The organism is Herbidospora galbida (assembly GCF_005233835.1).
Lineage (GTDB): Bacteria > Actinomycetota > Actinomycetes > Streptosporangiales > Streptosporangiaceae > Herbidospora > Herbidospora galbida.
In genome coordinates this window covers 1-57,671 of record NZ_SZQA01000031.1, presented here as the reverse complement: position 1 = coordinate 57,671, position 57,671 = coordinate 1, and the positions used below count along the sequence as shown (strand labels likewise).

47 protein-coding genes and 1 rRNA gene (1 of these 48 running past the window's edge) are annotated in these 57,671 nt (G+C 70.7%); 24 read left to right on the top strand and 24 right to left on the bottom strand.

Translation table 11 applies throughout. The annotated features are described in order from the left end of the window. Positions 1-359: the 3' portion of a hypothetical protein gene (locus FDA94_RS27620; RefSeq protein ID WP_137249996.1), read on the top strand. Its footprint begins 274 nt before the window's first position; only the last 359 of its 633 coding nucleotides appear in the window; the start codon falls outside the window, past its left edge; the stop codon is at positions 357-359. On the opposite strand, the gene FDA94_RS27615 is transcribed toward FDA94_RS27620, so the two are convergent. Next, complete coding sequence (locus tag FDA94_RS27615) at positions 313-1,704, bottom strand: aminobutyraldehyde dehydrogenase (protein ID WP_137249995.1); 1,392 nt, start codon at positions 1,702-1,704, stop codon at positions 313-315. The two genes, FDA94_RS27620 and FDA94_RS27615, sit on opposite strands and share 47 nt — an antisense overlap. Before the next feature lie 11 nt (positions 1,705-1,715). Continuing rightward, entirely contained in the window at positions 1,716-3,083 is a 1,368-nt protein-coding gene (locus FDA94_RS27610) for an NAD(P)/FAD-dependent oxidoreductase (protein ID WP_246060190.1), read from the bottom strand. 108 nt (positions 3,084-3,191) lie between these two features. Between FDA94_RS27610 and FDA94_RS27605 the strand changes: the two genes are divergently transcribed. Next, complete coding sequence (locus tag FDA94_RS27605; RefSeq protein ID WP_137249993.1) at positions 3,192-3,878, top strand: TetR/AcrR family transcriptional regulator; 687 nt, start codon at positions 3,192-3,194, stop codon at positions 3,876-3,878. A gap of 135 nt (positions 3,879-4,013) precedes the next feature. Here FDA94_RS27605 and FDA94_RS27600 read toward each other — a convergent pair whose 3' ends face one another. From FDA94_RS27600 to FDA94_RS27590, 3 genes are read right to left on the bottom strand one after another with little or no spacing between them, the layout of a single operon-like run. Further along, positions 4,014-5,048, bottom strand: a complete 1,035-nt coding sequence (locus FDA94_RS27600; protein WP_137249992.1) for an ABC transporter ATP-binding protein — start codon at positions 5,046-5,048, stop codon at positions 4,014-4,016. After that, positions 5,045-5,824 carry an ABC transporter permease gene (locus FDA94_RS27595; RefSeq protein ID WP_246060189.1) on the bottom strand — a complete coding sequence of 260 codons (780 nt, stop codon included), beginning with the start codon at positions 5,822-5,824 and terminating at the stop codon, positions 5,045-5,047. The genes FDA94_RS27600 and FDA94_RS27595 overlap by 4 nt, the downstream gene beginning before the upstream one ends. Next, entirely contained in the window at positions 5,817-6,611 is a 795-nt protein-coding gene (locus FDA94_RS27590; protein WP_246060188.1) for an ABC transporter permease, read from the bottom strand. Before FDA94_RS27590 ends, FDA94_RS27595 begins: the two co-directional genes overlap by 8 nt. A gap of 182 nt (positions 6,612-6,793) precedes the next feature. On the opposite strand from FDA94_RS27590, the gene FDA94_RS27585 reads away from it, so the two are divergent. The 4 genes from FDA94_RS27585 to FDA94_RS27570 all read left to right on the top strand — a co-directional run bounded on the left by FDA94_RS27585 (position 6,794) and on the right by FDA94_RS27570 (position 10,525). Further along, positions 6,794-7,882: an aminoglycoside phosphotransferase gene (locus FDA94_RS27585; RefSeq protein ID WP_137249990.1), complete on the top strand. Its 1,089-nt coding sequence runs from the start codon at positions 6,794-6,796 to the stop codon at positions 7,880-7,882. Positions 7,883-7,894: 12 nt separating this feature from the next. Then, a complete protein-coding gene (locus FDA94_RS27580; RefSeq protein ID WP_137249989.1) occupies positions 7,895-8,836 on the top strand; it encodes an SIS domain-containing protein in 942 nt (313 codons plus the stop codon). A 212-nt stretch (positions 8,837-9,048) separates the two neighbouring features. After that, positions 9,049-9,867: an SAM-dependent methyltransferase gene (locus FDA94_RS27575; protein ID WP_342778550.1), complete on the top strand. Its 819-nt coding sequence runs from the start codon at positions 9,049-9,051 to the stop codon at positions 9,865-9,867. A 10-nt stretch (positions 9,868-9,877) separates the two neighbouring features. Further along, positions 9,878-10,525, top strand: a complete 648-nt coding sequence (locus FDA94_RS27570) for a MerR family transcriptional regulator (RefSeq protein ID WP_137249987.1) — start codon at positions 9,878-9,880, stop codon at positions 10,523-10,525. Here the strand turns inward: FDA94_RS27570 and FDA94_RS27565 are convergent. Beyond that, on the bottom strand, positions 10,493-11,167 hold the full coding sequence (locus tag FDA94_RS27565) for a ThuA domain-containing protein (protein WP_137249986.1): 675 nt from the start codon (positions 11,165-11,167) through the stop codon (positions 10,493-10,495). The two genes, FDA94_RS27570 and FDA94_RS27565, sit on opposite strands and share 33 nt — an antisense overlap. Positions 11,168-11,203: 36 nt before the next feature. Between FDA94_RS27565 and FDA94_RS27560 the strand changes: the two genes are divergently transcribed. Then, the gene (locus tag FDA94_RS27560; RefSeq protein WP_137249985.1) at positions 11,204-14,329 is read left to right on the top strand and encodes an NACHT domain-containing protein; all 3,126 of its coding nucleotides are present in this window, start codon (positions 11,204-11,206) and stop codon (positions 14,327-14,329) included. Here the strand turns inward: FDA94_RS27560 and FDA94_RS27555 are convergent. From FDA94_RS27555 to FDA94_RS27545, 3 genes are read right to left on the bottom strand one after another with little or no spacing between them, the layout of a single operon-like run. Continuing rightward, positions 14,292-15,500, bottom strand: coding sequence for an alpha/beta fold hydrolase (locus tag FDA94_RS27555; RefSeq protein ID WP_137249984.1), 1,209 nt, complete (start codon positions 15,498-15,500; stop codon positions 14,292-14,294). The two genes, FDA94_RS27560 and FDA94_RS27555, sit on opposite strands and share 38 nt — an antisense overlap. 4 nt (positions 15,501-15,504) lie before the next feature. Then, positions 15,505-15,906: a hypothetical protein gene (locus FDA94_RS27550; protein WP_137249983.1), complete on the bottom strand. Its 402-nt coding sequence runs from the start codon at positions 15,904-15,906 to the stop codon at positions 15,505-15,507. 40 nt (positions 15,907-15,946) lie between these two features. After that, positions 15,947-16,555 (bottom strand): LuxR C-terminal-related transcriptional regulator, encoded by a 609-nt coding sequence (locus FDA94_RS27545; RefSeq protein ID WP_137249982.1) that lies wholly within the window; start codon positions 16,553-16,555, stop codon positions 15,947-15,949. A 358-nt stretch (positions 16,556-16,913) separates the two neighbouring features. Here FDA94_RS27545 and FDA94_RS40050 point away from each other — a divergent pair, with 358 nt between their 5' ends. Together FDA94_RS40050 and FDA94_RS27535 are read left to right on the top strand one after the other, a co-directional pair. Then, positions 16,914-19,184: a serine/threonine-protein kinase gene (locus FDA94_RS40050; RefSeq protein ID WP_212735536.1), complete on the top strand. Its 2,271-nt coding sequence runs from the start codon at positions 16,914-16,916 to the stop codon at positions 19,182-19,184. Positions 19,185-19,318: 134 nt separating this feature from the next. Beyond that, a complete protein-coding gene (locus tag FDA94_RS27535) occupies positions 19,319-20,782 on the top strand; it encodes a CHAP domain-containing protein (RefSeq protein ID WP_170991151.1) in 1,464 nt (487 codons plus the stop codon). On the opposite strand, the gene FDA94_RS27530 is transcribed toward FDA94_RS27535, so the two are convergent. Beyond that, complete coding sequence (locus FDA94_RS27530; RefSeq protein ID WP_137249980.1) at positions 20,770-21,648, bottom strand: hypothetical protein; 879 nt, start codon at positions 21,646-21,648, stop codon at positions 20,770-20,772. The two genes, FDA94_RS27535 and FDA94_RS27530, sit on opposite strands and share 13 nt — an antisense overlap. Positions 21,649-21,917: 269 nt before the next feature. Between FDA94_RS27530 and FDA94_RS27525 the strand changes: the two genes are divergently transcribed. From FDA94_RS27525 to FDA94_RS27510, 4 genes are all read left to right on the top strand, one after another. After that, complete coding sequence (locus tag FDA94_RS27525; RefSeq protein WP_281286637.1) at positions 21,918-24,515, top strand: helix-turn-helix transcriptional regulator; 2,598 nt, start codon at positions 21,918-21,920, stop codon at positions 24,513-24,515. Between the two features lie 48 nt (positions 24,516-24,563). Then, positions 24,564-25,880 (top strand): alkyl sulfatase dimerization domain-containing protein, encoded by a 1,317-nt coding sequence (locus FDA94_RS27520; RefSeq protein WP_137249978.1) that lies wholly within the window; start codon positions 24,564-24,566, stop codon positions 25,878-25,880. A 93-nt stretch (positions 25,881-25,973) separates the two neighbouring features. Continuing rightward, positions 25,974-26,732 carry a HipA family kinase gene (locus FDA94_RS27515; protein WP_137249977.1) on the top strand — a complete coding sequence of 253 codons (759 nt, stop codon included), beginning with the start codon at positions 25,974-25,976 and terminating at the stop codon, positions 26,730-26,732. After that, on the top strand, positions 26,729-27,115 hold the full coding sequence (locus FDA94_RS27510; RefSeq protein ID WP_137249976.1) for a DUF3037 domain-containing protein: 387 nt from the start codon (positions 26,729-26,731) through the stop codon (positions 27,113-27,115). The genes FDA94_RS27515 and FDA94_RS27510 overlap by 4 nt, the downstream gene beginning before the upstream one ends. On the opposite strand, the gene FDA94_RS27505 is transcribed toward FDA94_RS27510, so the two are convergent. The 3 genes from FDA94_RS27505 to ispG form a co-directional block, all read right to left on the bottom strand. Beyond that, positions 27,096-27,938, bottom strand: a complete 843-nt coding sequence (locus tag FDA94_RS27505) for a GNAT family N-acetyltransferase (RefSeq protein WP_137250047.1) — start codon at positions 27,936-27,938, stop codon at positions 27,096-27,098. The two genes, FDA94_RS27510 and FDA94_RS27505, sit on opposite strands and share 20 nt — an antisense overlap. A gap of 34 nt (positions 27,939-27,972) precedes the next feature. Then, positions 27,973-29,664 carry an alpha/beta hydrolase gene (locus FDA94_RS27500; RefSeq protein ID WP_246060187.1) on the bottom strand — a complete coding sequence of 564 codons (1,692 nt, stop codon included), beginning with the start codon at positions 29,662-29,664 and terminating at the stop codon, positions 27,973-27,975. 90 nt (positions 29,665-29,754) lie between these two features. Further along, entirely contained in the window at positions 29,755-30,921 is a 1,167-nt protein-coding gene (gene ispG, locus FDA94_RS27495; RefSeq protein WP_137249975.1) for a flavodoxin-dependent (E)-4-hydroxy-3-methylbut-2-enyl-diphosphate synthase, read from the bottom strand. A 327-nt stretch (positions 30,922-31,248) separates the two neighbouring features. Here ispG and FDA94_RS27490 point away from each other — a divergent pair, with 327 nt between their 5' ends. Further along, positions 31,249-32,337: a lytic polysaccharide monooxygenase gene (locus tag FDA94_RS27490; protein WP_137249974.1), complete on the top strand. Its 1,089-nt coding sequence runs from the start codon at positions 31,249-31,251 to the stop codon at positions 32,335-32,337. A gap of 126 nt (positions 32,338-32,463) precedes the next feature. Here the strand turns inward: FDA94_RS27490 and dxr are convergent, their stop codons facing one another. Beyond that, positions 32,464-33,642, bottom strand: a complete 1,179-nt coding sequence (gene dxr / locus FDA94_RS27485) for a 1-deoxy-D-xylulose-5-phosphate reductoisomerase (RefSeq protein ID WP_170991150.1) — start codon at positions 33,640-33,642, stop codon at positions 32,464-32,466. A 157-nt stretch (positions 33,643-33,799) separates the two neighbouring features. On the opposite strand from dxr, the gene FDA94_RS27480 reads away from it, so the two are divergent. Together FDA94_RS27480 and FDA94_RS27475 are read left to right on the top strand one after the other, a co-directional pair. Next, on the top strand, positions 33,800-34,846 hold the full coding sequence (locus tag FDA94_RS27480; protein WP_137249973.1) for a trypsin-like peptidase domain-containing protein: 1,047 nt from the start codon (positions 33,800-33,802) through the stop codon (positions 34,844-34,846). 51 nt (positions 34,847-34,897) lie between these two features. Further along, positions 34,898-35,818 (top strand): trypsin-like serine peptidase, encoded by a 921-nt coding sequence (locus tag FDA94_RS27475; protein ID WP_137249972.1) that lies wholly within the window; start codon positions 34,898-34,900, stop codon positions 35,816-35,818. Here FDA94_RS27475 and ppk2 read toward each other — a convergent pair. Both ppk2 and FDA94_RS27465 read right to left on the bottom strand, forming a co-directional pair. Continuing rightward, on the bottom strand, positions 35,815-36,738 hold the full coding sequence (ppk2, locus tag FDA94_RS27470) for a polyphosphate kinase 2 (RefSeq protein WP_137249971.1): 924 nt from the start codon (positions 36,736-36,738) through the stop codon (positions 35,815-35,817). The genes FDA94_RS27475 and ppk2 overlap by 4 nt on opposite strands. A gap of 66 nt (positions 36,739-36,804) precedes the next feature. After that, positions 36,805-38,235, bottom strand: a complete 1,431-nt coding sequence (locus FDA94_RS27465; protein ID WP_137249970.1) for an aldehyde dehydrogenase family protein — start codon at positions 38,233-38,235, stop codon at positions 36,805-36,807. Between the two features lie 193 nt (positions 38,236-38,428). Here FDA94_RS27465 and FDA94_RS27460 point away from each other — a divergent pair, with 193 nt between their 5' ends. Next, a complete protein-coding gene (locus FDA94_RS27460) occupies positions 38,429-39,094 on the top strand; it encodes a TetR/AcrR family transcriptional regulator (protein ID WP_246060186.1) in 666 nt (221 codons plus the stop codon). A 36-nt stretch (positions 39,095-39,130) separates the two neighbouring features. Here the strand turns inward: FDA94_RS27460 and FDA94_RS27455 are convergent, their stop codons facing one another. Then, positions 39,131-40,507, bottom strand: coding sequence for a PucR family transcriptional regulator (locus FDA94_RS27455; protein ID WP_137249969.1), 1,377 nt, complete (start codon positions 40,505-40,507; stop codon positions 39,131-39,133). A gap of 99 nt (positions 40,508-40,606) precedes the next feature. Here FDA94_RS27455 and gabT point away from each other — a divergent pair, with 99 nt between their 5' ends. After that, positions 40,607-41,953, top strand: coding sequence for a 4-aminobutyrate--2-oxoglutarate transaminase (gene gabT, locus FDA94_RS27450; protein WP_137249968.1), 1,347 nt, complete (start codon positions 40,607-40,609; stop codon positions 41,951-41,953). 354 nt (positions 41,954-42,307) lie between these two features. On the opposite strand, the gene FDA94_RS27440 is transcribed toward gabT, so the two are convergent. Both FDA94_RS27440 and FDA94_RS27435 read right to left on the bottom strand, forming a co-directional pair. Beyond that, positions 42,308-43,510, bottom strand: a complete 1,203-nt coding sequence (locus FDA94_RS27440) for a saccharopine dehydrogenase family protein (protein WP_062441557.1) — start codon at positions 43,508-43,510, stop codon at positions 42,308-42,310. A gap of 90 nt (positions 43,511-43,600) precedes the next feature. Further along, a complete protein-coding gene (locus FDA94_RS27435) occupies positions 43,601-44,758 on the bottom strand; it encodes a type 2 periplasmic-binding domain-containing protein (RefSeq protein WP_137249966.1) in 1,158 nt (385 codons plus the stop codon). A 372-nt stretch (positions 44,759-45,130) separates the two neighbouring features. Between FDA94_RS27435 and FDA94_RS27430 the strand changes: the two genes are divergently transcribed. Next, positions 45,131-46,525, top strand: a complete 1,395-nt coding sequence (locus FDA94_RS27430; protein WP_246060185.1) for an MFS transporter — start codon at positions 45,131-45,133, stop codon at positions 46,523-46,525. Here FDA94_RS27430 and FDA94_RS27425 read toward each other — a convergent pair. From FDA94_RS27425 to FDA94_RS27415, 3 genes are all read right to left on the bottom strand, one after another. Continuing rightward, a complete protein-coding gene (locus FDA94_RS27425) occupies positions 46,522-48,000 on the bottom strand; it encodes a CoA-acylating methylmalonate-semialdehyde dehydrogenase (protein ID WP_137249965.1) in 1,479 nt (492 codons plus the stop codon). The two genes, FDA94_RS27430 and FDA94_RS27425, sit on opposite strands and share 4 nt — an antisense overlap. Positions 48,001-48,034: 34 nt before the next feature. Then, a complete protein-coding gene (locus FDA94_RS27420) occupies positions 48,035-49,312 on the bottom strand; it encodes an aspartate aminotransferase family protein (protein ID WP_137249964.1) in 1,278 nt (425 codons plus the stop codon). Positions 49,313-49,379: 67 nt separating this feature from the next. Beyond that, on the bottom strand, positions 49,380-50,861 hold the full coding sequence (locus FDA94_RS27415; protein WP_137249963.1) for an MFS transporter: 1,482 nt from the start codon (positions 50,859-50,861) through the stop codon (positions 49,380-49,382). Positions 50,862-50,915: 54 nt separating this feature from the next. Here FDA94_RS27415 and FDA94_RS27410 point away from each other — a divergent pair, with 54 nt between their 5' ends. From FDA94_RS27410 to FDA94_RS27390, 5 genes are all read left to right on the top strand, one after another. Then, on the top strand, positions 50,916-51,665 hold the full coding sequence (locus FDA94_RS27410; protein WP_137249962.1) for a TetR/AcrR family transcriptional regulator C-terminal domain-containing protein: 750 nt from the start codon (positions 50,916-50,918) through the stop codon (positions 51,663-51,665). Positions 51,666-51,691: 26 nt separating this feature from the next. After that, positions 51,692-53,290 (top strand): PucR family transcriptional regulator, encoded by a 1,599-nt coding sequence (locus FDA94_RS27405; protein ID WP_137249961.1) that lies wholly within the window; start codon positions 51,692-51,694, stop codon positions 53,288-53,290. Beyond that, a complete protein-coding gene (locus tag FDA94_RS27400; protein ID WP_137249960.1) occupies positions 53,287-54,321 on the top strand; it encodes a DmpA family aminopeptidase in 1,035 nt (344 codons plus the stop codon). Before FDA94_RS27405 ends, FDA94_RS27400 begins: the two co-directional genes overlap by 4 nt. Before the next feature lie 93 nt (positions 54,322-54,414). After that, positions 54,415-54,636, top strand: a complete 222-nt coding sequence (locus FDA94_RS27395; RefSeq protein WP_034382748.1) for a hypothetical protein — start codon at positions 54,415-54,417, stop codon at positions 54,634-54,636. A gap of 243 nt (positions 54,637-54,879) precedes the next feature. Further along, positions 54,880-56,214, top strand: a complete 1,335-nt coding sequence (locus FDA94_RS27390; RefSeq protein ID WP_246060184.1) for a phosphodiester glycosidase family protein — start codon at positions 54,880-54,882, stop codon at positions 56,212-56,214. Here the strand turns inward: FDA94_RS27390 and FDA94_RS27385 are convergent. After that, positions 56,204-57,088, bottom strand: coding sequence for a phenylalanine 4-monooxygenase (locus FDA94_RS27385; RefSeq protein WP_137249958.1), 885 nt, complete (start codon positions 57,086-57,088; stop codon positions 56,204-56,206). The two genes, FDA94_RS27390 and FDA94_RS27385, sit on opposite strands and share 11 nt — an antisense overlap. A gap of 498 nt (positions 57,089-57,586) precedes the next feature. Further along, a 5S ribosomal RNA gene (rrf, locus tag FDA94_RS27380) occupies positions 57,587-57,671 on the bottom strand; the annotation flags it as partial.

The window sequence follows — 57,671 nt, the reverse complement described above, 5'->3', positions numbered from 1 at the left end:
ACCTGGCCGCCGCCCTGCTGCTGGCGGCGGCGCTGCTCGGCACGGCCACCCTGGTGACCGGCTCGCCGGGAGGCGCCGCCGAAGGGGTGCGCAACCTCCTGATCTACGTCGGCCTGGCCCTCATCTCCGGCCGTCTGTTCAGCCGGTCGTTGTCATGGGTCGTACCGGTTGGCGCCTTCGTACTGGTCGACTTCTGGGGTTCGGACGGCGTCCGGCCACGCTGGTGGGCCTGGCAGTTCATGGTCTACGACAGTCTGTGGTCCTGGGTCGCGGCGGGAGCCGTGCTGACCGGCGGGGTGGCCGCCCTGGTCGCTAGGCCGGCCGGAAGGAGTCTCTGGCCGCCGGGGCGGCGTGCTTGATCATCAGGTGTCTCGTCACCGAGTACTCCCCGACCGCCTCCTGGCTCATGTCCTTGCCGAACCCGCTCCCCTTCACCCCGCCGTGCGGCGCCTCCGACGCGATCGGCAGGTGGTCGTTGACCCACGTCACCCCCACGTCGAGCCGGTGGCTGACGCGGAGCGCCCGGGACACGTCCGACGACCAGACCGACGACGCCAGCCCGTAGGGGGTGTCGTTGGCCAGCCGCACCGCCTCGTCCTCCCCGTCGAACGGCAGCGCGACGAGGACGGGCCCGAACACCTCCCCCTGCACGATCTCGGAGGACTGGTCAGCGTCGGCGACCAGGGTCGGCGCGTAGTAGTAGCCGGGAGCGTCGAGCGGATCGCCCCCACGGACGACCCGGCCCGACGCCCGCGCGACGAAGCCGTGCACCCTGTCCCGGTGCTCGGCGGAGATGAGCGGACCGATGTCGGTCCCCTCGGCCCAGGGATCGCCCGGACGCACTTTCTCCAGCGCGGCCGCAAGGGCGTCCACGGCCTCCGCGTAGCGTGATCGCTCCACGTAGACCCTGGTCGCCGCTGTGCAGTCCTGTCCTGTGTTGTACGTGGCCCCCATCGTCACGCCGAAGGCCATCGCCTCCAGGTCGGCGTCGGCGAACACCAGGGCCGGGGCCTTGCCGCCGAGTTCCAGGTGGACGCGCTTGAGGCCGTCGACGGCGCCGCGCATGACGGCCTTGCCGGTCGCGGTCGAACCGGTGACGCTCACCATGTCGACGCCGGGGTCGGTCACGAGGGCCTGGCCCACGTCGCCGCCGCCGGTCACGACGCCCAGCAGCCCTTCGGGCGCGCCCGCCTCGATCATCAGCTCGGCCAGGCGCAGCGTCGTGCGCGGGGTGCGCGGGGCGGGCTTGATGACCACGCCGTTCCCGGCCGCGATGGCCGGGCCGACCTTCCAGACGGCCATGATGAACGGGAAGTTCCACGGCGCGATCGAGCCGACCACGCCGACGGGCCGCCGGATCAGCACCGAGGTGTAGCCGGCGCTGAGCACGCCCGCGCCGGTGCCGTCGAGCGAGCGGGCCGCGCCGGCGAAGAAGCGCAGGTTGTCGGCGGCGAAGGGCAGCTCACCGTCGCGGAACACCGCCGCCGGCTTGCCGGTCTCCTCGACCTCCAGCCGGGTCAGCTCGTCGGCGTCGCGTTCGACCAGGTCGGCCAGCCGCAGCAGGACCCGGGCCCGCTCCCCCGGGGTCGCCTCGCGCCACTGCTCGAAGGCCGCCCGCGCGGCGGCCACCTTCGCGGAGACATCGGTGCTGTCGGGGATCTCCTCGATGACTTGGCCGGTCGCGGGGTTGATCAGAGTCGTCATGTCTGGGTCTTCTAACTGTCGAAACCGATGCCGAAGCGGTCGAGCACGCGGAGCCACGGCCCGCGTCTGCCCTCGTTCGCGTCGGCGCGGGCCAGGGCCCGGCGGGTGAACTCGACCACCGGCCACCTGATGGGCTCGGGCGGGAACGGGACCGGGCGGCGGCGCACCATCTTCAGCCCGGTACGCCTGGTCTCCCGCCGCGCCAGCAGGTCGAGCCCGGCGAGGGCGCCGAAGCGCGAGGCGCCCACGCCGAGCCCGGTGTAGCCGAGGGCGTAGGCCACCCGGCCGCCCATGGCGGTGCCGAAGAACGGGGTGAAGCGGCTGGTCGAGTCGATCAGGCCGCCCCACCGGTGGGTCGCCCGTACGCCTTCGAGCTGCGGGAAGGTCTCCAGCAGGTGCCGGGCGAGCAGGGCGTGGGAGGCGGGGCGCTGGTCGGTGCCGCCGCCCGCGAAGTTGTAGACGGCGTCGTACCCGCCGAACAGCAGCCGGCCGTCGGCGGTCAGCCGGTAGTAGTGGAACTGGTTGCCCGCGTCGGTGATGCCCTGCGCCTCGGCCCAGCCGAGCGAGGCCCGCCGATCGGCGTCGAGGGGCTCGGTCACCAGCACGTAGTCCCACACCGGCAGGACGTAGTTGCGCAGCCGCCGCAGCGGCGACGGGAACGCGTTGGTCGCGATGAGCACCTGGCGGGCGTCGAACGCGCCCTGGGGCGTCGGGACGCGTACCGAGGAGCCGGAGCGTTCCAGCCCCGTCACCGGCGTGTGCTCGTAGATCCGCACGCCGAGGTCCTCGGCGACGCGGCGCAGGCCCCAGGCCAGTTTCACCGGGTCGACGAGGCCGCCGGTGCCGCGCAGCCGCAGTCCGCCCAGGTAGGTCGGCGAGTGGACGTCGGCCCGCATGTCCCCGGCGTCCAGGAATGTGGCGTCCTCGCCATGGTCCCGGTGCCGCTTTTCGGCGGCCCGCAATTCGGTCACGTGGTGGGGCGCAACGGCGACCGTAGTCTTGCCGATCAGCCGGAGGTCGGCGTCGATGTCGTGGTCGGCGACGAAATCGGCGATGGCGGCCAGGTTCTCCCGGCCGATCGCCAGCAGCAGATCGATCTCCCCAGGCCAGCGGTGCGCGCCGTGCGTCAGGCCGTGCGTGATGGAGTCGGCGATGAAGCCCCCGTTGCGGCCGGTGGCGCCGAACGCGATACGTTCGGCTTCGACCAGAACGACGTCGCAGGCGGGGTTTTCTTGTTTGGCCAGCACAGCAGCCCAGAGGCCGGTGAAGCCGCCGCCCACGATCAGCAGGTCGGCCGTCGTCGTCCCCGTCAGCGGCGGGTACGCGGCCGGACCGGGCCGGTCGGTCCAGAAGACCCGCGGCAGTGCGTCCGTAATCACGATCCCCTCCGACCGATATTTGTTGAATCGTGATTCAAATACTTATCGAGCAACCACGTCAAGAGCTGCGACACTAGTTGTGAGATCCTCCATACGGGGCGGGGTGCGATGACTCAGCGCAAGAGCAGGGCAGACCGGCGGGTCGAGCTGATCGACGCGGCCAGGCGCGCGATGATCCAGCACGGTGCCGAGGGCGTCCATCTGAACCAGATCGCAGAAGAGGCGGGTCTCACGTCGGGTGCGGTGCTCTACCACTACCCCGATCTGCGCGACCTGCTGATCGAGGCCCACCACGCCGGCATGGAACGCTTCTACGAGCAGCGGGTCAAGAAGATCAGCGGCATCGCCGACCCGGCCCAGAAGCTGATCACGACCATCCGCTCGGGCCTGCCCGAGGGGCCCGACGACGCGGGCGTGCGCCTGCTGTGCGAGCTCGGCGGCGCGGCCGGCCGCAACCGCGTCTACGGCACGCTGCTGACCACGCTCTACGACCGCCAGGTGGCGATGTACCAGACCATCCTGGAGATCGGCGCGGCCCAGGGCGTGTTCAAACTGGCCGGCGACTCCGAGCAGATCGCCCGCAACCTGGTCGCCCTCGAAGACGCCTACGGCTACCGCATCATCGCCCGCCACCACTCGATCGGCCCCGACGAGGCCGTGAGCCTCATCCTCGACTTCGCCCGCATGTCGACCGGCCACCCGCTCAAGGAGGAGCCGGCCGCCCGCCCGAAGACCACCCGCACGACGAGGCAGCGCAACGGCGGCTCCACCCCCCGCCCCCGAGACGCCTCCTGATTCGGCGCCCGCCGAGCATCGGACGTCGAGCATCGGACAGGGCGCGACCTCGCGCCCTTGAACAACCACGACGACAGCCCGTCGCCGCGTCCCGGATCGACCGGAACGCGGCGGTGGGCGGATCTGAAGCGGTCGTCAGTTCGGGATGAGGACCGCGTCCTCCGGGCGCCAGGTGACCCCGACGACGGTTCCGGGCGTGATGCGGGCCGAGCCCTGCGTCGCCGCCAGGACCTTGCGGCCCAGGCCCGTGACCTCGACCGCGATGTGGGAGACGCCGCCGTAGAAGCTCACGTCGACGACCACGCCCTGCACCATGCCGGGGGTCGGCTCGGTCAGCCGGACCCGCTCCGGGCGGATCGCCAGCGCCGCCGAGCCGTCGGCCGTGGTCGCCTTCGACGGCAGCGGGCCGAGGCCCTCGGCCGAGAAGACGCCGCCGCGGATCGCGCCCGTGAACAGGTTGTTCGCGCCGATGAAGTCGGCCACGAAGTAGGTGCGCGGGCGGTCGTAGAGGGTCACGGGGGCGTCGACCTGCTCGACACGGCCCTGGTCCATGACCGCGATGCGGTCGGCCAGGGACATGGCCTCCTCCTGGTCGTGGGTGACCACGACGAAGGTGATGCCGACCTCGTGCTGGAGGCGCTTGAGTTCGAGCTGCATCTCGGCGCGGACCTTCTTGTCCAGGGCCGAGAGGGGCTCGTCCAGGAGCAGCAGGCGGGGGCGCTTCACGATGGCGCGGGCCAGCGCCACGCGCTGCTGCTGGCCGCCCGACAGCTGGGCCGGACGCCGGTTGGCCATCGGCTCCAGGCCGACCTTCTCCAGCACCTCGCCCACCCGGGCCTTGATCTCGGCCCTGGGGAGGTTCTCGCGCTCCAGCCCGTACGCGACGTTCTTGGCCACCGTCATGTGCGGGAACAGCGCGTAGGACTGGAACATCAGGTTGACCGGGCGCTTATGCGGGGCCAGCTTGAGCAGGTCGGTCCCGTCGAGGCGGACTCCCCCCTGATCGGGCGTCTCGAACCCGGCCAGGATGCGCAGCAGCGTCGTCTTGCCGCAGCCCGACGGCCCGAGCAGGGCGAAGAACTCGCCCTGCTGGATGTCGATCGAGACGTCCGAGAGGGCCGTGACGTTCCCGAACTTCCGGGATACCCCCTCGATGGAAAGCAGTGTCATTTGAGGGACTCCGTGATTCGGGTCATGCGCTGGACGGCGAGCACCGCGACGACGCTGACGGTCAGCAGGAGAGTGGCCAGGGCGTTGATGTCGGGGGTCACGCCGAACCTGACCATCGAGTAGATGACGATGGGCAGCGTCGGGTCGGTCGGGCCGGCCGAGAAGAAGGCCAGCACGAACTCGTCGAGCGAGAACGTGAACGCCAGCAGGGCGCCGGCCGCGATGCCGGGGGCCAGGCCGGGCAGGGTGATGCGGAAGAACGTCTGGAGCGGGCTCGCGCCGAGGTCGGTCGAGGCCTCCTCCAGCGAGGTGTCCATCGAGGCCAGCCGCACCCTGACGACCACCGCCACCAGCGGGATGCCGAAGGTCAGGTGCGCCAGCAGGATCGAGGTCAGCCCCAGCGTGAAGTCGATCGCGGTGTAGAAGATGAGCAGGCCGATGGCCAGCATCAGCTCCGGCAGGATGGCCGGCATCGTGGCGATCGCCTCGATCACCTTCGAGCGGGTGTGCCGGGCAAGGCCGACGGCGAGCAGAGTGCCGACGACCGTCGAGACCAGGCAGGTGCCGACCGCGACGATGAGGGTGTTGCCGAGCCCCTGGAGGATGGTCTCGTCGCCCGCGAGCTTGCCGTACCAGTCGAGGCTGAAGCCCTTGAAGATGTACGGATTGTCGCCCGCGTTGAACGACATGAAGACCACGACCGCGATGGGCACGTAGAAGAACAGATAGACCAGCCACAGGGGCAGGAAGACGATACGCGACGACCTCTTACGCACTGCGCGTCCTCCGCGAGACGACCGCCTGGGCCAGCAGCAGGACCACCGTGACCACGACCATGACCAGCGCGATCGTGGCGCCGAAGGGCCAGTCGCGGGCCTTGAGGAACTGGTCGCGGATCAGGTTCCCCACCATGATCGCCTTTCCGCCGCCGAGGATCTCCGGCACGACGAAGTTCCCGAAGCTGGGCACGAACACGAGCACGGCCCCGATCAGCGCGGACGGCAGCGTCAACGGCAGCGTGACGCTGAAGAACGTGCGGACCGGAGAGGCGCCCAAGTTGGCGCTGGCCTCCCGCAGGCGCGGGTCGAGCCGCTCGACCGCCGAGTAGATCGGCAGGATCATCAGCGACAGATAGCCGTAGAGCAGGCCGACCACCACGGTGCCCCTGGTGTAGAGCAGTTCGAGCGGCTTGTCGATCAGGCCGATGCCGGTGAGCGCCTCGTTGACCAGGCCGGGACCGCTGAGCAGGATCGTCCAGGCGTACATACGGATCAGGAAGTTCGTCCAGAACGGCAGCATGACGGCCAGCAGCGCGATCGTCTTCCACTTCGGCGGAAGCTGCGCGATGGCGTATGCCGTCGGATAGCCGATCAGCAGCGCCAGCACCGTCACCACGCCCGCGACGACCAGGCTGTCCTGGATCACGTTCAGGTAGAGCGGCTGGAACAGCCTGCTGAAGTTGGCGGTGGTGAATTCGTAGACCACCCCGCCGAAACGTCCGCGCCGGAAGAACATGGTGCTGAGCATGAGCAGCATCGGCACCACGGCCAGCAGCGTCAACATGATCAGCCCAGGTCCGAGAAAGATCAACCGCGCGAGGTTCGAACCTCGCCCACGCGACATACCGGGCCCCCCTTCTGATGTTTGGCGAGTGTTGCAGGAGACATCAAATTAGACAAGACTGTGCCGCGCGGGGTGAGCTCTGAGTTTGTGTTTCCAGTTGAACCGACATTCAGGAGAGCGCGGTGGAGTCCGCAGACTGGGCGTTGCCGGGGAACGTCGTCCTGCGCCTCGGCGACGAGCTTGAGGCGGGTCCCGGGGTGACCGAGCAGGTCCTCCGGAACCTGGGCGCCGCACCGGCGCCCTTCGCGGTGCGCGAGATGCGCCCGCTGCCGGACTTCCCGGCAGGAGAACGCGCGATCACCGTCGACCAGACGCACCGGTCGGTGGTCGTGGGCGAGAAGGTGATCGTGAAGTGGTTCCCCCATCCGTCGGAGGGCCCGCATCCCGGACTGGAGATGCTGACCCATCTGGCCGAGGCGGGGTTCACGCGCACGGCGGAGCCGTACGCGGCGATCTTCTGCGGGGACGCGCTGGCCGGGCTGGCCACGGCGTACCTGCCGGGGGCCCGCGACGGCTGGGAGTGGTGCGCCGAGGAGGCCGCCGCCGGCCGGACCGCCTTCGCGGCGGAGATCGGCACCCTGGCCGCCGATCTTCACCTGGCCATGACGACGCCGTCGGAGGTCGTCGCCGAGCCGGTGCGCCTGATGCCGGCCACCGACGCGTGGTCGGCGCGGGCCGCGCGGGCGCTCGACGAGGCGCTGGCCCTGACGACCGACGAGACCGACGCGGCCTGGCTGGCCGACCACGTCGCCGACCTGCGGCGGGAGCTCGCGCCGTTGCAGGTGGCCGGCGAGACCCAGGTGATGCGCGTCCACGGTGATCTGCACGTGGGCCAGATCATCGAATGGGAGGGCGGCTTCTCGCTGATCGACTTCGACGGCAACCCGACCGTGCCGGACGCCTCGCCCTACCAGCCGGCCGCGCGCGACCTGGCCCAGCTCGTGATCAGCGTCGAGAACGCCGGTCAGGTCGCGATCAAGCGGCGCGGCGCCGACCCCCAGGCGATCTCGGCCTGGGTGTGGGGCGCCCGGGAGGGGCTGGAGAACGCGTACACGAGACGGCTGGAGGAGGCCGGGCGGGCCGACCTGCTCGACCGTTCGCTGCTGCGGCCCTTCGAGGCCGAGCAGCTGTGCCGGGAGCTCATCTACGCGGGCCGGTTCCTGGAGCGCTGGCGCTACGCCCCCATGGGCGTGCTGCGGACCTGGTTCTGAGAGGCTGCTGGAATGGACGCCGGAAAGTTCCTCGACGACCTGCTGAAGAAGCCCGAGTCGCTCGATCGGCTGGCCGCCGCGCTCGACGCGGGCGGCCTGTTCGACGGCGTGCCCGACACCGTGCGGCGGGTGCTGTTCCTGGGCATGGGCAGTTCCCGGTACGCCGCCCGCGTCGCCGCCCTGCGCCTGCGCGCCCTCGGGATCGACGCCGCCGCCGACTACGCCTCGACGGGCCTGGGCTACCCGCCCGACCCGGCGACCCTGGTCGTGGCGATCTCCGCCACCGGGGGCAGCCGCGAGACCCTCGACGCGGTGGCCCGCCACCGGGGCGTGTCGTTCGTGGCCGCGCTGACCAACAAGGACGGCTCGCCGATCACCAAGGGCGCCGACCACGTCATCCCGATGCTGGCCGGCCCCGAGGAGGGCGGGGTGGCGTGCCGGACCTTCCAGCACACCCTCGCCCTGCTGCTGGCCCTGACCGACCGCTCCATGGACGGATCGCTGGTCAGACGGGCCGCCGAGGCGACGCAGGACCTGCTCGACCGGCGGAGCGACTGGCTTCCGGGCGTCATGGAACTGCTCGACGGCCCCCACGGCGTCTACACGATCGCCCCCGCCGAGCGCCTGTCGTCGGCCGACCAGTCGGCGCTGATGGTGCGCGAGGGGCCGCGCCGCCAGGCCACCGCCTGCGAGACCGGCGACTGGGCCCATGTCGACGTCTACCTCACCAAGACCTACGACTACCGCGCCCTGCTGTTCCCCGGTTCGCCCTACGACGAGCAGGCGATGGAGTGGGTCAGGGAGCGGGGCTCCACGGTCGTCACCGTCGGCGGCGAGGTCGCCGGACAGGCCGGGAGCGTGCGCTACCGGCATGACGACGATCCCGGCGTCGCGCTCCTCACGGAGACGCTCGTGGCCGAGCTGGTCGCCGCGTCGTGGTGGGCGCACGGGTAGGAAAGCTACCGGTGTTCCGGCTCCGCTCGGACCCTAAGTGGCTCAATAGTGACATTCCACACCAATTCATAGAGGCCCACCGGGGCGGGGCGCGATCCGTCCCGGCGGGCACAAATCACGCTAATCCCGGACGATTTCCCACTCAAGTGCCGGTTGCGGTGATCCGACATTTCGGCATACCAGTGAGTCTGATGCGGTTTAGGATCGCGGGCGTGACCCTCGAAAAGGCACCCCCGGGCGTCGACCCTCTCACGCCGAGCGTGGCCCGGATGTACGACTACTTCCTCGGCGGCAAAGACCATTTCGCCGTCGACCGCGAGGCCGCGGAGGCGATCAACGCCATCTCGCCCGACGCCAAGGAGCTGGCCCGGGCCAACCGCGAGTTCCTGGGCCGGGCGGTCCGCCACCTGATCGACCAGGGGGTGCGGCAGTTCCTCGACATCGGCGCGGGCCTGCCCACCCGCGACAACGTTCACGAGGTGGCCCTCCGGCACGCCCCCGACTGCAGGGTCGTGTACGTCGACAACGACCCCATGGTGCTGGTCCACGCCCGCGCGATCCTGGCCGACAACCCGCACACCGTCGTGGCCGAGGGCGACCTGCGCGAGCCCGCCTGGATCCTCGGCGACCCCGACGTGCGGGCCCACCTCGACTTCACGCAGCCGGTCGCCGTCCTGATGGTCGCGGTGCTCCACTTCGTCACCGACGACGAGGAGGCCCGGCGGCACGTCGCCGGGTTCCGCGACGCCCTGGCCCCCGGCAGCCACCTGGTGATCTCCCATATGAGCCCCGGCGAGGCCTTCGGCGACGACTTGACGGCCGGCAAGGAGATCTACTCGAAGAGCTCGGCCGGCGGCCTCGCCTTCCGCACCCACGACGAGGTCCTGTCGCTGTTCGACGGCTTCACCCTCGCCGAGCCCGGGCTGGTCGAGATCGCCGACTGGCGCCCCGACGACCCGGTGGCCCGCGCGCTGACGACGTCGTCGAGCGGGGCGATCGGGCTCGCCGGAGTGGGCCGGTTGGATAGCTAGCATATCCAGCGTGCGGATCTCCCAGCTCAGCGAAGCGACCGGCGTACCCATCCCGACCATCAAGTACTACCTGCGGGAAGGGCTCCTGCCGCCGGGCGAACAGGTCTCCGCGACCCGTTCGGTGTACGGCGCCCCGCACGTGCGGCGGCTCCGCCTGATCAGAGCCCTGCTCGAAGTGGGCAAACTACCCATCTCCGCCATCAGGGCCGTGATCGAGGCCGTGGAGGACGAGTCGAAGGGCGTCCACGAGATGCTCGGCACCGCCCACTACGCGCTGTCCCCGAAGACCGAACCCGAGGACACCCCGGAGTGGGCCGACGCGCGGGCCATGGTCGACGAGCTCATCCGCGAACGCGGCTGGCGGGTCGACCCGGCCGCCCCCGGCCGCGACGAACTCGCCCAGACCATCGTGACCCTCCGCCGCCTCGACCAGCAGGTCACCCTGCCCGACCTGCGCCCCTACGCCGCGGCGGTCGGCGGCCTGGTGCGCGACCACGAGATGTCGCGCATCCCGTTCGACGGCCCCCGCGAGTCGGCGATCGAGGCCCACGTGATCGGCACCGTGCTCTACGGCCGGGTCCTGGACGTGGTGCGCCGCCTGGCCGAGGAGTCGGAGTCGGCCCGGCTACTCGCAGATGCCGACGGGCTGCCGAAGTAGCCACTGGGCCGCGCGGCACAGCAGCGTGCGGTGAATCGGGGAGTCGTAGGACCGGGTGTCGTGCCCGAGGGCGTCGTACACGAGCCGGCCCCTCCTGACGTTCCGGGCCCACAGCACCGGCTGACCGAGCGCGGTGGCGAGCGGAGTGACGTCGGGGAGGACGTCGAGGTCGCTGTAGACCTCGTCGACGACGTCGAAGTCACGCAGCCCGTCGGTGATGACGTGGTCGCGGTTGACGTGGACGGTCGTCCAGCCGATCGGCGGGTGGTGCGACTTGCCCCACTTCCAGGAGGCGCCCAGCACCCTCGGCCAGCCCTGCCAGTCGTCGAAGCAGATGGAGGCGGTGTGCATGGCGAGGACGCCGCCGCCCTTGTTCAGATGGTCGAGCAGGACCGCGCGGGCGTCCGGGGGAAGCGGAAGATGCCACAGGTCGCGCTGGTCTTCGAAGTGACCGCGCTCGTTGCTCCAGCGCATGGCGTTAAGGGTGATCAGATCGACTTGCGGGGGTTCGGAGAGGGCGCCGGCGATGTCCTCGGTGATCTCGGATTCGATGCCCGCTTCGAGGAGGACCTCGGCCAGGGTCTGTGACGTGGCCGCGAAGTCGTGGGCCACACCTCCGGAAAGAATGAGATTTCGCGCCATACCCGCAACTGCATCACAGGTCCCTAGGATCAGGGAATGGCCAAGCGGGTGACCTACGCCGACGCGGTGGAGTTACTGGGCGGCGATTCTCGGCTGATCAAGGCCTTGGACAACGCGCTGGGGGCGGCGCTGTTCCTGGGCGGCCCGGCGGCCGTGAGCCTGTTCGACGCGAAGACGGAGGCGATCCGGCTGGCGAACCAGCTCTTGGGGAGCCTGCGCGAGAAGCTCGGGAAGCTCCCCCGCGCGACCCGGACCGAGCGGCTGGTCGCGGCGCACGAGGTCATCATCACGACGGCGTTCTTCAAAGCCTTGGACGATGTGCTCCCGCCGCATTTTCCGCTCAAGCTGCTGGGGATCGACGGCCCGGCCGTCGAGTCGGCGATGAGCGACGTAAGGCGACTGCGGTCCTTCCTGCTCGAACGCGACCCGGTGACCCCGACTTCCCTGCAATTGGACGAGTTGCGAAGGACCTACGGGCTCGCGTCAACGACAATCCCTGCACTCCTCTCCAACGGCCCGAACTTTGTCACCCGTGACCTCTGGGAAGACGTGATGACGGAACTCCCCGAGGCCGCGACGCGCCACTACGAGGAGCTCTACCACCAGCTCGCGTCCGACTTTCCGGAGTTCGCCTTCTGGGCTCAGATCCGCGGCCACGAGTCGACCCAGACCGCACTCGCCAGCCTGGAGAAGATGCTGATGGAAGTGACGGCCGGGCGGGTGCCGTCGGCGAAGGTGCGGAGCATCCACGTGCTGAACGCGGGAGCGTTGATCCGCCCGATCATCCCCAGCGACGAGCAGGTCGGCGACCTCCGCATTCCTAGCCTCGGCGAAGGCTATGTCGTGCCGATTTTCCGGCGAGTGGGTGATCCGAGCGGTAGCGATTTGAGTCTGGAATCCACGTGGGACAGAGAGGAGATCCGCGGCGACCTGGGACAACTGTTGGCCGGACACCTCACGTCATTCGAGGCGTTACAGGCTCCCATGCTCATCCTCGGCCAGCCCGGCGCGGGCAAGTCGGTGCTGACGCAGATGCTCGCGGCGCGCCTGCCGTCGAGCGACTTCCTGCCGATCCGGGTACCACTGCGGCAGGTGCCCGCCGACGCAGGCATCCAGGAGCAGATCGAGGCGGGCGTCCACGTGACGACGGGGGAGACGATCTCCTGGCCCGACCTGGTCCGGTCGGCGGAGGGCGCGCTGCCCGTCGTGCTCCTCGACGGCCTCGACGAACTGCTCCAGGCGACCGGGGTCAACCGGGCCGACTATCTCCGGCAGGCCATGGAGTTCCAGGACCGCGAGGCGTCGCTGGGTCGCCCACTCGCGGTGATCGTGACGACCCGGACCGCCGTCGCCGACCGGTGCCGAGTTCCCCGAGAGTCGGTGGCGCTCCGGCTGGAGCCCTTCTCCGACGACCAGGTCGGCGTCTGGGTCGAAGCGTGGAACCGCAGCACGGGCGCGAACCTGTCGCTGCCCAATGTGCTGTGCTATCCGGATCTGGCCCGGCAACCGCTGCTCCTGCTGATGCTAGCCCTCTACGATGCCGACGGCGCGGCGCTGGCCGGCCGGCTGCTCCAGTCGGAACTGTACGAACGTCTTCTCAGCCGGTTCGCGGCACGGGAGATCCGCAAACACGAGAAGGACCTCGACGAGCACGCCCTTACCGACCTGGTCGAGTTCGAGCTGCAGCGGCTCTCGGTCGCGGCATTCGCGATGTTCAACCGCGGACAGCAGTGGGTCACTCACGAAGAACTGAACCGCGACCTCGCCGCGCTCATGCCGGAGAGCACGGTCGCGACGACCGGGTTCCGGCGTCCGCTGACCGCCGCGCAGAAGGTGCTGGGTAGGTTCTTCTTCGTCCACCAGACACACGCCCAGCAGGATACTGACGCCTTTAGCACTTACGAGTTCCTGCACGCCACCTTCGGTGAATACCTTATCGCCCGCCTGATCAGAAGCCAGGTCAGTGAGGAAGCCGAGCAGGAAGGACGCCGCAGGTCCTTCCAGCAGAGATCGCAGACGATTCTGACGGACCTGTTGTCGTTCGCCGTCCTCGCCGTCCGAGCACCGATTCTGCGTTTCCTCGACGAAATGCGCGAGGACGATTTCCGGGAAAGGCTCCTGCTTCTCCGGCTGTTCCGGGACGCCTATTTCGACGCCTCCGTCGGAGTCGGCGACTACAGGCCCAGCCCTGTCTCCGCAGTGCAGAACGTGGCCTGCCGCACGGCCAACGTGGTCCTGCTGCTCAGCGTGTTGAGCGGACCGACACGGGCTGGAGAGCTCTTCGGCACGCGACCGGCGCACATCCACCAGTGGCAGAACCTCGTCGATCTTTGGCGGGCGGGCATGGCGGGCGAGGAGTGGCAGGCTCTTAACGACTGGCTGACCATCACACGAACCTGGGAGGAGGGGAACGAGCGCGAGATCACCGTCGGCGGACCTGTCGCCGGACTCCGCGCGCCTGACGAGATCGCCAAATGGACTCATCAAATCACTCGCGACCGTCGAGAGGCGGTTTGGGTCGTGCGGCCGGCTCGCACGTCTTTGGACACCGGAAGTGGGCGCCATTCGATAAACGCCATTGCGGAAATGGCGTTCCGCGACCGACTGGAGCTCGCGACGACGTTCGTGAGCGCTTCCGGCAAACCCGCGAATTCGCTCCTAGGCGCGCTTCTCGACGCCTGGCTCAGCTCCCGCCCCGACTCAAGCCAACTTGATCTCATCTTCCATGACGATCCCTGGATGAAGCGTCGCTTTCTCCAGCTCCTTTACGGAGAGCGACATCACCTGCCTGATGAGTTCATCGCCGCCGTGTGTGTTAGATTTTCGCGGTTCGCACACACTGCTGAGCTACTCGACTGTGCGCTGCACGTGGTCGCTCGCGATCGCCGCCATCTCCACCTGATCGACCGGCTGCTAGGCGAAGACCACGCAACGCCAACCGGCGCGCTGCTGGCGGCCGTGACGCTGATGGAACTCGACGTCGACCCCTCGGCGGCTCCCGTGGTCGCCTTCAACTGGGTTCGCCGGATGACCCCGGCCGATTTCGAAGAGATCGCTCAGTCAGACCCGCACCTGTTCGCCCGTGCCCGGCGCATCATCCGCGCCGAGGGCGGTCGCTATCGGCTCACCTGGCCTGGATCAAGCCCAGCACCTTCCGGATGACCGTCTCCCCCGACACCCGCAGTCCGTCGTGCTCCCACTCGTTCGTCACCCACGTCGTCACGTTGCCCACCTCGCGCGCCGTCCGCGCCGACAGGCCCTCGTCCACGTACATGTCGTCGTAGTAGACGACCGCCCCCACCGGCACCTCGTTCACCGCCAGCCGGGCCGGGTCGTAGAGGGCGGGCCAGGTCATCTGGGCCAGGTGCTCCGCCGTCTCCCTGAACGGCCGCAGCGCCCGGATCTCGTCGAACATCCATGGGTAGATCATCTCCCCGGTCAGGGGCAGGTCGGGGGCCAGGCGATGGGCCGACCAGTTCGTCGGGGCGCCCTGTCCGTAGATGGACTCGTGCATGACCGCGTACAGCGGATTGCCGGCGAAGGACGTCTCGGCCATCACCTGGTAGAGGAACTCGTCGGAGAGTTCGCCGCCGACCCACGCTTCGGTGAGGAGCCAGTGCAGGGACTCCGCGCCGCTGCCGGTGCCCAGTTCCATGCCCAGGAACTTCAGGCGGCGGGGGGTGAGGCGGTCGCCGTCGGGGAGGCGGATGTCGTTGCGTTCCAGGAAGGCGAGCAGGCCGTCGAGGCGGGCGCGGTCGTCGGGGTGGCGGGTGAAATACCTCTGGAGCTTGTCGGCCACACGGCGGTAGGTGCGGCCGTAGACCTCGTCGGCGTCGGCGTGCAGGCCCGGCAGGCCGCCCGTCACGTAGCAGGCCGACAGGGAGTCGGGGGCCTGCGACAGATACGTCAACGTCACGAAGCCGCCGTAGGACTGGCCCAGGGTCGACCAGCGCTCGACGCCCAGGGCGCGGCGGATGTGCTCGGCGTCGGCCACGATCGAGTCGGCGCGGAAGTGGCGCAGGTACGCCGCCAGCTCGGGGCCGTCGGGGGCGGGGAGGGACTTGGCCGTCACGGGGGTGCTGCGGCCCGTGCCCCGCTGGTCGAGCAGCAGCACGCGGTGGGTCCGCAGCGCGTGGCCGAGCCAGCCGTCGGCGGCGAGCGGCCGGGGGGACTTCCCGCCCGGTCCGCCCTGCAGGAAGACCAGCCAGGGCAGGTCGTCGTCCGCCCGCCGGGGGTCGACCGCCTCCCGCGCGAACACCTCGATCAACCCCTGTGACGGGTCGGTGTGGTCGAGCGGGACGGTGAAGACGTGGTCGGTCAGCGAAACGGTCACCGCGTCACGATAGCGACTCGGCTTCGGCCTCGGCCGCGTCGGCTTCGGCTCCCCTGCCCGCCGCTCTGAGCACCCGTGACAGGGTCGCCAGGGCGACGATCAGCGGCGGGCCGCCGAGGCCGCGGGCCAGGGAGACGGCCTCCTCGGCCAGGGGCAGGGCCATGGCGGGACGTCTGATCAGGGTGTCGGCGCCCGACCGGAGGGCGCGCACCAGTGTGCTCTCGTGTTCGAGGGCGTCGTGTTCGCACAGCAGGCGGGCGGCGCGGACCGCGCCGTCCACCGAGGCCGGTGAACGGGCGACCCGGGCGTGCGCGAGGAGAGCGTCGACGACTTCCGGGCCGGCCGCTCTTCGGGCTATCGCCGCGAGGTGCAGTCGGATCTGCTCCTCGTACTCGTTCGGTTCCACTGGGCCCAGCGTCTTCCGGACGCCGAGCCACACGCAACCCTCAGAGCCTTTGGAGTCCCAGGTCTTCGGTCACGCGGCGGAGGTCGCGGGGGTTGCCGAAACCCAGTTTCACCTGGATGCGGACGACCAGCTGGTCGACGGAGAGCTCCTCGATGTTCATGGCCTTGGCCGCCTCGGGATGCGTGCATCCCTTCGAGATGAGCCGCAGCGTCTCCGTCTCGCGCGGCGACAGGGCGGGGCGCAGGCAGAGGGTCGAGGTGGCCGAGGCGAGCTGGCCGCGCAGGACCTCGGCCAGCCCCTGGCCGAGCGCGAACCCGCCCGCGGCGGCCTGGAGGACGGCCTGGCGGAACTCGTCGGGCGCGGTGTTCCTGGGGAGATAGCCGGACGCGCCGGCCTGGAGGGCCGCGACGACGTCGGACGGATCGCCGTGGGCGGCGGTGACGAGGACGCGGGCCCGGGGCGTCCACCCCTCGATCGCGGCGAGGGCCGGGCGGCGGTCGTCGCCGTAGAGGGCCAGGAGGACGACGTCGATCTCGGCGTCGGTGGAGGGGGCGGCGACGATCGACCCCACCTCGGGCATCCGGGTCAGCAGGCGGCGGATCCCGGCCTGTGCGTGCGGGTGATCGTCGGCAACGGCGACTCTGATCATGGTGTCCCACCCCCAAAATTAGATTCTGGACACGCGATACGGTCTCGGACAAGGGGATATCCGGACGAACTTTTTCGCTATTTACGCGTGTCCGCGATACGGACCGGGCATACCGGTCACCTACGCCCTCCAGTATTGCCAACGGACATCAATGCTCAGGCCGTGTTCGCCAAGGTCGCACCAACCTCGCAGGTCAGGGCTTCGCGACTGTCGGTTACGCCCTATGCCCAACGGGTTTGCAGCGACAAGGTGACATTTCTAGTCCGGTGACAAGCTGACGATGCGGTGAGACCTTCGTATGAGTACGCGGCGTTAGGTGACATTTCGCGCCGGGTGCCCGATGGAGGGGGCTTCGCAGTTGAGCACGTGGACGGTTCCGGGCTACCGGGAGGTACGCGAACTCGGTGCCGGGGGTGGCGGCCGGGTCGTGCTGGCGACATACGAGACGACCGGAGCCTATGTCGCCATCAAGTATCTGAGCGAGACGCTGCGACGTGACCCAGGCTTCCTGGCCAGCTTCCAGCGTGAGGCCCGGCTCATGGTCGAGCTGGAGAACCCGAACGTGGTGCGGCTGTACGAATACGTGCAGTCGCCCCGGGGCGACGCGGCCATCGTGATGGAGCTCGTCGACGGGGTGTCGCTGCGGAGCATCCTGGCCGAGCACGGCAACACCTCGCCCGAGGCGGCGCTGGTGGTGCTGAAGGGGTCGCTGCTGGGCCTGTCGGCGGCGCACGCCCACGGCGTGGTGCACCGCGACTACAAGCCCGAGAACGTGCTCGTCCAGGCCGACGGCACCAGCAAGCTGGCCGACTTCGGCATCGCCAGCCACGTCGGCGAGGCGGGGCAGGCGACGGGCACGCCGTCGTACATGGCTCCGGAGCAGTGGGCCGGGAACCCGGCCAGCCCGGCGACCGACGTGTACGCCGCCACCTGCGTGTTCTTCGAGTGCCTGACCGGCCACCGGCCCTACCACTCGCTCGACGTGGGCACCCTTCGGCGGCAGCACCAGGGGGCGCCGATCCCGACGATGGAGGTGCCCGGCTCGGTCAGGGCGCTGGTCGGGCGCGGCATGGCCAAAGACCCGATGGCCCGGCCGCCGACCGCCGACCAGTTCGTCGCCGACCTGGAGCTCGCGGCCCTGGCCGCCTACGGCCGCGACTGGGAGGAGCGCGGCCGGCGGCACCTCGCCGAGCTGGCCACGCTGATGGCGCTGATGTTCCCGCTGGCCAAGCCGTCGACGCCGGCGCCACAGGTGAACACCTCGCTGGCGCGGACGATCCTGAGCCAGCGGCTGACCCGGTTCGCGCCGCGGTTCGCCATCGCCGGGTCGCTGGTGGCGGCGGTGGTGATCGCGATCGTGGTGGCGGCCAACGGCCAGACCCCGGTCGCGGGCGGCACCACGTTACGCCCGCCCACGCAGACCCCCACCCAGGAGGCGCCGCCGCCGGTCGTACCGGTGGAGGAGACCACGCCCCCGGCCACGCCGGAAGTGGAGCCGACGACGACCGAAGAGCCGTCGGAGGAGGCCACGACCGAGCAGCCGTCGACGGTCCTGCCGCCGGGCACCGCCACGCCGACGGTCACCGCGACCGCGACCGCGACCGCCACGGCCACCGCGACGGCGACCGCTCCACCGCCGCCGCTCAAGGTCTCCGGCCTGAACATCCAGTCGTTCGACGGGCAGTCGGCCACGGTCCGCCTCGCCACGAACACCCCGGCGCAGGTCACGATGACGGTCCGGTTCGCCGAGGGGACCGACAAGTCGGCGCTCAACACGCTCCCGCCGCAGGTGGTCCCGCTCGCGGGCGCGACCGCCTACGCCCCCGTCGTGCAGCAGGCCTTCACCCCACCCGCGTGCGGTACGACCTCCTACCGGCGCATCACCGTCGAGACCTCGCCCTCGGCGGGCAAGACGGCCTCGAAGACCGTCTCGGTCAAGGGCGGCCCGTGTCCGCCGCCGGCCGTCGACGACGTCACGATCACCGGCTGGGACGGCAAGGCCGCCGGGGTGCGGCTCAAGGCCGACGGCATCGGCCGGGTGAAGGTGCTGGCCCGGTTCGACCGCGACGGCGAGGTCACCAAGTCGTCGAGCACGACCCTGTCGGGGCACCGGGAGTACTCCTTCACCGCCCGCACCGACCTGGGCACGCCGGCGTGCGGCCAGACCTCGACGTACACGGTGCAGATCACCACCGAACCGGCGGCGGCCAACGGCACCCAGACCAGCCGGAAACGGGTCACCGGGCCCGACTGCGCGCCGCCCTCGGTCGGCCTGCAGGGGTGGAACGGATCGCTCGCGACGGTCAGGGTGACCTCGGGCAGCACCGCGCCGATCACACTGGCGGTGACGTTCACCCGGACGGTCCGGGTCGGCGAACGGGAGACCAACCCGATCGTGACGACCGCGACGGCCGAGCTGAGCGGGGAGAAAGAGTACGTCCGCGAGTTCCAGACCGGCTACAAGCAGGCCCCGTGCGGGGCGCGGGACGTCCGGCAGGTGAGCGTGACGGCCTCCCCGGGAGGAGACACGGCCGCCCAGACGGTCACACTCGAATCTCCGGCCTGCCCGGTGGAGGAGGAGCCCCAAACCCCTACGCCGTCGGACTCGGGACCTGGTCGAGCCCTCTGACCTGCGAAGATCCCTTTTGTCCAGTTTGGTCATGTTTGAGTAAAGTGAGTTGACCTGCACCTTAAAGGTCCATGAACATCCCATTCACGCAGATTGACCCCGAAGCGTAATGGATGTCACATATGACCCCAGAGATGCAGAAGCTCATCACGTTGTTGAGGAAGGAGATCGGATACCAAGAGCAATCCGGCGGCTACACCAAGTTCGGGGACTGGTACAACGCCGTCGAGACCGACGCTGACTACTCGTACCAGCCGTGGTGCGACATGTTCCTCTCGTGGGGGGCGAACAAGCTCGGCTACAGCGACTGGTTCGGAGAGTTCTCCTACACCGTCGCGCACGCGGAGTGGTTTCAGGCGCAGGGGGCCTGGGGTCACAAGCCGCAGCCGGGGGCGGTCGTCTTCTTCGACTGGGACGGCGGAGGAAGCGTCGACGGTATCGATCACGTAGGACTCGTGACGAAGGTGGACGGCTCGCAGTTCACCTCGATCGAGGGCAACACCAGCAACATGGTCCAGGAACGAACCCACGACGAGGGGACGGTCGTCGGGTTCGGCTACCCGGAGCAGATCCTGGAGAAGACCGCCGGCGAACCGGAGACCGGCTCGGACACCACGACCGACACCGGCTCGGACACCGAGACCGGCTCCGACGGCCGGCCCGACACGCGGCCCGGCATGGGCCCGCACCCCAGGCCCTGGGACAGGCCGGACACGAGGCCCGGCGGCAACTCCGACGACAAGCCAGGCTTCGACGGCCGCCCCGGCCACGGATCCGACACCGGCTCGGGGCCGCGACAGGGAATCGGCGCCGACACGGACTCGGGAACGACCTCCGGCACCGGTTCGGACACCGAATCCGGCACCGACAGTGGCACGAACACCGGCACGAACACCGGCGCGGGACCCGACACCGATTCGGACGCCAAGACCGGAACCGACACCAGCAGGGGCACCGGCCCCGGAGCCCACATCGGATCGGACGCCAGAAACGGAACCGACACCGGCGCGAACACCGGCCCCGGATCGCACGCCCTGCCCAAGATCGGAATCGGCGCCAGTCCCGACACCAGGTGGGGTGGCGGATCGGCGGACGAGCCGGGGTTCAGGTCGGGCGATGGGACGGACACCTGGTCCAGCCCCGGATCGCATCACGTCTGGTCGGGTATCGGCGCCGACGACACTCCTGGGATCTCTTCCGACTCCGGCTCGCCTGCCGGTGTCGGGCCCGGTGGGTGTACCGGCGGCGACGAGAACGGCTGTCCTGACCGTGGTCCGCTCGTCTGGGCCGACACCCCCGCCGTCGTCGAGGAGGCCCGACCGGCCCCCGAGGCGTCCCGGGGGCCCATTCCCAAGGTGATCCTCCTCAAGGAGATGGCGGCGGAGACGCCGCTCGTGCACGCCGAACCGGCGCCGGAGATCAGCACCCTCCCGGTCGCCGCGAGCCGGCCGGCGCCCTACTCCGTCCCGCACGCGCCGAGCGCGCAGGGACTCGTGGCGCCGTTGCTGGTGGTGCTCCTGGCGATGGTCTTCCTGGCCAACCACCGCCGCCCGGCGCCTGCGGCGTCGAAGGACTACCGAGGCCGTCACCGGCGGTAGAGCTCCGGGCTTCCCAGGCGTGCCGCTCTGAGCCGCGCCCGGTGCAGACCGGTGTCTCCGTACGCCGACCCGAGCGACCACACCCGTGCCACCCACAGGTCGTGCCCGCGCGGTCCCTGCCGCAGGATCGCGTGGGCCGCCCCGGCGGCGGCCTCTCCGGCGGCGGCCTTGGCCGCGCTGACCGCCCGGACGACCTCCCCTTCGGTCCGCGACGCATGGTCGCCGGCGACGACCGCGGCGTCGTACACGAGCGAACCGGCGCAGTCGGCCGCGTCAGGCGGAAGGTCCGCGACCGCGCACAGGTGGCGGGCGAGGCCGACGAGCTGGGCGGCCACCGCGACGGTCGCGATCCGCAGCGCCGGCAGGGCCGACACCCGCATGCCCAGGGGGATGCCGGGACGCTCAGTCGACACGCTGAACAGGCGGCGGGCCGGGTCGAGGCCGGGACGGGGCGTGAGCCGTACCGCGGAGGGCGGGAGAGCCTCCAGGACGCCGCCGGGGCGCTCGACGACGAGCAGGCCCGCCGTGTCGGCGTCGGGGGCGTACACGGTGTCTCCGACGCGGGCCGAGACCCGCAGCTCGCCTCGGGCGAGCGGGCCGTGGAAGCGCTCCGGCAGCAGGAGCGCGCCCAGCACGCACGTCTCCACGAGAGGTCCGGGGAGCGCCACGCGGCCGGTCTCGGTGAACGCGGGCACCGTGTCGGCGAATCGTAATCCGAGCCCGCCGGACGCCGGCGATACCAAACACCCGAGGAATCCGGTCGCGCCGAGCGCGTCCCAGCCGGGCAGCCGCGCGTCGGCGGGCGGCGTGAGGAGGGCGGCCCGGACCTGGGCGGCCAGTCCGAGCTGCTCATCGGTATAAGCCACGATCTGACATGTACGTTCCGGCGCACCCGTCCGCCATGTCACTAATCGCCGAATCTGACGGTGAGGCCGTATTGTCAGGCAGATTCCCCACCGCGAGCCACAGTCGGCCTTCGGCCGCCCGCGTCTCGCGGCTCTGGTCACGACCGCCGTGGCAATCTACGATTTCTGCACACATCGGGTGAACGTTCAACCGGATCACCGCGTCAGCTCTGTGACGCACGTGAAGGGGGTGACGTCCCGTCGACAGGGGCCTCGGCCGTGTCCAGCTCCTGCGTGAGCTGGAATCGGCTCTCCGGGAAACGCCGCGCACCATTCTGATCACCGGTGCCGCGGGGCTCGGCAAAACCCACCTGCTGGGTGAGCTGACCTCCCAGGCGGCGGGCTTCCGCGTGCTCAGAGGACGGGCCCGCGAGCTCGACGAGGGCCTGGCCTACGCGCCGCTCGTCGACGCCCTGGAGTCGCTCGGCCGCGAGCCGAAGGCGCAGCAGCGGTTGTGGGAGCTCTACGACGCCATCGACCGGGCCGCGCTGGGTCACCACCAGGGCCATCCGGTGGCCGCGCCGGGAGCGCTGGCCGCGCAGCTCATCGCCGCTCTGCCGGGCCGCACCCTGCTCGCCATCGACGACGTCCACCACGCCGACGCCGACACGCTGCGGCTGCTCAAGACGCTGCCGCGCAGCTGTCCCGGCCTCGCGATCGTGGTGACCGCGCGGCGGCCGCCGTCGCTCGAGGTCGACATGGCGGTACGCCTCGACCCCCTCTCGCGCGCCGAGGTCAGGAACCTGATCACGTCGCTGCTCGACCGGACGCCGAGCGACAGCATGGTCGACCGGGTGCTGGCCGAGAGCCAGGGCAACCCGTGGTTCGTCCAGGAGGCGGTGCTCGCGCTCGTCCAGGGCGGGGCGGTGCGCTCCCCCGACCCGGGCGCCCGCCGCGGCGCGATCCTGAGCCGCATCTTCCAGCGCGACAAGGCCGGCCGCGACCTCGCGCGGGTGCTGGCCACGCTGGGCCGCACCCGCGACACCACCGCGATCGACACCCCGGGCACCCTGGAGGAGGTCGCCGAGCTCGCCGGGCTCGACAAGCGGGCCGCCGAGCGCGCGCTGGTCGCGCTGGTCCGCGACGGGGTGCTGGTCGACACCGGCGACGGCTACGCGTTCGCCCACCCGCTGGTGGCCGAGGCGCTGCACACCGACCTCAACGCCGGCGAACGCCGCCGCCTGCACGCCCGCATCGCCGCGATGCTCCAGCGGCAGGGCCTCAGCGGCGCCCGGCGGGTGCTCGAATGGGCCACCCACATGGCCGAGGGCGGCACCCCCGACGAGGCCCGCACGGCGATGCTGCGGGCCGCCGAGGTGACCCGCTGGACCGCCCCGCTGTCGGCCGCCCACTGGTACGGCCGGGCCGCCGAGATCGCCGAGAACAAGGGCGAGCTGATGGCGTTACAGGCGCTGTCGTACTGGAAGGGCTCCCGCCCGGCCCTGGCGCTCAACTCCGCCCAGCGGGCGCTGGCGCAGCTGCCGCCGGGCCGCCGCCACACCCGCACCTCCTACGTGGCCGTCGGCGCCGCCCACGCGATGGGCTGGTACGACGTCGCCCTCGCCATCCTGGCCAAGCAGCTCCCCCGCGCCGACGACCCGACCGCCCTGCTGGCCCAGCGGGCGCTGCTGCTCGGCGAGCTGCGCCGCCCGCCCGACGACGCCGCGCGCCTGGCGTGGGCGGGGCTGCCGAGTTGCCCGCCGGAGGACCGCGTCATCACCGCCGGGGCGCTGGCCATGTGGGCGCTGGTCGAGGGCGACTGGCCGCAGACCGAACGGGCGGTGTCGTTCCTGCTGACCTTCGCCGCCGCGATGCCGCCCGGCGCGCGGCTGGCCGCGCTGGAGTCGGCCGCCCACGTGCTGGCGACCGGCGGCGAGCTCGCCCGTCCGCTGAAGCTGCTGGAGGAGGCCGAGCACATCCACCGCGGCCTCGGCTGGCACGACATCGCCGGGCAGAACGCCCGCACCACGGCCGTGGTCCGCCGCCTGAGCGGCGAGTGGGAGAAGGCCCTGGCCGACATCCGCGCCTCGGCCGGGCCGCTGACCGAGGCGGGCCTGCTGGAGAACCACGCGCTGCTGCGCAACGTCGAGGCCGACATCCTGCTCGACCAGGGCCGCTACGACGAGGCGCGGGCGATCCTGGCCGACCCGCCGCCCGCCGGCGCGACCCAGACGGGCCTGCGCCACATGTACAACGCGCGGCTCTTCCTCGGCACCGGCGACCGCGCCGCGTCGTGGCGGTCGATCGAGCTGGCCAAGGCGACCGGGGTGCCCGAGGTGCTCCACCGGGTGCTGGCGGTGGAGGTCATCTGGCACGCCGTCACCGGAGAGACCGTGGGCGCCCGTCCGGCCGCCGAGCGGCTCGACGACGCCGCCCGCAACGGCACCCCGCGCGCCAAGATGGCCGCCGACCTGGCCATGGCGTGGGCGTTCGGCGACGCCGACCGCGCCCACGCCGCGCTGGAGAAGGCCCGCGGCCTCCCCTACGAGGAGGCCCGCGCCCGGCTCATGATCGGCCTGTACGCCGACCCCGCGCAGCTCGCCAAGGCGCACACCCTCTTCACCGCCCTCGGCGCGGCCCCCTGGCGCGACCGCACCCTCCAGCACATGCGCGAGGCCGGCATCGCCCCCGCGCCCTCCGCCACGCTCACCCCGGCCGAACGCCGCGTCATCGAACTGGTCGCCGAGGGCCGGTCGAACCCGCAGATCGCCGACGAGCTGCACTACAGCCGCAAGACCGTCGAGGTCTACCTGAGCCGCGTCTACGCGAAGACGGGCCTGCGCTCCCGCCTCGAAGTGGCGCTCGCCGTGGAGCGCGGGGAGTTGTAGGGAGCTCCCTACTGCGACAACCGAAGCCAGCACGGCACCATCGGCTTCATGGGGATCCTGGAGTACGCCGACAAGGTGTGGCGCGGAGCGGTGCGTGCACACGAGGTGCCGCTCGCCGAACTCCGGGCCGACGGCGTGCAGGAGGTCACCGAGGGCGTGGCCATGTGGCCGGCCTTCGGGAACGTGTACGCCGTCAAGGGGGAGGCGGGGCTGGCGCTGTTCGACACGGGCAACGCCATCGACGCCCCGGCGATGCACCAGGCCATCCGGGCCTGGTCGGACGAACCGGTTCGCTACGCCGTGTTCTCTCATGGGCACTTCGACCACGTGGGGGGAATGGAGTGCTTCGACGACGAAGAAGGGACGCGGCCCATCGTCGTCGCACATGAGGGTGTGGCGAACCGGTTCGCCCGTTACGCCCGTACCGCCGGCTACAACTCGGTCATCAACCAGCGGCAGTTCGGGTTCGGGCAGATGCAGTGGCCGGCCACCTACCGGGTGCCCGACCTTACCTACCGGGACCGGCTCACCCTGACGCTCGGGGACGTCACCTTCGAGCTGCACCACGCCCGCGGCGAGACCGACGACGCGACGTGGGCGCACATCCCCGAACGGAACATCCTGCTGACCGGCGACCTGTTCGTCTGGGTGACCCCCAGCGCCGGGAACCCGCAGCGGGTGCAGCGGTATCCCGACGAGTGGGCCGTCGCGCTGCGGACGATGGCCACGCTCGACGCGGAGATCCTGCTGCCCGGCCACGGCCTGCCGATCACCGGCGCCCTGCGGGTGCGCCGGGCCCTGATCGACACGGCCGACTACCTCGACAGTCTGGTGGAGCAGACGCTCGACCTGATGAACGCGGGGGCGCGCCTCGACGAGATCCTGCACACCGTGAAGCCACCGCTGGAGTTGTCGCAGCGCCCCTACCTGCAGCCCTACTACGACGAGCCCGAGTTCATCGTGCGCAACATCTGGCGCCTGCACGGCGGCTGGCACGACGGCAACCCGGCGAGCCTCAAGCCCGCCCCGGACGCCGTCTTCGCCAGAGCCATCGCCGACCTGGCGGCGGGCGCCGGAACCGTGGCGGGGCGCGCCGTGGTCGCCGCGGCGGAGGGCGACCTTCGGCTGGCCTGCCAGCTGGCCGAGCTCGCCGTCCAGGCGGAGCCCGACGACCACAAGATCCACGAGATCAGGGCGAGGGTGTACGCCCTCCGCGTCCAGCAGGAGCCCGGGGCGATGGCCAGGGGGGTCTACGCCTGGGCCGCGGCCGAGTCGCGCAGCAAGGTGACCGGCTGCGACCTGCTCGACGTGTACCACGAGGTGTCCGACGGCCGGATGTGGTGGATCCCCGCCCACGACCGGTGACCCTGCCTTCAGCAGGTGCTGCGACCGGGCCGATCGGCTCCCCCGCGAGCGGCCCGGCGCACCACCTCTCCGGAGCCGGGTAACCTGTCCGGCGTGCTGGAACGGATCACGGCGACGCGCTACGTCACGCCGCTGCGCGAGGGCGGCTCGCTGCCCGGTGTGATGGAGGCCGACGACCTCGGCACCCACGTCGTCAAGTTCCGGGGCGCCGGGCAGGGCCGCCGGGTGCTGGTGGCCGAGGTGATCTGCGCCGAGCTGGCCCGGGGCCTGGGCTTCGCCACCCCCGACCTGAAGGTGATCGACCTCGACCCGCAGCTGGGCCGCCGCGAGCCCGACGAGGAGATCCAGGACCTGCTGAACGCCAGCGCGGGCGACAACCTGGCCATCGACTTCCTCCCGGGCGCGCTGGGCTTCGACCCGCCGGTCTGGAACCCCGACCCGGAGTTCGCCGGGAGGCTGATCTGGTTCGACGGCCTGATCCACAACGTCGATCGGTCGTGGCGCAACCCCAACCTGCTGGTCTGGCACGAGGCGATCTGGCTGATCGACCACGGCGCGGCCCTGTGGTTCCACCACAACTGGCCCCGCGCCGACCCGCTGCGGCCCTTCGACGCGAGCGACCACGTGATGACGAGGTTCGCGACCGAGCTGGTCCCGCTGCCGGTGACGGGAGACCTGCTGCGCCACGCCGTGGAGCAGGTCCCGGACGCATGGCTCGGCGACGACTCCCGCGACGCCTACGTCGACCACCTGCTGACGAGAGCCGCCTCGACGGCCTGGCATCCCGACCTGACCGCGGCACCCAAGACTCCCGTGCGGACCAACACGATCGGCGGATTCTGGCGCTCATGACCCGCGACGTCTACGAGTACGCGCTGATCCAGGTCGTCCCGGACATCGAGCGCGGTGAACTGATCAACGCCGGCGTGATCGTCTACTGCCAGCCGCGCGGCTACCTGTGCGCCCGGACCGACCTCGACGCCGCCCGCCTCCAGACGCTCTGCCCGTCGGCGAACCTGCCCGGGGTGCTGCACTCGCTGATGGCCTACGAGCTGAGCTGCTCGGCCGAAGAGGGGCCTTTGAACAAGGAGTCGCTGGGCAGCAGGTTCCGCTGGCTGACCGCGCCCCGCTCGACCATCGTGCGCACCGGCCCCGTCCACGCGGGCCTCACCGAAGATCCGGAGGCCGCCCTGAACCGGCTGCTCGACCGGCTGGTCAGAACAGCACCGAGGTGAAGGTGTCGACCTCCTGGAAGCCCACCCGGCGGTAGGCCGCCCGGGCGGGCGCGTTGTAGTCGTTCACGTAGAGGGTGACCACGGGGGCGAAATACTTCAGGGCCTGTTCGACCACCGTCGCCATGCCCGCCGAGGCGTGGCCGCGGCCCCGGTAGAGGGGGTCGACCCAGACGCCCTGGATCTGGCAGGCCTGCGGCGTCACGGCGCCGATCTCGGCCTTGAAGACCACCCGGCCCTGGTCGATGCGGGCGTAGGAGCGGCCGATGCGGATCAGCTCGGCCACCCGTGACCGGTAGAGCGCGCCGCCGTCGCCGTTGTCGGGCGAGACGCCGACCTCCTCGGTGAACATCGCCACGCACGCGGGCAGGAGGGTGCCGAACTCCTCGGGCCGCACCCGCCTGACCAGCTGGTCGGGCGCGACGAGCGGGACCGAGCTGATCGACATGACGGGCTGGGCCCAGCGGATCGCCCGCGCCGGACCCCAATGGGGCTCCAGCCTTTCCCACAGGTGCTCCACGGCGGCCGAGGGCCCGACGATCGAGGAGCAGCGGCGGCCCTGCTTGCGGGCCCGGTCGGCGAAGGCGTGGACGGCCTCACGGGAGGCGTTGACCGGCACCAGGTTCGCGCCGGCGTAACAGAGGGAGGTCAGCCCGCCGCGCGGGCCGAACCCCCACATCTGGCCGCCCAACCGGGAGGGACTCAGGCCGACCGACCTGACCCGGGAGGCGACGAAGACGTTGGCGACCGGATCTGCGTCGAGGATCTGGAGCACCTCGTCGCGATCGTTGTCGTCCAGCACGCGCGACGCCGACGTACGCAGCATCACCCGCCCAGCCTACGCCAGACCCCCCGATTGGTCAGCGACCGAGGAGGACTTGCGTCAGCGTCTCGTGCGTCGGATCGCCTCCCGTGGAGGCCATCCGGGTCGCCGCCCGCGCCCCCGCCGACGGGCAGGTGAGGTCGGGCTCGCTCCCCGGGCGGCGCCGCTCGGGCAGCAGGCCGTCCTTCAGGTAGGCCGCCACCTGGCGGTCGACGCACGGGTTTCCGCCGAAGCTGACGCCGTGGTTGCCGCCCCCGACCAGCAGCATCCGGGCCGACGGGAACCGGTCGCGGACGGTCAGCGCGCCCCGCAGCGGGGTGGCGGCGTCGCGGCGCGACTGGAGGATCAGGATCGGCGCGAAACTCCGGTTGGCGCCGACGGCCACCGGGGTGCCCCCGGCCTGCGGCCAGAAGGCGCAGGGCAGGTTGTAGACGGTGTTGCTCCAGGTCATGAACGGTGACCGGGCGTAGAGGCGGCGGGCGTCGGTGCGCCAGCGGCTCCAGTCGCGCGGCCAGGCGGCGTCGCGGCACTGGGTGGCCAGGTAGACGGCGTAGCCGTTCTCGTCGGCGGCGTCGTTCTCGCCGTGCTGGCGGTAGGCGTTCACCAGGGCGGTGACGTCGCCCTTGCGGACGTAGTCGGAGAAGGCGCGGGCGAAGGTGGCCCAGACCGCGTCGGTGTAGCCGCCGACGGTGAAGGTGTCGTCGAGCTCGCTCGGGCCGACCACACCGCCCGCCGGGCGTTCGGCCAGGCGCTTGCGCATGCCGTACCAGGCGAAGGAGACGTCCTCCTCGGTGTCGCCGAGGCGGAACAGGTCGTTGTTGTCGGCCACCCAGTCGAGGAAGTCGCGGTGGCGGTCGTCGAAGGCGACGTTCTGGTCGAGGTTGGCGTCGTACCAGACCTTGGTGGGGTCGACCACGCTGTCGAGCACCATCCGGCGGACCCGGTCGGGGAACAGGGTGGCGTACACCGAGCCCAGGTAGGTGCCGTAGGAGTAGCCGAGCCAGCTGATCTTCTCCTCGCCGAGGGCGCGGCGCAGCGCCTCGACGTCGCGGGCCGCGTTCTCGGTGGTCATGTACGGCAGCAGCCACGCGAAACGGTTGCCGCACCCGGCGGCGTAGGTCTCTGCGCGGCCCAGCAGCACCCGCTCGGCGGCCGCGTCGGCCGGCACGTTGTCGGGGCGCGGCGGCGCGTAGTAGCGCTTGGGGTCGACGCAGGTCAGCGCGGGCTTGCTGGCGCCGACGCCGCGCGGGTCGAAGCCGATCACGTCGTAGCGGGCGGCCACCTCGGGCGGCAGCGAGGCGGCGACGTGGCGGGCCAGCGCGAGCCCGGAGGCGCCCGGCCCGCCCGGGTTGACCAGCAGCGGCCCCAGGTGGTTGCCGTCGCGGGGCGCGCTGCCCTTGAAGCGGTTGAGCGCGATGGTGATCTGCTGCCCGCCGGGCTGCGCCGGGTCGAGCGGCACCCGGACCTGCGCGCACTCGGGGGTGGCGGCGTGGCGGGCCGGCATCGGCTGGCCCAGGCCCCCGCCGTTCCCGGTGAGCTCCTTGATGATCTCGGCCAGCGTGGCGGGCGGAGGGCTCTTGGGGCCGGGAGCCGCGCACGCCCCCCAGACGATCCGCTGCGGGGGTACGACCTGCGCCGCATCGGCCCCGTCGGGCTCTGCCACCAACCCCGTCACCAGCCCGGCGGACAGGATCGTGACCCCGGAGACCACCCCGACGACTCGCTTCACGCGCTCTCTCCTCTGCTCACACGACAGAGGCCAGCTTCCCCCACGTGACGGGGCGATCACACGGAGTCGCCGAGGCGGATTACCGAATCATTAGCGGACGATGACCTGCGGCCCAGGAGCGTCGTCGTCGTCGAGGTCGACGTCGACGCCCATCTCCTCGGCCAGGCGCAGCGCCTCCTCGATCAGGGTCTCGACGATCTGCGACTCGGGCACGGTCTTGACGACCTCGCCCTTGACGAAGATCTGGCCCTTGCCGTTGCCGGAGGCGACGCCGAGGTCGGCCTCGCGGGCCTCGCCGGGGCCGTTGACGACGCAGCCCATGACGGCCACCCGCAGCGGCACCTTCAGCCCGTCGAGCCCGGCGGTGACCTGCTCGGCCAGGGTGTAGACATCGACCTGGGCCCGGCCGCAGGAGGGGCAGGAGACGATCTCGAGGCCGCGCTGCTTCAGGTTGAGCGACTCGAGGATCTGGTTGCCGACCTTGACCTCTTCGACCGGGGGCGCCGACAGCGAGACCCGGATGGTGTCGCCGATGCCCTCGGCCAGCAGGGCGCCGAACGCGACCGCCGACTTGATCGTGCCCTGGAAGGCCGGCCCGGCCTCGGTCACGCCCAGGTGGAGGGGGTAGTCGCACTTCTCTGCCAGCAGCCGGTAGGCCTTGATCATGACCACCGGGTCGTTGTGCTTGACCGAGATCTTGATGTCGCGGAAGTCGTGCTCCTCGAACAGGGAGCACTCCCACAGCGCCGACTCGACGAGCGCCTCGGGGGTGGCCTTGCCGTACTTGGCGAGCAGGCGGGGGTCGAGGGAGCCGGCGTTCACGCCGATGCGGATCGGCACGCCGTGGTCTCTGGCCGCGCGGGCGATCTCGCCGACCTTGTCGTCGAACTTCTTGATGTTGCCCGGGTTGACCCGCACCGCCGCGCAGCCGGCCTCGATGGCGGCGAAGACGTATTTGGGCTGGAAGTGGATGTCGGCGATGACCGGGATCTGGGACTTCCTGGCGATCGCGGGGAGGGCGTCGGCGTCGTCCTGAGACGGGACGGCGACGCGGACGATCTGGCAGCCGGACGCGGTGAGCTCGGCGATCTGCTGGAGCGTGGCGTTGACGTCGGCGGTGAGCGTGGTGGTCATGGACTGCACGGAGATCGGGGCGTCACCCCCGACCGGCACCGAGCCCACCATGATCTGACGCGAGCGGCGCCGGGGGGAGATCGGCTTGACCGGCAGGGAGGGAATCCCGAGATCAACAGACATTTCAGCACCTTGCGCTAAGAGTCGTCCTTGACGTCCATCAGTCTAGGCAGGCGCCGGATCACCCACACCCGCGTGGCCACCCGCTGCCCCAGCTTCCGATGAATCATTCATCCCCGACCTGGGCAAAAGCCGCATTCGACCGCTCTGACCTGGGCACCCCGGAAACGCCGGTTTACATTCCGAATCGCGTGAGCGCTCCCGCAGCAGTGCGGCGTTTGGCCGCCCCATAACGAGGCTGGCAGCAGCCACGGCCAGGTGAAAGGGACATCCGTGGTCGGACCACGTAGTAGAACGCTCAGATTCAGGATCACCGCCATAGCCACCACGATGGTGGCGCTGGCGGCCACGGCGGTGACCGTGCTGGTCTCCAGCCCCGCCCAGGCCCATGGCGCCCTGATGGTGCCGGGCAGTCGTACGTACCTGTGCTGGAAGGACGGCCTGAACGGGAACGGCGCCATCCAGCCCAAGAACCCGGCCTGCGCCGCGGCCGTCGCCCAGAGCGGCACGAACTCGCTCTACAACTGGTTCGCGACGCTGCGCTCGGACGGCGCGGGCCGGATGTCCGGGTTCATCCCCGACGGGTCGCTGTGCTCCGGCGCGGCGGTCGTCTACAACTTCAGCGGCTTCGACCTGGCCCGCAACGACTGGCCGGTGACGCACCTGACCTCGGGCGCGAACATCCAGATGCGGTACAACAAGTGGGCCGCCCACCCGGGCACGTTCCGCCTGTACATCACCAAGGACTCGTGGAGCCCGACCCGCCCGCTCGCGTGGAGCGACCTGGAGTCGACCCCGTTCGACTCCTCGACCAACCCGCCGAGCGTCGGCAACCCGGGCAACGAGAACGCCTACTACTACTGGAACGCCAACCTGCCGTCGGGCAAGAGCGGCCGTCACATCATCTACTCGGTGTGGCAGCGCTCCGACAGCAACGAGACGTTCTACGGCTGCTCCGACGTCGTCTTCGACGGCGGCAACGGCCAGGTGACCGGCATCGGCGGCACCTCGAGCCCGTCGCCCAACCCGACGCCGACCCCCACGCCCACCCCCACGCCCACCCCGTCCCCGTCCCCGTCCCCGACGCCGTCCCCGACCCCGTCCCCCAGCGGCGGCAACGGCGGCTGCACGGCGACGTACTCGATCGCCAGCTTCTGGCCGGGGGCCTTCAACGGTTCGGTGACGGTCAAGGCCGGCAACTCCGCCATCCAGGGATGGACGGTCAGGTGGACCTTCGCCAACGGCCAGACCATCAGCCAGATGTGGGGCGCGACCCACACCTCATCGGGCGGCCAGGTGACGGCCGTGCCCGAGAGCTACAACCGCAACCTGGCGGCGAACGCCACGGCCACATTCGGCTTCCTCGCCTCCCAGTCGGGCACCAACCCGATCCCGACCCTCACCTGCACCGCAGCGTGACCTGATGTGATCTGAGAAGGCCCGGGGATCTGACCGCCCCGGGCCTTCTCCTGCTCTCTCCCGCTCTCTTCCGTTACGGCTCCGCCCACCCCGACCCCGCCCGCTGCCGGCCGGGCGCCGCGACGTCTAGGCCGTCAGTTCCGCCGCCCGCGCGCGGGCCCAGGCGTCGGCCGCCAGGACCTCCTCGATCGACTCGGCCCGGCCGGCCACGTGCTCCTCGACCACCTCGGCCACCGTGTCGACGATCGCCAGGAACGGCAGCGCGCCCTTCATGAACGCCTCGACGCACACCTCGTTGGCCGCGTTGTAGACCGCGGGCGCGGTGCCGCCCTGCTCCCCCACGTGGCGGGCCAGCGGCACCGACGGGAACGCCTCGACGTCGAGGGGCTCGAAGGTCCAGGTGTGGGCGCGCGTCCAGTCGACCGGCGGCGACACGTGGGGCAGCCGGCCGGGATGGCCCAGCGCCAGGGCGATCGGGAGCCGCATGTCGGGCGGGCTCGCCTGGGCCACCGTCGAGCCGTCGACGAACTCGACCATCGAGTGGATCACCGACTGCGGGTGGACGACCACCTCGATGCGGTCGAACCCGATGTCGAACAGCAGGTGGGCCTCGATGACCTCAAGGCCCTTGTTCACCAGGGTCGCCGAGTTGATCGTGATGACCGGCCCCATGTTCCAGGTCGGGTGGTTCAGCGCCATCTCGGGCGTCACGTCGGCCAGGTCGGCCCGCCGCCGCCCCCGGAACGGCCCGCCGCTGGCGGTCACGACCAGCTTGCGCACGGCCTCGGGCCGGTGACCGGTGGGGCCGGAGGCCCACAGGCACTGCGCCAGCGCCGAGTGCTCGGAGTCGACCGGCAGCAGCTGACCGGGCGCGGCCAGCCGCTTGACCAGCGGCCCGCCGATGATCAGGGACTCCTTGTTGGCCAGCGCGAGGGTCGTGCCGGCCTTGAGGGTCTCGAGCGTCGAGGTCAGCCCCAGGGCCCCGGTGATCCCGTTGAGCACGATGTCGCAGGGCCGCCCGGCCAGCTCGGCCACCCCTTCGGGGCCCGCGAGCACCTCGGGCGCGGCTCCCAGGGCCGCGAGCGCCTCGCGCACGGCGGGAAGCGCGGCCGGATCGGCCACGGCCACGACGGGGGCGCCGGTCTCGGCCGCCTGCCGGGCCAGCAGGTCGGGACGGCTCCCGGCGGCGGCCAGCCCGGCCACCCGGAACCCGTTGCGGGCGATGACGTCGAGGGCCTGGGTGCCGACCGAGCCGGTCGAGCCGAGCACCGTGATCGAACGTGAGGGGATTTCCGGTCGGTTCACCGCACCATTGTGCGCCACGCCCCGGTACGCCTGAGCCTTGGGTTATTCCAGGCCATCTATGCCCGTATCCAGCTATATCCGTATGTACATAAAGGAGAAAGCAGGACACCGGGGTCGCTAATTTCGCGCGTCAGGACATCCGATAACGGAGGTACGCATGCATGGCTCGGCGCCCCGCCGCCTGACCCGATTGGCCCCCTTGGTCACCGTCCCGATCGTGGCCGCGCTGCTGCCCGCGACGGCCGCCGTCGCCCAGGGCGCGGAGCCCAAGCCGGTGGCCGTCGCGGCCGCCGACAGCAAGAGCGAGCAGCGCGCGGTGGAGAACTTCTGGACCGAGGCCAAGATGGAGGCCGCCAAGCCGCTCGACGCCCCGGCCGCCAGCGCCCAGCGGTTCGCCAGCGGCGCGGCCGCGTTCCTCGACCTGCCGGACGCCAAGCCCGCCTCGGTCAAGCCGACCCTCACCGCCGACGCCGCCGCCGGGGAACCCGCCGCCGCCTCGGCCACCTCCGACGGCGCCCCCTGGAACGGCGGCGGGGCCGTGGTGAAGACCTCGGGCCGGGTCTTCTTCACCGTCGCCTCGGGCTCCGGCGCCGGGAAGAACGCCTCCTGCTCGGGCAACGCCGTGACCAGCGCCAACAAGAGCGTCGTCATCACCGCCGGACACTGCGTGCGGCTCGGTGGAGCGTTCCACAAGAACTGGGTGTTCGTGCCCGCGTACGACAGCGGCCAGCGCCCCTACGGCACCTGGGTGGCCACCAACCTGCTGACCACGCCGCAGTGGAGCCGCAGCGAGGACATGAACCACGACGTCGCGGCGGCCGTGGTGGCCCCGCTCGACGGGGAGTACCTGACCGACGTGGTCGGCGGCCAGGGCATCGCCTTCAACCAGCCGCGCGGCCGCCAGATGTACGCCTTCGGCTTCCCCGCCGCCGCGCCGTACAACGGCTCGAAGCTGACCTATTGCAGCGGGCGGGTGTTCGACGACTTCCTGCTGTCCGACGACCTCGGCCTGAACTGCGACATGACCGGCGGGTCGTCCGGCGGCCCCTGGTTCTCGAGCTTCAACGAGAAGACCGGCGCCGGGCTGCTCAACTCGGTGAACAGCTTCAAGTACAACTTCGCCAGCTTCTGGATGTTCGGCCCCTACTTCGGGGGCGAGGCCCAGGCGCTCTACAACGCCGCCCAGCGGACCGCGCTCACCTGATTTACCAAAAGTAGTCGTACGAACACGGATAGTGGTCCACAATCTGGGGCCATGACCCCCGTCCTGACCGCGCTGACGCTTGCCCTCGCCACCCTGAGCCCGGCCGCCGTGCCGCCGCCCGACGTCGTCCACCACTGGGCGGCGGCCGTGCCGGACGGCTACTGGACGCCGGAGCGGATGGCCAAAGCCCTGCCCATCGGGCTGCTGGAAGTCGTCCAGAAGCTCGCGACGGGCCTCGGCCCGGAGAGACGGCGGCAGGCGGCGCCGGCGAGGGTGCGGCAGCGGGGTCCGGTGTCCTCGGCGCGATGGCAGTCCGGTGGCCTGGTGGGGCGGGCCACCGGGCGGGTCTTCCTGACCATGGACGGCGTCGACTTCGTCTGCTCGGCCGGGTCGGTCCGGTCGGCCAACCGCGACGTGGTGGTGACCGCCGGGCACTGCGTCAAGGACGGCACCGGCGCGTGGGCCCGCAACTGGGTGTTCGTCCCGGGCTACGACGGGGGCGCCCGGCCCCTGGGCACGTTCTCGGCCCGCCGCATGTTCGTCGCCGGGCCCTGGTCGCGGGCCGCCGACGACAGCTACGACGTGGGCATGGTCGCCCTGAACGCGCAGCTGGGCCGGCACGTCAACGACGCCGCGGGCGCGCTGGAGATCGGCTTCGGGGTGAAGCGCGGCCAGCAGACCCACGGTTTCGGCTATCCGGCCGACCCGCCCTACGACGGCGAGCGGCTCATGTACTGCGCGGGCACCGCCCGGCCCGATCCCCACAGCCAGACCCACGACCAGGGGCTCCGGTGTGACCTGACTGCGGGGGCGAGCGGGGGTCCGTGGCTGACCGGCTTCGACGCGGCCACGGGGCGCGGCACGGTGACGTCGGTCAGCAGCTTCAAGTACAGCGACGACAACTCGATGATGTACGGCCCCTACTTCGGCAGCGCGGCCAAGCAGGTGTTCGACATGGCCGAGAAGGCCTAGAGGCTGAACTCGTCGGTGTCGTCCGAAAGGTCCTCGTCGACGATGTCGGCGGCCTTCCTGACGATCAGGGGGTCGGGGGTGCCGACGATCGTGGTGTCCTTGTCGTCGTAGTCGAACTGGCTCAGCACATAGCGCATCGCCTCGACGCGGCCGCGCTTCTTGTCGTTCGACTTGATGACCGTCCAGGGGGCCTCGTCGGTGTCGGTGCTGACGAACATGCGCTCCTTGGCCTGGGTGTACTCGTCCCACTTGTCGAGGGAGGCGATGTCCATCGGGGAGAGCTTCCACTGGCGCACCGGGTCGACCTGCCGTATGACGAACCGGGTGCGCTGCTCGGCGCGGGACACCGAGAACCAGAGCTTCACCAGCTTGATCCCGTCGCGGACGAGGAGTTTCTCGACCATCGGGGCCTGGACCATGAACTCCTCGTACTGCTCGTCGGTGCAGAAGCCCATGACGCGCTCGACGCCGGCGCGGTTGTACCACGACCGGTCGAACAGGACGATCTCACCGGCGGCCGGCATGTGGCTGATGTAGCGCTGGAAGTACCACGAGGTGCGCTCGCGCTCGCTGGGCTTCTCCAGGGCGACCACGGTGGCGCCGCGGGGGTTCAGGTGCTCCATGAAGCGCTTGATCGTGCCGCCCTTGCCGGCCGCGTCGCGGCCCTCGAACAGGATGACCAGACGGCCCCCGGTGTCTTTGAGCCAGTACTGCAGCTTCAGCAGCTCGATCTGGAGCAGCCGTTTGTCGCGCTCGTAGCTGGGGCGCTCGAGGCGCTCGTCGTAGGGGTAGTGCTCTCGCCAGGTGTCAACCGGGCTGCCGTCCGAACGCAGCAGCACCGGATCGTCGTCGCCGTCTTCGTCATTGACCCACAGCCCTGGGGTGCGGCCCAGGAGGTCCACGACATCGTCCGCCTTCATGGCCGAAGCCTTTACCTAATCAGGGAGACCCAATCCCCTATGCCCGTTTTTGTCACCCAAAATTCGTCAGAGTGTCAGGCCCGTAAGGACCATTACTTTTTCGTAGGTGTAGTCGTCCATGGCCGAACGCAGGCCCTCGCGGCCCACGCCCGAGTCCTTCACGCCGCCGTAGGGCATCTGGTCGGCCCGGTACGACGGCACGTCGCCGATGATCACGCCGCCCACCTCCAGCTCGCGGTTGGCCTTGAAGGCCAGGTCGAGGCTGCGGGTGAAGACGCCCGCCTGGAGGCCGTACGCCGAGTCGTTGACCTCGGCGAACGCCGCGTCGGGGCCGTTGACCCGCTGGACGACGAGGACCGGCCCGAAGACCTCCTCGCGGACGACCTTGGCGTCCTTGCGGACGTTGGCCAGCACGGTCGGTGCGTAGGTGGCGCCCTCGCGGGAGCCCCCGGCCAGGACCTTGGCGCCCGCCGCGACCGCCTCGGTCACCCACGAGTCGACGCGTTCGGCGGCCTCCACCGAGACCAGCGGCCCGACCTGGGTCTTCTCGTCGGCGGGGTCGCCGGTGACCAGGGCGTTCACGGCCTCGACGAGCCTGCCCTCGAAGGCGTCGGCGACGAGTTCGTCGACGATCACCCGCTGGACGGCGATGCAGCTCTGCCCGGCCTGGTAGTTGGAGAACAGCGCGATCCGGGTGGCGGCCCAGTCGAGGTCGGCGTCGGCCAGCACCACGGCCGCCGCGTTGCCGCCCAGTTCGAGGGTGACGTGCTTGCGGGGGACCTGGTCCATGATCGCGTACCCGACCGGGCTGGAGCCGGTGAAGGACACCACCGGCAGGCGCGGGTCGTCGACCAGCGCGGTGGCCCGGTCGTTGGGCACCGGCAGGATCGAGAACATGCCTTCGGGCAGGTCGGTCTCGGCCAGGATCTCGCCCAGCACCAGCGCCGACAGCGGGGTCTTGGGGGCCGGCTTGACGATCACCGGGGCGCCGACCGCGATGGCCGGGGCGACCTTGTGGGCGACCAGGTTGAGCGGGAAGTTGAAGGGCGAGATCGCCAGGATCGGGCCGCGCGGCACCCGGGAGACATAGGCCATGCGGCCGGTCGCGGCGGCCTCGGTGTCGAGGCGGACCACCTCGCCGCTGAACCGGCGGGTCTCCTCGGCGGCGAAGCGGAAGGTGGAGACCGCCCGGTTCACCTCTCCCCTGGCCCAGAACATCGGCTTGCCGTTCTCACCGCTGATCAGCCGGGCCAGTTCGTCGGCCCGCTCGGCGATCCGCCGCGACACGTGGGCCAGGGCCTCGGCCCGGACGTGGATCGGCAGCGCCGCGGCCTGACGCGCCACCGCGTGCGCGGCGGCCACCGCCTCCTCGACCTGATCGGGGGTCGGGACGGACGTCACCCCGACGGTCCGGCCGTCGTGGGAGTTGGTGACGGTCAGTTCGGACTCTCCCGTCGCGGGGCGGCCGGCGATCCAGAAAGGCATGGCAACGCTCATGCAACTGACGCTATGCCACTATCGTGTAACGGGCCTTACTCCGCATCGCACAATCGGCTGCTATCTTCTGGCCATTGCGGACAAGTCCCCATGCTCCAACCCCATGTCACGGTTGCGCCGCAATTTCGGGATGTTTTCCATTGCGGTGCGGTTTGAACGCTGAGTGGCGTGGTTAAGTCAAGGTTCGGGTCCGATGCGAGGACCCCTTGATGAGAAGGGCTCGTCGCTCATGGCCACGCCGGTCCCGCTCGGATTGCAGGGCGCATACGCTCTCGGCCAGCGGAGTACCTACGACGAGCTACGCACCAAACTCCTCGACGTCGCGAGCGAACTGCTGATCAGCGCGGGGCCCGAGAGCCTGACCGTGCGGCGGATCGCCGCCGAGGCCGGGTGCGCCACGACCGTCATCTACACGATGTTCGGCAGCAAAGAGGGCCTGGCCGAGGCCCTCTACCTCGAAGGCTTCGAACGCTTCCGCCGCCGCCTGGCCGCCCTGCCCGCGCGCACCGACCCGTTCGAATACCTCCAGTCGCTCGGCCCGGCCTACCGCGAGGCGGCCCTGGCCGAACCCGGCTACTACAGCCTGATGTTCGAGCGGGCCATCCCGGGCTTCGTCCCGTCGGAGCGGGCCCGGACGCTCGCCCGCGCGGCCCTGAACCTGTTCGACCGGGTGATCGCCGACTGCATCTCGGCCGGCTACCTGACGCCCACCCAGCCCCGCAAGATCGCCGACGCGCTGTGGGCGGCCGCCCAGGGAGCGATATCCCTGGAACGTGCCGGTCATCTGCCCGACGCCCAGACCTACACCGTGGTCACCAACGCCACGATCAACCAGTTCCTGGTGACGCGGGACCACTAGGCACGCGGCCCGGCTCAGCGACGAGCCGCGCGTCGTTCACGATGCCCGGGGAGCGTTGAGGGCGATCCAGAGTTCCGCTCGCGCGGCCGGGTCGTCGAGGTCGCGGCCGAGCAGTTCGGCCGCCTTCTTCATGCGATAGCGCAGGGTGTGCCGGTGCACGCCCAACCGCTGCGCCGCGGCGTCCCAGTGGCCGTTGCAGGCCAGGTAGGCGCGCAGAGATTCCCGCAGGTCACCGCGCTGCTCGTCGAGCGGGGCGAGCAGCACCTCCGCGTAGGCCCGCACCGCACCCGAGTCGAGCAGGTCCAGCAGTCCCTGGCCCGCCAGGTCGGCGAAGTTCAGCTTGCCCCGCCCGGCCCGGTAGGCCCGCACCGCCTGGTCGACGGCGGTCGCGACGCCGCTCAGCGGACCCGGAAGGCTGATCCCCACCGGTTCGTCGAAGGCGTCGCGCAGTCCCGGCAGCTCCGGTTCGGCGCAGATCACGATGGTCACGTCGCCGTGGGGCGCGTGGAAGGCCCTGATCGGGCCGCTCTCGGCCACGGCCAGGACCACCACCGGGTCGTCCGGCAGCGTCACGCCGACGTCCGACAGGACCGCGCGGGCCGTCTCGGTCTCCCCCGCGACCAGCAGCCGGAGGACCGCCGAACGCAGCCGCTCGGGCGCCGTGCCCTGCTCCAGCGCCAGGGTCAGCAGGGAGGCCGCCGCGTTGACGATCGTGTGGGCGATCGGCGTGAAGGGGTGGCCCGCGCCGACGGCGAAGAAGCCGCGCCCGCCGAGCGGCTGGACCACGACGTTCTCCTCCGGCCCGGCCAGCGCGACGGCCGCCGCGCCGCTCCTGAGCCGGGCGAACTCGCTGCGCAGCCCGGCCGCGCGCTCCTCCGCCTCGGGCGGGGTGGCGTGCCGGACCGTGCCGGTCTCGTCGAGCAGCACCACCCAGCCGCCGAGCTCCCTGGCCAGCCGGTCGGCCACCGAGGCCGCGCCGTCGCCGCGCAGGGCGGCCCTGGTCAGGCGTCCCTGGGCCTCGAAGGCCCCGGTGATCTCCTCGTAGTGCTCGGCGGCCAGCAGGTCGCTGACGGCCTTCCCGATGGCGATGAAGGGGGTCTCCCTGGCCACCTCGACCAGCGGCAACCCGGCCTCGGCCGCCGCCGCGACCAGCTCGGCGGGCACCCGCGCGTGGCTGAGGCCGATGCCGAAGCCGAGGCCCGCGACGCCGCGGTCGACGAGCCGGGTGATGTACGGTCGCCACGAGGCCGTCCGCATCCCGGTGGTGAGCACCAGCTCGTCGCCCTCCAGGAACGGCGTGGGATCCTCCAGCTCGCTCACCGCGACCCAGCGCACCGGGCGGTCGAGCGCGCCCGGCCCGGCCAGCACCCGCAGCCCGGCCATCGCGGTGATCCTGCGCAGGGACGGCGCCACCTATCGGCCCCCTTGTTGTCCATTCCGGCACGTGGCGAACCCCGATTCTGCCACGTAGGAGCATCGAGACTTCGCACCGGGGGACGTAACGTCGACCACATGACCACTACAGCCCACGGCGGCCCGGGGCTTCCCCAGGAGCGCCGCCTCGTCACCGAGATCCCCGGCCCCAAGTCGCGGGAGATGTTCTCCCGCAAGCAGTCGGCGGTGCCCGCCGGCGTGGGCACCACCCTGCCGGTCTTCGTGACGAAGGCCGGTGGCGGCGTGCTGGTCGACGCCGACGGCAACTCCCTGATCGACTTCGGTTCGGGCATCGCCGTCACCAACGTCGGCAACGCCGCCCCGAAGGTGGTCGAGCGGGTCCAGAACCAGGTGGCCGACTTCACCCACACCTGCTTCATGATCACGCCCTACGAGTCGTACGTCGCCGTCTGCGAGAAGCTCAACGCGATCACCCCGGGCGACCACGAGAAGCGCACCTTCCTGGTCAACAGCGGCGCCGAGGCGGTGGAGAACGCCGTCAAGGTGGCCCGCCTGGCGACCGGCCGCCCGGCGGTGGTCGCCTTCGACCACGGCTACCACGGCCGCACCCTGCTGACGATGACCCTGACGGCCAAGAACATGCCGTACAAGCAGGGATTCGGGCCCTACGCCCCCGAGGTCTACCGCATGCCGCTCGCCTACCCCTACCGGTGGCCGGGCGAGAACGTGGCCGAGGAGGCCGCCGCGCAGGCGATCGACCAGATCACCAAGCAGATCGGGGCCGAGAACGTGGCCGCGGTGATCATCGAGCCGATCGCCGGCGAGGGCGGCTTCATCGTGCCGGCCAAGGGCTTCCTGCCGCGCATCGCGGAGTTCTGCAAGGCCAACGGGATCGTCTTCATCGCCGACGAGATCCAGACCGGCTTCGCCCGGACCGGCCAGATGTTCGCGTGCGAGGACGAGGGCATCGTGCCCGACATCATCACCACGGCCAAGGGCATCGCGGGCGGCCTCCCGCTGGCCGCCGTGACCGGCCGCGCCGAGCTCATGGACGCCGTGCACGCCGGCGGCCTGGGTGGCACCTACGGCGGCAACCCGGTGGCCTGCGAGGCGGCCCTGGGCGTGCTGGAGACGATCGAGGAGGAGGGCCTGGTCGAGCGGGCCCGCGCGATCGGCGACGTGATGCTGCCGCGCCTGCGCGGCCTCCAGGAGCGCTTCGGGATCATCGGTGACGTACGTGGCCGGGGTGCCATGACGGCGATCGAGCTGGTCGTACCGGGGACGAAGGACCCGAACCCGGCCGCCGCGTCGGAAATCGCCAAGCGGTGCCACGCCGAGGGGCTCGTGGTGCTGACTGCCGGCACGTACGGCAATGTGCTCCGGTTCCTCCCGCCTTTGGTGATTCCGGACCACCTGCTCGACGAGGGTTTGACCATCCTCGAAAAAGCCGTCAGTGAGGTGTAATTCATAACAAAGCGGGCACCCGGCTTGTGGCCGGGTGCCCCTTTTGTTGTCTTACGCCCTGTCGGATGCCAGTCATTTAACCCTGACTTGGCGTCGAGCTAGTCGATCACACCAGGTAGTCGCGTTATAACGGTTCCGACACATGACCGAGGAGGCGGACAGGTTTGCTGACGTTCGACCCGGCAGGTCTCACCTCGCTCCAGCGCGACGGAGACGCCTGTGTGGTCTGCCACAAGAAATGGCCTCGCCCCCGCGTCCGAGTCGGCCGGTTGCCCGACGACACCACCGTCCACGCGTGTGACGATTGCGCCGAAGCCCTTCTCCCGGTCGTGCCCAGACGCGGCGACCGGCAGCTCACTGCTCGCGGAGCGCCCAAGGAGAGCCGTAGTCGGTGAGCAGGTCGAGGAACGGCACCGCGTCGAAGGCCTCCGGGCCGAGCACGCCCTTGCCCTTCCAGACCCCGTTCGCCAGCAGCTCCAGCGCGACGACCGGGTGCACCGCGGTCTGCCACACGACGGCCTGACAGCCGTACTCACGCATCGACCACTCGTTGTCGACCACGTGGTAGAGGTAGACCTCGCGCGCCCGGCCGTCCTTGCCGACGCCCTTGACCCAGGTGCCGGCGCAGGTCTTGCCGCGCATGCGGTCGCCGAGGGTCGAGGGGTCGGGCAGCGAGGCGGCCACGACGTCGCGCGGCGACACGTCCAGGCCCTTCACCTTCACGGTGCCGGGCGAGTCGAGGCCGAGCTTGCGCAGGGTCTTCAGGACCTCGATGAACTCGTTGCCGAGGCCGTACTTGAAGGTGACGCGGCGGGTGTCGACCCACCGGGGCACCAGCAGCACCTCTTCGTGCTCGACGTTCACGCACTCGACCGGGCCGATGCCCTCGGGGAAGTCGAACACCTCGGGCTCGCTGAACGGCTCGGTGGTGTGCCAGCGGCCGTCCTCCCACACGATCGGGGGGTTCAGGCACTCCTCGATGGTGGTCCAGATGGAGAAGGTCGGGGCGAAGTCGTAGCCGTCGACGCGCAGGTTGGAGCCGTCGCGGATGCCGATCTCCTCGATGGTCTCGAAGAGGTGGTCGGCGGCGTAGCGGGCGAACACGTCGGCGAGGCCGGGCTCGACGCCCATGCCCACGAGGGCCAGCTGGTCGCGCTGCTCCCACTGGTCGGCGAGGGCGAACTGGTCGTCGCCGAGCTTCACGCCGGGCATCTCATAGGGGCGCTGGGGGTGGCGGGCGCTGAGCGACATCGCCATGTCGAGGTAGGTCACTCCGGCGTTCAGGGCGGCGGTGAACAGCGGCATGTCGAAGCGCGGGTCGACGGCGTTGAACAGCACGTCGCACTCGTGCGCCCGCAGGGCCGCCTCGACCTCGGCCGCGTTCGAGGCGTCGAGCCCGATCGCCGAGAAACGGGGGTCTTCGATCCGGGCACATGCGGAAACGGCCCGGTTCACGTCGTAATCGGCAACAACGATGTGGTCGTAGAAACTGCGCCGCGAGGCGATGGCCACCATGGCCGAACCTACGCCACCAGCGCCGACAAGGAGGATCCGCATGAGGAGCAGGCTAACAGCTGACTGACTGACCATTCAATAAGATGGCCAAATTCGACTGGTCCACCAATCAGTGAACGTGCGCCCTGAGGGCTACTCCTCCTTGAGGGAGGTCCAGGCCTTGATCCACTCTTCGTAGGCCGTGCACGACCCCGCCTCGCCGCCGCAGTCCTTGGCCGGGAAGGTGGCGAACACCACACCCTTGTCGGAGTGCTCGTCGCACAGCGTCTCGACGCGGCTCTGCTTGGCGGCCTCGCCGGGCGGGGCGTCGTCAGTGATCTTGTACGTGCACGCCTTCGGGTTGGCCGGCGCGGTGCCCGTCCACCAGGCGACCTCGCGCTGCACGTCGGGCCGCAGCGACCATTCGAGCCAGCTCTCGGCGCACGAGGGATGGGCCGCGCGGGCGGAGACCATCCATGACATGACCCAGCCGGTGACCGGCCCCGCGGCGCGGGTGACGCCGAGCCCGGCCCCGGCCATGCCGCCCAGCACGTAGGGCGTGGCCTGGGCCATCGTCGCCCCGCCCGCGAACCCCTCGATCACCTGGACGGGGTCGCGCCAGTAGGCCCGGCCGTCCTTCTTCTTCTCCAGCAGCGTCACGGCCTCGCCGAGCTGCTCGGGGCTGAGCTGGTAGGGGTTGTCGAACCCGAGCGACAGGGCGGCGTCGGCGATGGTCAGCGGGGTGTCGCGGAGCAGCACCGGCCCGTCGGCGTCGAAGATCGATCCCTTCGCGCCGTCTTTCACGGCCACGACGGTGGTGTCCCACACGTAGGGCACGCCGTGGTCGCCGACCAGCTCACGGACCCACTTCGGCAGCCCGGAGTATCCGGCCACCTTCCCGGTGTCGATCCGGGCCGCGCCGCCGTCGGCGACCAGCTTCCCGGCCAGGTCGGGCCCGGCCGCGACCACGTCGAAGGTGTCGACGTTGACGGGGTTGCCGGCGACGTACTCCCACGGCCGGTAGGTCACCCGGCAGCCGGTCTCGCGCTCGAACGGCGCGACCCAGTTCACCTTGCGGTCGTTGCCGCCCCACTCGACGAAGCCACGGGGCGCCAGGACGGTGAGCGCGCCCTCACCCGTGCCGGAGGCGGTCGGCGACGGCGAGGGGGTGCGCGACGGCGACGGGGTGGCGGACGGCGCCGGCTTCGACGCGGAGGACGAGGGGGCGGGCGCGGAGGCGACCTGCTGACCACAGGCGGCCAGCAGCAGAACGGCGGCCCCGGCGAGGGCGGTGAGACGACGCGACGCCAACGATCCTCCACGGCCTGGAACCGGACTCCCCGGAAGCCTACTCGCAGGTCCTAGGACCAATATCCGAGTGAGTTCTGTCAGTGAGCCTCCGTAGAGTCGAGCCCATGAGCTCCACCCAGTTCCCGTCACCCTGCCCCACCACGGCGATGATCGCCAAGCGGTCCGGCGCATGACCACGACCGTTTCCCCCGCTCGAACCCCCAACACGCTCGGCCGGAGGTCTCCGGCCTTTGCTACGCCGACGATCCGCAGGGGTTCTCCCACCGTGACCGTCTCCCCGGCGCCGGGCGCCGCCCGCAAGGCCGGCATCGTGGGCGCGGCCGCGTCCTGGTCCGGCGACCGCGACCAGTGGGTCGCCGCGGGGTGGGCCTCGTGACCGCGCCCGTCGCCGCCCCCTCCGGCACCGACGAGGACGCGCCGCTCGGCCGCGCCGCCGTCGCCGTCATCGTGCTGGCCTGTCTCGGCCAGTTCATGGTCGTGCTCGACGTGTCGATCGTGAACGTGGCGCTGCCCGCGATGCGCGCCGAGCTCGGCTTCACCGAGACGGGCCTCCAGTGGGTCGTCAACGCCTACGCGCTCACCTTCGCCGGGCTCATGTTGCTCGGCGGCAGGGCCGCCGACCTGTTCGGCCGCAAGCGCGTCTTCCTCACCGGCGTGACCGTGTTCGCGCTGGCCAGCCTGCTGGGCGGCATGGCCGCCGACCCGGGGCTGCTGATCGCGGCGCGGGTCCTGCAGGGCGTCGGCGCGGCCGTGCTGGCCCCGACCACCCTCACGATCCTGACCACGACCTTCGCCGAAGGGCCGCGCCGCACCGCCGCCATCTCGGCCTGGAACGCCGTCGGCGCCGCCGGGGGCGCGGCGGGCGGCATCCTCGGCGGCACCCTCACCGAACTGCTGTCCTGGCGCTGGACGCTGCTGATCAACGTGCCGATCGGCCTGGCCATCGTGGTCACCGGCCTGCGGGTGATCGCCCGCGACCGGCCCGAGGGCTCGGCCCGGCTCGACCTGCCCGGCGCGGCCCTGGTCACGGGCGCGCTGACGGCCATCGCCTACGGCACGGTCGAGACCCACGAACACGGCTGGGCGTCGCCGGTCTCGCTGGTGCCGCTGGCCCTGGGCGTGCTGGGCCTCGGGGTCTTCGTGCTGGTCGAGTCGAAGACGGCCCGCCCGCTGGTGCCGCTCGCGCTGCTGACCCGGCGGACGGTCGCCGGGACCACGATCATCCAGGTCCTGTCGGGCGCGATCTTCTTCGCGATGTGGTACTTCCTGTCGCTCTACCTGCAGACCGACCTCGGCTACTCGCCGCTGGAGGCGGGCCTCGGGTTCCTCCCCCACGCGGTGACCCTGATCGCCACCGGGCGCGGCGCGCCCTACCTGCTGCGCCGGATGACGCCGCGCACGCTCCTGCTCGGCGCGAGCGTGGTGGCCATCGCCGGCATGCTGCTCCAGGCCGCCATGCTCGACGGCTACGTCCTGGGCGTGATGATCCCGGGCATCCTGATGTGCGCGGGCGCCGGGCTGGCGTTCACCCCGCTGGTCGTGCTCGCGACCAACGGGGTGCGACGTGAGGAGTCGGGGCTGGTCTCCGGCGTGCTCGGGGCCTCCCGGCAGGTGGGCGGCTCGCTCGGGCTGGCCGGGCTGGCCACCGTCGCCGCCACTTTCGACACTCCGACGGCCGGCTACAGCGCGGTCTTCCTGGTGGGAGCCGGGCTGATGGCCGTCTCGATCGTCGTGGCGCTGGTGTTCCTGGCCCGCAAGTCCCGCTAACCGTTCGTCGGGAAGCCCAGGTTCACACCCCCGTGGGAGGGGTCGAGCCACCGTGAGGTGACGACCTTCCCACGGGTGTAGAAGTGCACGCCCTCCACCCCGTGGACGTGGGTGTCGCCGAAGAGGCTGGCCTTCCAGCCGCCGAAGCTGTAGAAGGCCATCGGGACCGGGATCGGCACGTTCACGCCGACCATGCCGACCTCGACCTCGTTCTGGAACCTGCGGGCGGCGCCGCCGTCGTTGGTGAAGATGGCGGTGCCGTTGCCGTACTCTCCCTCGTTGATCAGGGTCAGGCCCTCCTCGTAGGAGGCCACCCTGACCACCGAGAGGACCGGCCCGAAGATCTCCTCGCGGTGGGTGCGGGAGCCCGGCGGCACGTGGTCGACGACCGTCGGGCCGAGCCAGAAGCCGTCGCCGTCGGGGAGGTTCTCCCGGCCGTCCACGACGATCTTGCCTTCGCCGAGGTCGAGGTAGGAGGCGACCTTGTCGCGGTGGACCCTGGTGACCAGGGCGCCCATCTCCGAGGCGGGGTCGTCGCCGGGGCCGACCTTGATCTTGCGGGCCCGCTCCGCGATCTTCTCGACCAGTTCGTCGCCGATCGGGTCGACGGCCAGGACGACCGAGATGGCCATGCAGCGCTCGCCCGCCGAGCCGAAGCCGGCCGAGACGGCCGAGTCGGCCACCAGGTCGAGATCGGCGTCCGGAAGCACCAGCATGTGGTTCTTCGCGCCGCCCAGCGCCTGCACGCGCTTGCCGTTGGCGGTGCCGGTCTCGTAGACGTAGCGGGCGATCGGGGTCGAGCCGACGAAGCTGACGGCCTTCACGTCGGGGTGCGCGAGCAGCCGGTCGACGGCGACCTTGTCGCCCTGGACGACGTTGAAGACGCCGTCGGGCAGGCCCGCCTGCTGCCACAGGTCGGCGATCAGCAGCGAGGCCGACGGGTCGCGTTCCGACGGCTTCAGGATGAACGCGTTGCCGCAGGCGATGGCCACCGGGAACATCCACATCGGCACCATGGCCGGGAAGTTGAACGGGGTGATCCCGGCGACGACGCCGAGCGGCTGGCGGATGGAGAAGGAGTCGACGTTGGTCGAGACGTTCTCCGAGAAGCCGCCCTTCAGCAGGTGCGGGATGCCGCAGGCGAACTCGACGACCTCCAGGCCGCGCGCCACCTCGCCGAGGGCGTCGGACTGGACCTTGCCGTGTTCGGCCGAGATGAGGGCGGCGAGGGCGTCGCGGTTGGCGTACAGGAGCTCACGGAACCTGAAGAGCACGTGGGCGCGCTTGACCAGCGACGCGTCCCGCCAGGCGGGGAACGCGGCCTTCGCGGCGGCGACGGCGGCGTCGACGTCGTCGACGGAGGCCAGCGCCACGTGGGCGCTCACCGCGCCGGTCGCCGGGTTGTAGACGTCGCCGGACCGCTCGGAGTCCCGGGCGGCTCCGCCGATCCAGTGGGTGATGCGCTTCTCGGTCACGGCTTCCCCCCAAGTGTTCGTGACAGGGCCCAGTTCACAGGTTCTCCAGTGCGGTCACGATGATGCCCAGGCCTTCGCGGGCCTCCTCCTCGGTCAGGGTGAGGGGCGGGGCCATGCGGATGGTGTGGCCGTAGAGACCGCCCTTGCCCGCGAGCAGGCCGAGCTTCTTCGTCTCTTCCATGAACTTGGCGGCCAGCTCGGGCGACGGGGAACCGTCGGGGCCGACCAGTTCGACGGCGAACATGAGGCCCTTGCCGCGCACGTCGCCGACCACCGGCAGGCGGGGGGCGGCCTCGCGCAGGCCGTCGATGATGACGGCGCCGGTCTTCGCCGCGTTGGCCTGCAGGTCGTGGTCGAGCACGTAGTCGAGGGTGGCGTTGGCGGCGGCCATGGCGACCGGGTTGCCGCCGAAGGTGGCCAGGCCGACGGCGTGCAGGTTGTCCATCAGGTCGCCGCGCGCGACGACGCCGCCGACGGCGAAGCCGTTGCCCAGGCCCTTGGCGAAGGTCATCATGTCGGGCGTCACGCCGTGGTTCTGGATGCCGAAGAACGCCGATCCGGTCCGGCCCCAGCCCGTCTGCACCTCGTCGGAGATGAACAGGATCCCCTGCTCGTCGAGCACCTCGCGGTAGGCCCGGAACAGCCCGTCGGGGGCCATGGTGAACCCGCCCACGCCCTGGATCGGCTCGGCGATGAGCGCGGCGACGTCGCCGCCGACGGCGGTGGCCAGCACGTGCCGCAGGTCGTCGACGCAGGCCGCGATGTACTGCTCGTCGGACATGCCCCGGAACTGGGTCAGGTGCCGGTCGGCGCCGTGCAGGAAGTGCACGTTCAGCGGCGACAGGGAGTTGTTCTTCCACGACCGGTTCGAGGTGACCGCGACGGTGCCGAACGACCGGCCGTGGTAGCTCTGCCGCATCGCCAGGACCTGGTCGGTCTTGCGGGCGTAGGTGGCCAGCAGCAGGGCGGTCTCGTTGGCCTCGGTGCCGGAGTTGGTGAAGAAGACCTTGGCGTCCGGGATGCCCGACAGGCGGGCGATCTTCTCGGCCAGCTCGACCTGACCGCGCAGCAGATAGACGGTCGAGGTGTGCACGACCCCGGTGGCGATCTGGCGCTCCACGGCGTCGCGGACCTCGGCGACGTCGTACCCGATCATGTTGGTCAGGATCCCGGCGAAGAAGTCGAGGTAGGACTTGCCGTCCGCGTCGACGACGCGGTTGCCCTTACCGCTGACGATCTCGATGGGCTCGTTGTAGTAGAGGGCCAGCCAGTTGGGCATCACCGCGCGGTGGCGGGCAAGAAGGTCCGACATGCCTTGAGTATCCCGGCTCATGGGTTCGGGCCATACCCACATCATGTCGGACCATCCCGGCTTTCCCTTACATCTTGACGGGCTCGGCGACCGGCTCGGCGACGGGCGTCTTCCGGGGCAGCACGAGCAGCGCGACCAGGGCCGCGAGCAGCGTGAACCCGGCTCCCACCCACGACCCGATCGACATCGCCGACAGGAACGACTCCTTGCCCGCCCGCACCAGTTCGGCGACCCCGCTGTCCAGGGCCGCGTTGACCGACTCCCGCGCCGCGGCCGGCGCGCCCTCCGGCATCGCCGCCGTGTACGCCGCCGCCAGCACGCTCCCCAGCACGGCGATCGACAGGGCGGCCCCGACCTGCTGCACGGTGTCGTTGAGCGCCGAGCCGACCCCGGCGTGCTTGGGCGGCACCGCGCCCATCAGGGTCGCGTAGGCCGCCGGACCGGCCAGGCCGCCGCCCACCCCCATGACGATGAGGCAGGTGATCAGGAAGCCGTAGCCGTCGGCGACGTCGAGCGTGGAGAGCAGGCCGAAGGCGGCGGCCAGCACGGTCAGGCCCGACACGATCAGGGTCTTGTTGGACACCTTCTTGCCCAGCGCCGCCCCGACGCCGCTGAAGACGAAGGACGCCAGCACGTACGGCACCAGGGCGAGGCCGGCCTGGAGGGCCGCGTACCCGAGGACGAACTGCAGGTACTGGGTGAGCGCCAGCATGAGCGCGCCCGCGCCGAACGAGAGCAGCACGATCGAGAACGACGCCCCGGAGAACGAGCGGTTCCGGAACAGCTCCAGCGGCAGCAGCGGATGCGGGGCCCGGCGCTCCCACAGGACGAACCCGCCGATCGCCGCCACCGCGACCGCCGTCATGAGGGGGCTGAAGCCGTCCTGGGGCAGCATGATCACCACCCAGACGGCGGAGCTCAGGCCGACGATCGAGAGCACCACGCCGATCGGGTCGAAGCCCCGGGGCTCGCCCTTCGACTCGGGCATCAGCACCAGCGCGGCGATGATCGCGACGATCGCGATGGGGACGTTGAGGAGGAAGACCGATCCCCAGTAGTAGTTGTGGAGCAGGAATCCGCCGAGGGTGGGCCCGGCGATCACGCCGACACCGGCGACCGCGCTCCAGGCGGCGATGGCCGTGCGGCGTTCGTCCTCGTCGAAGACCGTGATGAGGATCGACAGGGTCGACGGCATCATGAACGAGCCGCCCACGCCCATCAGCACCCGCGCCGCGATGAGGTGCCAGGGCTCCGCGGCCAGCATGGCCAGGACGGACGACGCCCCGAAGATCACCAGGCCGAAGACGAGGGCCTTGCGGCGGCCGTAGCGGTCCGAGAGGGATCCGGCGGTGAGCAGCAGCCCGGCGAAGACCAGGATGTAGCCGTCGATGATCCACTGGACGTCGGCGGGCGTGGCGCCGAGGTCGCGCATGAGCGCCGGGATGGCCAGGTTCAGGACCGTGTTGTCCACCACGATGGTCAGCAGAGCGAGACAGAGGGCGACGAGAATCCACCATCGCCGGGGGTCTCGTACAGTGTTCGAGGTCACTCGCACACTGTACGACGATTCTCGAACAGTGTGCGAGCGATTTACTGTGGACAGATGCCGGAACAGCGCTTCACCAGCGTGTGGACGCGGGCATCCAAGCCCCGCCGCGCGCAGCAGGGCCTCAGCCGTGAGCAGATCGTGCAGGCGACGGTCGAGCTGCTCGACGCCGAGGGCATGGAGGCGCTCAGCATGCGCAAACTCGGCGCCAAGCTCGACGCCGGGGCGACCAGCCTCTACTGGCACGTCGCCAACAAGAACGAACTGCTCGAACTGGCCATGGACGAGGTCTTCGGCGAGGTCCGCATCCCGACGTCCGACAGCTGGCGGGAGGTGACGAGCAACGTGGCCTGGGGGCTGCGCGCCGCGATCATGGCCCACCCCTGGTTCACCTTCGTGCTCGGCTCGCTCCCCGCGCTCGGCCCCAACGCCATGAACTGCTCGGCCACGCTCTGCACGGCCCTGGAACGCGCGGGCTTCCGGGGGACCGACATCGACTACGCGGGGGCGGCGGTGCTGTCGTACACGATCGGCGCCACCGCGCCCGAAGCGGCCTACACCTCGGCGCTCAAGAGCCGGGGCATCACCATGGCGCAGGCCCAGGAGGATCTCGCCCCGCTGGTCGAAGAGGCCGCCCGCACCCACCCCGAAATCCACGCGCGCTTCCAGGAAGCCGTCGAGAGCACGATCGACCCGATCGCCCATCGGCAGCTCTCGTTCGACTTCGGGCTGATCTCGATGCTCGACGGGCTGGCCATGCGGCTCCCCCGAAGTGCGGATATGTCGGAAAACCACCTGACAAAATGAGACGTTGAGCGGCTAATGTCGCTGACATGCTCCCCACCGTCGCGGACGTGCTCTCTCTCGACACGGTCCGGCGCGGCGACCCCACCGTGGTGGCGGGCGCCGACCGGCTGAGCGGCCGGGTCCGCTGGGTCCACGTGGGCGAGATCACCGACATCGCCCCCCTTCTGCGCGGCGGCGAGCTGGTGCTCACCACCGGCGTCGCGCTGCCGCCCGAGCCCGACAAGCTGGCCGACTACGTGGCCGACCTGGCCCAGGTCGGCGCCTCCGGCCTGGTCGTCGAACTGGGCCGCCGGTTCGTCCGCGAACTGCCCGCCGCGGTGGTCAGGTCGGCCGAAGACCACGGGCTGCCGCTGATCACGCTGGCCCGCGAGACGCCGTTCGTGCAGATCACCGAGTCGGTTCACAACATGATCATCGACTCGCAGATCCAGGAGCTGCGGGCCTCCGAGCAGCTCCACGAGATCTTCACCGAGCTCTCGGTCGAGGGCGCGTCGCCGGCCGAGGTGCTCGCCCAGGTGGCCCGCTTCTCCGGCCGCCCGGTCATGCTGGAGAACCTGGCCCACCAGGTGCTCGCCTGCGACTCGGCCGGGCAGGACGTCGGCGCCCTGCTGGCCAGCTGGGAGACCCGCTCGCGGGCGGTCTCCCCCGAGGGCCGCACCGCCTACGACGAGGCCGCCGGCTGGCTGGTCACCGTGGTCGGCGCCCGCGGCCAGGACTGGGGCCGGCTGATCCTGCTCGCCGACCGCCCGCCGGGGCCGCGCGACATCGTGCTGGCCGAACGGGCCGCGACCACCCTCGCTCTCGGACGTCTCCTCGAACGCCACCAGCTCTCCCTTGAGCGCCAGGCCCACGGCACGATCCTCACCGGCATCCTCAGCCACGCCTACGCCGACCCCGACGAGGCCGCCGCCCGCGCCCGCGCGGTGGGCGTGCCGCTGACCGGCCGCAAGCTGGTCAGCGTCGTGATCAGGCCGACCACGCTCGGCGAGGGCGCCTTCGACGACCAGGCCCGGCTCGCCGACCTGGCCGACCTCACCGCCGCCGCCTGCCGCGACGCCCGGCTGCCCGCCCTGGTGGGCGCGCTCGACCAGGCCCACGTCGGCGTGCTGCTGCCGCTGCCGCCCCGCGTGGGCGCGGAGGCCGCGCTCAACACCCTGGCCGAGCGGCTCCGCGCCGCCGGGGCGGTCCTCGCCGCCGGTTCGACGGTCGACTCCCTCCGTGACGTACGCCGCAGCTTCCTCGAAGCCGAACAGGTCGCCGACGTGGCCGTCCGCCAGCCCGACGGCCGCCCCTACTACCGGCTGCCCGACCTGCGCCTGCGGGGGCTGCTGCACCTGCTGCGCGACGACGCCCGGCTGCAGACCTTCGCCGAACGGGAACTCGGCCCGCTGCTGGCCCACGACGCCCAGCGCAACTCCGACCTGACCCGCATCCTGCGCATCTACCTGGAGGCGGGCCGCAACAAGGCGGTCGCCGCCCAGCGCGCCCACCTGTCGCGGCCGGCCTTCTACGACCGCCTGCGCCGGCTGGAACGGGTGCTGTCGACCGACCTCGACGACGTCGACTCCTGCCTGTCGCTGCACGTCGCGCTGCTGGCGCTGGAGTCGTTCCGGGAGACCCGATGAGAGCGCGCGACCACGGCATCGTGATCGGGACCTTCGCGCCGGGCGCGCACAACGCCATCACCGACGTGCCGGGAGTGCGGGTAGGCCACACGACGCTCGTCTCGGGGGCGTCGGTGCGGACCGGCGTGACGGTCATCCTGCCGCACGAGGGCGACACCTTCGCCGAGCCGGTGTTCGCCGGCTACCACTGGCTCAACGGCAACGGCGAGCTGACCGGTTTGGCGTACGTGCGGGAACTCGGCATGCTCGCCTCCCCCATCGGCCTGACCAGCACCGGATCGGTCGGCGTGGTCCGCGACGCCCTGTCGGCCCTCGACCCCGGCGGCCAGGGCTGGTCGCTGCCCGTGGTCGGCGAGACCTGGGACGGCTCCCTGAACGACATCACCGGCCGCCACGTGACCGCCGAGCACGTCGTCGCGGCGTTCTCAGGCGCGGCCGGGGGCCCCGTCGCGGAGGGCGCGGTCGGCGGCGGCACCGGGATGATCTGCCACGGCTTCAAGGGCGGCGCGGGCACCGCCTCGCGGGTCGCCGGCGGGTACACGGTCGGCGTCTACGTGCAGGCCAACCACGGGCGCCGCGAGCGGCTCACCGTGAACGGCGTCGACGTCGGCCGCCGTCTGGGCGCCTCGGAGGTCCCCCACGAGGGCGCCGGGTCGATCATCGGGATCGTGGCCACCGACGCACCGCTGCTCCCGCACCAGTGCGCCCGCCTGGCCCAGCGCGCCGGGCTCGGCGTCGGCCGCACGGGCGGCGCGGGCGAGAACTCGAGCGGCGACGGCTTCCTGTGCTTCAGCGTGGGCAACCGGAACCTGCCGGTGAACGTGCTCGACGCGGAGGTGCCGCCGACCTACCGGGTGACCGTCATGGCCGACGACCACCTCGACCCGCTCTACCACGCCGTCATCGAGGCCACCGAGGAGGCGATCGTCAACGCGCTCGTGGCAGGGGAGACGATGACCGGTTTCGGCGGCCTGACCGTCGAGGGCCTCGACGGCGCCCGGCTGGCGTCTCTCCTACCCGCGACAAGGTGAGATAAGGATTCGTTTCCACCAGGTGTAAAACCTGCCCCACCCCACGATTCGGGCATTCCGGGTTCACCCTCCGGGACGTGATTGTCTCGGAACGTGACGATAACCGAATCCGAGACCCCGCCCCGCGCCTTCCCGGCCCCCGACCACCGCGCGATCGTACGCGCCCTGTCGGCGCGCTTCCCCCACTGGAGCATCTGGTACGGCTCCGCCACCGGCCACTACTGGGGCCTGCGCCGGTTCGACGACGGGCGGATCGGCTTCATCGAGGCGCTTTCCCCGCAGGAGTTCGTCCGTCAGGCGACGACCGGGTATTGACCAGGCGAAATACTCAATTCAGTCGAGATTTCTCATACCGATTGGCGTGTTTCGCCCACTTATAAGCGGCAATCTCGCCACGATGGTCACTCACGTCCACTATTGGGGAGAGACCATATGAGAGGCCGTCTGACCGTCGCAATTACCGCACTGGCATCCCTTTTGCCGGTTATGCCGGTTTTTGCCGACAGCCAGAAGACCACGGGACTGCCGTCGTCGAGCTTTCCGCTGGGTGTTCCCGGTTTGGCGAAGACGACCTCGAAGATGGTCATACCGGGCATCGAATACATCACCTTGCGCCACGGCACGAACAAGGACGGCTACACCGTCAGCGTGCTGGCCGGCGCGAACGACGCGTTCACCCAGCGCACGGCGGAGAAGCAGGCGCTCGCCGTGCAGATGGCGGGGTTCGAACCGGTGGTGGTGAAGTTCACCCGGCCGGCGATCGCCGACTACCCCGCGCAGGACTACTGGATGGTCCGCGTCGGCCAGTGGCCCCTCAGTGAGAAGAAGGAGGCCGACAAGGTCGTCAAGGAGCTCAAGAAGGCCGGCGTCAGCGCCAAGGCCGACTACACGGGCGACGACGGCTTCGTCACCGCGGGCCCCTGGTCGATGAAGATCCTCATGGTCGACCCGAGGTCCTTCCGCGGCAGCTTCGCCGCCAGCCTCGGCAAGAAGACGGCCGTCCGGGAACGCGTCACCGACATGGCCAAGGGCTCCGGCGCCATCGCCGGCGTCAACGGCGGCTTCTTCGACATCCACACGGGCGCCGCCTACCGGGGCGACCCGACCGGCATCTCGGTCGTCGGCGGCAAACTGCTCAGCGAGGCCGTCGAGGGCCGTACGGCGGTGGTCCTGAAGGGCCGCACCGCCCGCATCACCGAACTCAAGTCGGCCGTGAACGTCGCGGCCGGCGGCGCGCTGGCCCCCGTCGCGGGCGTGAACCGCGTCGGCAAGGACGGCGAACTCGTCCTCTACACCGAGGAGTTCGGCGCCAGCACCCCGAAGGTCGGCGCGACCGAGGTCGTGATCGACCCCGACGGCGTCGTCACGGCCGTCCGCTCGCCCGGCGCCAAGATCATGAAGGGCATGCGGGTGCTACAGGGCGTCGGCGCCGGAGCCGACTGGCTCGCCGCCTACGCCCCGGAGGGCGGCAAGGTCCAGCTCAAGACGACGGTCACCGACCTGCGCAAGAAGCGGACCGTTCCGCTCACCCCCGACACCCACATCGTCGGCGGCGGCGTGGGCCTGGTGAAGAACGGCAAGACCTGGATCACCGCCTCCACCGACGGCATGGCCAACATCAACATGATCGTCCGCCGCCACCCCCGCACCCTCGCGGGCGTGACGAGGAACGGCAAACTGATCCTGGCCGTCGTCGACGGCCGCGCACCGGGCCAGACCGTCGGCGCCTCCTTCCACGAGGCCGCCCGCGTCATGCAGTGGCTGGGCGCCCGCGACGCCATCAACCTCGACGGCGGCGGCTCCAGCGCCATGGTCGTCAAGGGCAAGGTCGTCAACAAGCCCTCCGACGGCGCGGAGCGCGCGGTCGGCGACGCCCTCCTGATCAAGCCGTAGTGCGCAACTTGGCGATCATCTCGTCATCGCACGACGCCCAGAACTGACCGACGACGTCTTCGAGGTGGTCGAACGAGGCCGCCTCGAAGAGCACGTCCTGGTACTTCGTGATGTCATAGGCCGTCGTGCCCATGACGGTGACGTCCAGGGGCCGGATGTCCATCCCCCGGAACTCCTCGATCTCGCCGTACGAGCTGAGGATCCCGGCCCCATAGGCCTTCAGATCGCGCCCCTCCCGCATGACCCCGAACTCGAGGGTGAACCAGAAGACCTTCGAGACGAACTCCAGCGCCTCGGCCGTCTCGACCCGCCGCGCCGCCTGCCCCGCGAGCCGGTAGAGCGCCGCGAACCGCGGGGACGCCAGCGTGTTGCCGTGCCCGATGACCTCGTGGATGACGTCAGGCTCCGGGGTGTAGAAGGGCACCGAGTGGTGCCGGATGTACTGCGTCGAGTGGAAGTACGAGTCCGCCAGCACCCCGTAGAACTCCCGCAGCGGCACCAGCCCCGCGGCCGGCAGGTAGCGGAACCCGGTCAGCGGCTTCAGCAGCTCACTGACCTCTTCGAGCTGCGGGATCCGATCCTTCGGCAGCCCGAGCGCCTCGGCGGCGTCGAGGAACTCGGCGATGGCGTACTTCTGATGCTTGACGGCCAGCTCCCGGGTGACCAGGGTCCAGACCTCGTGCTCCTCGTCGGAGTACTCGGCGTGCGGGATGGGCTCCCCCCGCGTGTAACCCACGGCGAGCCCGGCGATGGCGTTGCGACGCGCCCGATATACGGGGTCGGCGAACCCCGGATGGCTCTTGGCCAGCTCAACGGTGACGGACCCGTCCTCGTTGGCGGCGACAGGAGCGAAGTACTGCGCTTCCTCGAACATCTACAAATGACAACAAGAGGGGAGGCAGAAGAGCAAGTATCCGCAGCTCAACCTAGACAATGTGGTCAATTTGCTCGGCTGGGCGGGGTGGCGAGTGGACAGTTTGCGGGGTGTACGGGGGGTCGGGTTTGGCGGGGCTGTCCGTGGGGGTGATGGGCTGGGACCGGGTGCGGGGGCGGTGCCGGGCTGGGACGGGTGTGACCTGTCTCCTCGACTCGGCATGGTTCAGCAGGCCAACCTCGGCTCCGCAAACCTGAGGCCGCATGCCTCGCGCACTCCCGTGAACGCTCGACCGGCAGCTGTCATCGCCGGCCTTCCAGGGGTCGGCTTCTCCACCGGAAACGACGGAGGCCCGACTGCGCGGCCAGACCACAAACGTGGCCGTTTCGGGTCGGAGTTCGCCTCAGAAACGCAGAAAGCCCGGCCACAAGGCCGGGCAATACCCCCACGAAACGCCGAAGGCCCCGATCAACGATCGGGGCCTTCGATATAAAGATTGTCCGGCGGTGTCCTACTCTCCCACACCGTCCCCGGTGCAGTACCATCGGCGCTGGAGGGCTTAACTTCCGGGTTCGGAATGTAA

What these genes read in the sequence shown, in the direction of transcription:
- ppk2 (WP_137249971.1), bottom strand. Translation starts at nt 36,738, where the DNA reads ATGAAGGCGGACGATGTCGTGGACCTCCTGGGCCGCACCCCAGGGCTG.
- FDA94_RS27420 (WP_137249964.1), bottom strand. Translation starts at nt 49,312, where the DNA reads ATGTCGGACCTTCTTGCCCGCCACCGCGCGGTGATGCCCAACTGGCTG.
- FDA94_RS27520 (WP_137249978.1), top strand. Translation starts at nt 24,564, where the DNA reads ATGGGGATCCTGGAGTACGCCGACAAGGTGTGGCGCGGAGCGGTGCGT.
- FDA94_RS27580 (WP_137249989.1), top strand. Translation starts at nt 7,895, where the DNA reads ATGGACGCCGGAAAGTTCCTCGACGACCTGCTGAAGAAGCCCGAGTCG.
- ispG (WP_137249975.1), bottom strand. Translation starts at nt 30,921, where the DNA reads ATGTCTGTTGATCTCGGGATTCCCTCCCTGCCGGTCAAGCCGATCTCC.
- FDA94_RS27615 (WP_137249995.1), bottom strand. Translation starts at nt 1,704, where the DNA reads ATGACGACTCTGATCAACCCCGCGACCGGCCAAGTCATCGAGGAGATC.
- FDA94_RS27510 (WP_137249976.1), top strand. Translation starts at nt 26,729, where the DNA reads ATGACCCGCGACGTCTACGAGTACGCGCTGATCCAGGTCGTCCCGGAC.
- gabT (WP_137249968.1), top strand. Translation starts at nt 40,607, where the DNA reads ATGACCACTACAGCCCACGGCGGCCCGGGGCTTCCCCAGGAGCGCCGC.
- FDA94_RS27590 (WP_246060188.1), bottom strand. Translation starts at nt 6,611, where the DNA reads ATGTTGACGCTGCTGGCCGTGGTGCCGATGCTGCTCATGCTCAGCACC.
- FDA94_RS27605 (WP_137249993.1), top strand. Translation starts at nt 3,192, where the DNA reads ATGACTCAGCGCAAGAGCAGGGCAGACCGGCGGGTCGAGCTGATCGAC.
- FDA94_RS27385 (WP_137249958.1), bottom strand. Translation starts at nt 57,088, where the DNA reads ATGTTCGAGGAAGCGCAGTACTTCGCTCCTGTCGCCGCCAACGAGGAC.
- FDA94_RS27405 (WP_137249961.1), top strand. Translation starts at nt 51,692, where the DNA reads ATGCTCCCCACCGTCGCGGACGTGCTCTCTCTCGACACGGTCCGGCGC.
- FDA94_RS27460 (WP_246060186.1), top strand. Translation starts at nt 38,429, where the DNA reads ATGCGAGGACCCCTTGATGAGAAGGGCTCGTCGCTCATGGCCACGCCG.
- FDA94_RS27600 (WP_137249992.1), bottom strand. Translation starts at nt 5,048, where the DNA reads ATGACACTGCTTTCCATCGAGGGGGTATCCCGGAAGTTCGGGAACGTC.
- FDA94_RS27560 (WP_137249985.1), top strand. Translation starts at nt 11,204, where the DNA reads ATGGCCAAGCGGGTGACCTACGCCGACGCGGTGGAGTTACTGGGCGGC.
- FDA94_RS27565 (WP_137249986.1), bottom strand. Translation starts at nt 11,167, where the DNA reads ATGGCGCGAAATCTCATTCTTTCCGGAGGTGTGGCCCACGACTTCGCG.
- FDA94_RS27440 (WP_062441557.1), bottom strand. Translation starts at nt 43,510, where the DNA reads ATGCGGATCCTCCTTGTCGGCGCTGGTGGCGTAGGTTCGGCCATGGTG.
- FDA94_RS27505 (WP_137250047.1), bottom strand. Translation starts at nt 27,938, where the DNA reads ATGCTGCGTACGTCGGCGTCGCGCGTGCTGGACGACAACGATCGCGAC.
- FDA94_RS27475 (WP_137249972.1), top strand. Translation starts at nt 34,898, where the DNA reads ATGACCCCCGTCCTGACCGCGCTGACGCTTGCCCTCGCCACCCTGAGC.
- FDA94_RS27410 (WP_137249962.1), top strand. Translation starts at nt 50,916, where the DNA reads ATGCCGGAACAGCGCTTCACCAGCGTGTGGACGCGGGCATCCAAGCCC.
- FDA94_RS27465 (WP_137249970.1), bottom strand. Translation starts at nt 38,235, where the DNA reads ATGAGCGTTGCCATGCCTTTCTGGATCGCCGGCCGCCCCGCGACGGGA.
- FDA94_RS27535 (WP_170991151.1), top strand. Translation starts at nt 19,319, where the DNA reads ATGCAGAAGCTCATCACGTTGTTGAGGAAGGAGATCGGATACCAAGAG.
- FDA94_RS27490 (WP_137249974.1), top strand. Translation starts at nt 31,249, where the DNA reads ATGGTGGCGCTGGCGGCCACGGCGGTGACCGTGCTGGTCTCCAGCCCC.
- FDA94_RS27545 (WP_137249982.1), bottom strand. Translation starts at nt 16,555, where the DNA reads ATGATCAGAGTCGCCGTTGCCGACGATCACCCGCACGCACAGGCCGGG.
- FDA94_RS27400 (WP_137249960.1), top strand. Translation starts at nt 53,287, where the DNA reads ATGAGAGCGCGCGACCACGGCATCGTGATCGGGACCTTCGCGCCGGGC.
- FDA94_RS27480 (WP_137249973.1), top strand. Translation starts at nt 33,800, where the DNA reads ATGCATGGCTCGGCGCCCCGCCGCCTGACCCGATTGGCCCCCTTGGTC.